Source organism: Sulfitobacter sp. (assembly GCF_036961165.1).
In the GTDB taxonomy this organism is placed as follows: Bacteria; Pseudomonadota; Alphaproteobacteria; order Rhodobacterales; family Rhodobacteraceae; genus Sulfitobacter.
This window is the reverse complement of the sequence record NZ_JBALVJ010000004.1, coordinates 1-57,671: the sequence shown is the minus strand read 5'-3', so window position 1 is coordinate 57,671 and position 57,671 is coordinate 1. Positions and strand designations below refer to the sequence as shown.

36 protein-coding genes and 1 pseudogene (1 of these 37 running past the window's edge) are annotated in these 57,671 nt (G+C 56.2%); 23 read left to right on the top strand and 14 right to left on the bottom strand.

The features are described 5' to 3' along the window. The 4 genes from ptsP to V7730_RS03625 form a co-directional block, all read left to right on the top strand. On the top strand, positions 1-2,117 hold the 3' portion of the coding sequence (ptsP, locus tag V7730_RS03640) for a phosphoenolpyruvate--protein phosphotransferase (RefSeq protein ID WP_335746231.1). 124 nt of this gene lie to the left of the window's left edge; only the last 2,117 of its 2,241 coding nucleotides appear in the window; its start codon lies off the left edge, out of view; its stop codon occupies positions 2,115-2,117. Positions 2,118-2,237: 120 nt separating this feature from the next. Beyond that, positions 2,238-3,332, top strand: coding sequence for a carboxynorspermidine decarboxylase (locus tag V7730_RS03635; RefSeq protein ID WP_335746230.1), 1,095 nt, complete (start codon positions 2,238-2,240; stop codon positions 3,330-3,332). A gap of 51 nt (positions 3,333-3,383) precedes the next feature. After that, positions 3,384-4,625 (top strand): saccharopine dehydrogenase family protein, encoded by a 1,242-nt coding sequence (locus V7730_RS03630; protein WP_335746229.1) that lies wholly within the window; start codon positions 3,384-3,386, stop codon positions 4,623-4,625. Positions 4,626-4,737: 112 nt separating this feature from the next. Beyond that, positions 4,738-5,634, top strand: a complete 897-nt coding sequence (locus V7730_RS03625; protein ID WP_335746228.1) for a DMT family transporter — start codon at positions 4,738-4,740, stop codon at positions 5,632-5,634. A gap of 40 nt (positions 5,635-5,674) precedes the next feature. On the opposite strand, the gene V7730_RS03620 is transcribed toward V7730_RS03625, so the two are convergent. After that, positions 5,675-6,649 carry a quinone oxidoreductase family protein gene (locus V7730_RS03620; RefSeq protein ID WP_335746227.1) on the bottom strand — a complete coding sequence of 325 codons (975 nt, stop codon included), beginning with the start codon at positions 6,647-6,649 and terminating at the stop codon, positions 5,675-5,677. Between the two features lie 170 nt (positions 6,650-6,819). Between V7730_RS03620 and V7730_RS03615 the strand changes: the two genes are divergently transcribed. The 3 genes from V7730_RS03615 to V7730_RS03605 all read left to right on the top strand — a co-directional run bounded on the left by V7730_RS03615 (position 6,820) and on the right by V7730_RS03605 (position 9,065). After that, positions 6,820-7,821, top strand: a complete 1,002-nt coding sequence (locus V7730_RS03615; protein WP_335746226.1) for an aldo/keto reductase — start codon at positions 6,820-6,822, stop codon at positions 7,819-7,821. 165 nt (positions 7,822-7,986) lie between these two features. Then, complete coding sequence (locus V7730_RS03610; protein WP_335746225.1) at positions 7,987-8,634, top strand: alpha-hydroxy acid oxidase; 648 nt, start codon at positions 7,987-7,989, stop codon at positions 8,632-8,634. Next, positions 8,613-9,065, top strand: coding sequence for an alpha-hydroxy acid oxidase (locus V7730_RS03605; RefSeq protein WP_335746224.1), 453 nt, complete (start codon positions 8,613-8,615; stop codon positions 9,063-9,065). The genes V7730_RS03610 and V7730_RS03605 overlap by 22 nt, the downstream gene beginning before the upstream one ends. On the opposite strand, the gene V7730_RS03600 is transcribed toward V7730_RS03605, so the two are convergent. The 5 genes and pseudogenes from V7730_RS03600 to V7730_RS03580 form a co-directional block, all read right to left on the bottom strand. Then, on the bottom strand, positions 9,046-9,861 hold the full coding sequence (locus tag V7730_RS03600; protein ID WP_335746223.1) for a TonB family protein: 816 nt from the start codon (positions 9,859-9,861) through the stop codon (positions 9,046-9,048). The two genes, V7730_RS03605 and V7730_RS03600, sit on opposite strands and share 20 nt — an antisense overlap. Further along, positions 9,858-10,319 (bottom strand): annotated as a pseudogene (gene exbD, locus V7730_RS03595) (TonB system transport protein ExbD). Before exbD ends, V7730_RS03600 begins: the two are co-directional and overlap by 4 nt. Before the next feature lie 3 nt (positions 10,320-10,322). Continuing rightward, entirely contained in the window at positions 10,323-11,174 is an 852-nt protein-coding gene (gene exbB / locus V7730_RS03590; protein ID WP_335746222.1) for a tonB-system energizer ExbB, read from the bottom strand. Between the two features lies 1 nt (position 11,175). Beyond that, entirely contained in the window at positions 11,176-11,802 is a 627-nt protein-coding gene (locus V7730_RS03585) for a Fe2+-dependent dioxygenase (RefSeq protein ID WP_443070182.1), read from the bottom strand. Positions 11,803-11,904: 102 nt separating this feature from the next. Then, the gene (locus tag V7730_RS03580; RefSeq protein ID WP_335746221.1) at positions 11,905-14,271 is read right to left on the bottom strand and encodes a TonB-dependent receptor; all 2,367 of its coding nucleotides are present in this window, start codon (positions 14,269-14,271) and stop codon (positions 11,905-11,907) included. Positions 14,272-14,910: 639 nt separating this feature from the next. Here V7730_RS03580 and V7730_RS03575 point away from each other — a divergent pair. From V7730_RS03575 to V7730_RS03550, 6 genes are all read left to right on the top strand, one after another. Continuing rightward, on the top strand, positions 14,911-34,284 hold the full coding sequence (locus tag V7730_RS03575) for a calcium-binding protein (protein ID WP_335746220.1): 19,374 nt from the start codon (positions 14,911-14,913) through the stop codon (positions 34,282-34,284). 141 nt (positions 34,285-34,425) lie between these two features. After that, on the top strand, positions 34,426-34,809 hold the full coding sequence (locus V7730_RS03570) for a DUF3467 domain-containing protein (protein WP_335746219.1): 384 nt from the start codon (positions 34,426-34,428) through the stop codon (positions 34,807-34,809). 42 nt (positions 34,810-34,851) lie between these two features. Then, positions 34,852-36,732 carry an HlyD family efflux transporter periplasmic adaptor subunit gene (locus V7730_RS03565; RefSeq protein ID WP_335746218.1) on the top strand — a complete coding sequence of 627 codons (1,881 nt, stop codon included), beginning with the start codon at positions 34,852-34,854 and terminating at the stop codon, positions 36,730-36,732. 3 nt (positions 36,733-36,735) lie between these two features. Further along, positions 36,736-38,883, top strand: a complete 2,148-nt coding sequence (locus tag V7730_RS03560) for a peptidase M50 (RefSeq protein WP_335746217.1) — start codon at positions 36,736-36,738, stop codon at positions 38,881-38,883. Beyond that, on the top strand, positions 38,876-40,858 hold the full coding sequence (locus V7730_RS03555; protein WP_335746216.1) for a preprotein translocase subunit SecA: 1,983 nt from the start codon (positions 38,876-38,878) through the stop codon (positions 40,856-40,858). Before V7730_RS03560 ends, V7730_RS03555 begins: the two co-directional genes overlap by 8 nt. Further along, positions 40,855-41,703, top strand: a complete 849-nt coding sequence (locus tag V7730_RS03550) for an efflux RND transporter periplasmic adaptor subunit (protein ID WP_335746215.1) — start codon at positions 40,855-40,857, stop codon at positions 41,701-41,703. The genes V7730_RS03555 and V7730_RS03550 overlap by 4 nt, the downstream gene beginning before the upstream one ends. 77 nt (positions 41,704-41,780) lie before the next feature. Here V7730_RS03550 and V7730_RS03545 read toward each other — a convergent pair whose 3' ends face one another. From V7730_RS03545 to V7730_RS03530, 4 genes are read right to left on the bottom strand one after another with little or no spacing between them, the layout of a single operon-like run. Further along, positions 41,781-42,275, bottom strand: a complete 495-nt coding sequence (locus V7730_RS03545) for a DUF6505 family protein (protein WP_335746214.1) — start codon at positions 42,273-42,275, stop codon at positions 41,781-41,783. After that, positions 42,272-42,973, bottom strand: a complete 702-nt coding sequence (locus tag V7730_RS03540) for a biotin/lipoate--protein ligase family protein (protein ID WP_335746213.1) — start codon at positions 42,971-42,973, stop codon at positions 42,272-42,274. Before V7730_RS03540 ends, V7730_RS03545 begins: the two co-directional genes overlap by 4 nt. Beyond that, positions 42,970-44,037, bottom strand: a complete 1,068-nt coding sequence (locus V7730_RS03535) for an Mrp/NBP35 family ATP-binding protein (RefSeq protein WP_335746212.1) — start codon at positions 44,035-44,037, stop codon at positions 42,970-42,972. The genes V7730_RS03540 and V7730_RS03535 overlap by 4 nt, the downstream gene beginning before the upstream one ends. A 1-nt stretch (position 44,038) precedes the next feature. Further along, positions 44,039-44,233, bottom strand: coding sequence for a DUF6494 family protein (locus V7730_RS03530; protein WP_335746211.1), 195 nt, complete (start codon positions 44,231-44,233; stop codon positions 44,039-44,041). Between the two features lie 104 nt (positions 44,234-44,337). Between V7730_RS03530 and V7730_RS03525 the strand changes: the two genes are divergently transcribed. Further along, on the top strand, positions 44,338-45,033 hold the full coding sequence (locus V7730_RS03525; protein WP_335746210.1) for a hypothetical protein: 696 nt from the start codon (positions 44,338-44,340) through the stop codon (positions 45,031-45,033). Here the strand turns inward: V7730_RS03525 and V7730_RS03520 are convergent. Further along, on the bottom strand, positions 45,027-46,976 hold the full coding sequence (locus tag V7730_RS03520) for a 4Fe-4S binding protein (RefSeq protein ID WP_335746209.1): 1,950 nt from the start codon (positions 46,974-46,976) through the stop codon (positions 45,027-45,029). The two genes, V7730_RS03525 and V7730_RS03520, sit on opposite strands and share 7 nt — an antisense overlap. A gap of 290 nt (positions 46,977-47,266) precedes the next feature. Here V7730_RS03520 and V7730_RS03515 point away from each other — a divergent pair, with 290 nt between their 5' ends. From V7730_RS03515 to V7730_RS03485, 7 genes are all read left to right on the top strand, one after another. After that, on the top strand, positions 47,267-47,833 hold the full coding sequence (locus tag V7730_RS03515; RefSeq protein WP_335746208.1) for a DUF3305 domain-containing protein: 567 nt from the start codon (positions 47,267-47,269) through the stop codon (positions 47,831-47,833). Continuing rightward, positions 47,830-48,438, top strand: a complete 609-nt coding sequence (locus tag V7730_RS03510) for a DUF3306 domain-containing protein (protein WP_335746207.1) — start codon at positions 47,830-47,832, stop codon at positions 48,436-48,438. The genes V7730_RS03515 and V7730_RS03510 overlap by 4 nt, the downstream gene beginning before the upstream one ends. Then, positions 48,435-49,043: a TorD/DmsD family molecular chaperone gene (locus V7730_RS03505; protein ID WP_335746206.1), complete on the top strand. Its 609-nt coding sequence runs from the start codon at positions 48,435-48,437 to the stop codon at positions 49,041-49,043. Before V7730_RS03510 ends, V7730_RS03505 begins: the two co-directional genes overlap by 4 nt. Positions 49,044-49,100: 57 nt before the next feature. Next, complete coding sequence (locus V7730_RS03500; RefSeq protein WP_335746205.1) at positions 49,101-49,289, top strand: twin-arginine translocation signal domain-containing protein; 189 nt, start codon at positions 49,101-49,103, stop codon at positions 49,287-49,289. Positions 49,290-49,347: 58 nt separating this feature from the next. Continuing rightward, the gene (locus V7730_RS03495) at positions 49,348-52,317 is read left to right on the top strand and encodes a formate dehydrogenase subunit alpha (RefSeq protein WP_335746204.1); all 2,970 of its coding nucleotides are present in this window, start codon (positions 49,348-49,350) and stop codon (positions 52,315-52,317) included. 12 nt (positions 52,318-52,329) lie between these two features. Next, complete coding sequence (gene fdh3B / locus V7730_RS03490) at positions 52,330-52,923, top strand: formate dehydrogenase FDH3 subunit beta (protein ID WP_335746203.1); 594 nt, start codon at positions 52,330-52,332, stop codon at positions 52,921-52,923. A 78-nt stretch (positions 52,924-53,001) separates the two neighbouring features. After that, complete coding sequence (locus tag V7730_RS03485; protein ID WP_335746202.1) at positions 53,002-54,186, top strand: formate dehydrogenase subunit gamma; 1,185 nt, start codon at positions 53,002-53,004, stop codon at positions 54,184-54,186. A gap of 218 nt (positions 54,187-54,404) precedes the next feature. Here V7730_RS03485 and V7730_RS03480 read toward each other — a convergent pair whose 3' ends face one another. Next, positions 54,405-54,806, bottom strand: coding sequence for a group III truncated hemoglobin (locus V7730_RS03480; RefSeq protein ID WP_335746201.1), 402 nt, complete (start codon positions 54,804-54,806; stop codon positions 54,405-54,407). Then, on the bottom strand, positions 54,803-54,958 hold the full coding sequence (locus V7730_RS03475) for a hypothetical protein (RefSeq protein WP_335746200.1): 156 nt from the start codon (positions 54,956-54,958) through the stop codon (positions 54,803-54,805). Before V7730_RS03475 ends, V7730_RS03480 begins: the two co-directional genes overlap by 4 nt. A gap of 81 nt (positions 54,959-55,039) precedes the next feature. Between V7730_RS03475 and V7730_RS03470 the strand changes: the two genes are divergently transcribed. Then, positions 55,040-55,486 carry an RrF2 family transcriptional regulator gene (locus V7730_RS03470; protein ID WP_335746199.1) on the top strand — a complete coding sequence of 149 codons (447 nt, stop codon included), beginning with the start codon at positions 55,040-55,042 and terminating at the stop codon, positions 55,484-55,486. Positions 55,487-55,503: 17 nt separating this feature from the next. On the opposite strand, the gene V7730_RS03465 is transcribed toward V7730_RS03470, so the two are convergent. Continuing rightward, positions 55,504-56,589, bottom strand: a complete 1,086-nt coding sequence (locus tag V7730_RS03465) for an SMP-30/gluconolactonase/LRE family protein (RefSeq protein ID WP_335746198.1) — start codon at positions 56,587-56,589, stop codon at positions 55,504-55,506. A gap of 86 nt (positions 56,590-56,675) precedes the next feature. On the opposite strand from V7730_RS03465, the gene V7730_RS03460 reads away from it, so the two are divergent. Continuing rightward, entirely contained in the window at positions 56,676-57,362 is a 687-nt protein-coding gene (locus tag V7730_RS03460) for a site-specific integrase (protein ID WP_335746197.1), read from the top strand. Positions 57,363-57,671: the final 309 nt, after the last annotated feature.

Below are 57,671 nucleotides of genomic sequence, written 5' to 3'. Positions count from 1 at the left end.
GCTGTCAGGTTTGCTCGATCTATCTGTTGCGGGATGAAGACACGCTTGAGCTTTGCGCGACCGAAGGTCTGAACAAAGACGCCGTGCACCAGACGCGCATGAAGATGGGCGAGGGACTGGTCGGACGGGTCGCAAAGCAGCGGCGTGTCGTGAACACACCTGATGCCCCGCAGGCGCGCGGTTTCCGCTATATGCCTGAAACCGGCGAAGAGATTTATTCAAGCTTTCTAGGTGTGCCAATCCAGCGCCTTGGCGATACCCTTGGCGTGTTGGTCGTGCAGTCCAAAACCGCGCGCGAATTCAACACAGACGAGGTCTACGCGCTCGAAGTAGTTGCTATGGTCCTGGCCGAGATGACAGAACTGGGCGCCTTTGTGGGCGAGGGGGCGGCCATGTCGGCCCGCCACAGTCAACCCGTTCTTTTGCGCGGTACCGTTGCGCAAGAAGGCGTGGCTGAGGGGCATATCTGGCTGCACGAACCGCGGGTCGTCGTTTCCAATCCGATCGCTGATGACCCTGAACGCGAAGCGCAGCGTCTGACTGAGGCCGTCGACACCCTGCGTTTGAGCGTGGATCAGATGCTGACCATGTCGCGGGGCGACAAGGATCAGCAAGAAGTAATCGAGACGTACCGCATGTTCGCCAATTCCAAAAGTTGGATGAAGCGGATGCTTGCCGATATCACCCAAGGTCTCTCTGCCGAAGCTGCGGTCGAGAAAGAGCAATCGCTGGCGCGCTCGCGGATCGGGCAATCAAGTGACAGCTATATGCGCGAGCGCCTGAGCGATCTGGACGATCTTTCCAACAGATTGCTGCGCATTTTGACGGGGCAGGGATCGGACACCGGCGCTGAGTTGCCGCCTGATCCGATCCTCGTGGCGCGCAACATCGGTCCTGCGGAACTGCTTGAGTACGGTCGCAGCCTGCGTGGTATCGTGCTTGAGCAAGGCTCCGTCGGGAGCCATGCGGCCATTGTCGCACGCGCGCTGGCGATTCCGTTGATCGTGCATGCTGGCCGTATCACCAACGAGGCGCTGAATGGCGATCACGTGATGGTGGATGGTGAACAGGGTGTGGTTCACTTGCGCCCCGATGATAGCGTGGCCGCAGCCTTTCGCGACAAGATCGCGATGCAGGCCGCCGCGCAAGAGCGCTACGCCTCTATTCGCGATAAACCGGCTGAGACGAAATGCGGGAACATTATTGGGCTCCACATGAATGCAGGCTTGATGGCCGACCTTCCCTCATTGGGTAGCTCCGGTGCCGAAGGCGTGGGCCTGTTCCGAACCGAGCTGCAATTTCTGGTGCGCAATCAGATGCCGCGCCGGTCGGAACTGAGTGTTCTCTACAAACGTGTGCTGGATGCGGCACACGGTAAGCGGGTTGTGTTTCGCACGCTTGATATCGGATCGGATAAGGTGCTGCCCTACATGAAGCCCAACGACGAGCCGAACCCGGCGCTTGGGTGGCGCGCGATTCGTGTCGGCTTGGACAAGCCCGGGATCATGCGGATGCAGTTGCAGGCCTTGATGCGGGCGGCCGATGGCGGCCCGTTGACAGTGATGTTCCCCTTTGTTGCCCAGTTTGAAGAATATCGCGCCGCGCGCGCTGAAGTGGACAAAACGCTCGCCCGCGAGGAGAAGCTGGGGCATAAGCTGCCGTCCTCCATCGAAGTGGGCGCCATGCTGGAAACCCCCAGCCTTGCCTTCGCACCCGACAAGTTTTTCGAAGAAGTCGGGTTCCTGTCGATCGGGGGCAACGATCTTAAGCAGTTCTTCTTTGCCGCCGACCGCGAGAACGAGCGTGTGCGCAAACGTTATGACACGCTCAACGTCAGCTTTCTGACCTTCCTTGAGGGGATCGTTAAGCGCTGTGAGGCCACCAACACCCCGCTGTCGTTCTGTGGTGAGGATGCAGGCCGCCCCGTCGAGGCGCTGTGCTTTGCCGCGATCGGGATGCAGACGCTTTCCATGCGGCCAGCCTCCATCGGTCCGGTGAAAAGCCTGCTGCGGCGCTGCCATCTCGGCGAGGTGCGCGAAGTGATCGAACAGGCGCGCACGCGTGGAGATATGTCGGTGCGCGGCGCAGTAATGGAATATTTACGCGCGCAATACTGACGAAGGGCTTTCGAAGCGCGGATTTGCACGCTAAGGCGTGGCGACCCGCGTTGCGGCTGATTTATCGGGCATTGACCTAAGTATAGGCTCAGTCGGCCAACCCCAGTGTGAGACAGTGCAGTGCAAACACCCTATTATCTGATCGACAAAACAAACCTCTTGGCCAACCTTGAGAAAATCGCGTGGCTACGTGAGGCATCTGGCGCGAAATCGCTGTTGGCGTTGAAGTGTTTTGCCACGTGGTCGGTATTCGATCTGATGGCGCAGTATATGGACGGCTCCACATCGTCCTCGCTGTATGAGGTGCGGTTAGGCCATGAGAAGTTCGAAGGCGAGGCACATGCATATTCAGTCGCCTACGCCGAGCATGAGATCGACGAAGTGCTGGCCTGCTCCAACAAGATCATCTTCAACTCCATCGGTCAGTTAACCAAGTTTGAGGCGGCCTCTGCGGGTCACATCCGCGGCCTGCGGGTCAATCCCGGTGTGTCTACGTCGGAATTCGATTTGGCCGATCCTGCGCGGCCTTTCAGCCGTCTGGGGGAGCATGATCCGGAAACGATTGCGGCAGTGGCGGACAAGATCAGCGGTCTGATGTTCCACAATAATTGCGAAAATGACGATTTCGCCCGCTTTGACGAGATGTTGACCCTGATCGAAGAGCGCTTTGGCGCGATTATCCAGCAGATGGACTGGATCAGTCTGGGCGGTGGCATCCATTTTACCGGCGCGGATTATCCGCTGGAAAAGCTTGCCGGGCGGCTCAAGGCATTCTCGCAGCGTTTTGATGTGCAGGTCTATCTGGAGCCGGGCGAGGCGGCGATCACGGGTGCTGCGACGCTTGAGGTGACCGTGCTGGACACCATGTTCAACGGTAAGAACCTCGCCATCGTCGACAGCTCGATCGAGGCGCATATGCTGGATTTGCTGATCTACCGCGAGCCGGCAAAGGTATCGCCTGACGCGGGTGAGCACGAGTGGATGATCTGCGGCAAGTCTTGCCTTGCCGGCGATATCTTTGGTGAGTTTCGCTTTGATGCACCGCTCAAAGCTGGCGACCGGCTGTCTTTTCAGGACGCGGCCGGCTATACAATGGTCAAGAAAAACTGGTTCAACGGGGTGAAAATGCCAAGCATTGCCATCCGTGAACTCGATGGCTCCACGCGGTTGGTGCGCGAATTCGGCTATGACGATTTCGTGGCCGCCCTGTCCTGAATATTTTACTAACCCTGAAAACCAAACAAACAAACGAGGTCTCTTGGATACATGAAACGCAATGTTCTTATCATTGGCGCTGGTGGCGTCGCTCAGGTTGTCGCGCATAAATGTGCACAAAATAACGATGTGTTAGGCGATCTGCATATCGCAAGCCGGACATTCTCCAAATGCGACGCGATCATTCAAAGCGTTCATGATAAGTCCACGATGAAACAAGAGGGCGTGTTCGAGGCCCATGCCGTGGACGGCATGGATACGGACGCTGTTGCCGCGCTGATCAATAAACTCGGCGCGCAGATTGTGATCAACGTAGGTTCGCCTTTTGTGAACATGACTGTGCTTGAGGCCTGCATCCAGACCGGTGCCGCTTACATCGACACAGCGATCCACGAAGATCCGGCGAAGATTTGCGAGACGCCACCGTGGTACGGCAACTACGAATGGAAGCGTCGGAAGGCTTGCGAGGAGGCCGGCGTAACGGCGATCCTTGGCGCGGGCTTTGATCCTGGCATGGTCAACGCCTTTGCGCGTTTTGCAGTGGATGAGTTCATGGACGAGGTCACCTCGATCGACATCGTGGACATCAACGCGGGCAACCACGGCAAGTATTTCTCGACCAACTTTGACCCCGAAATCAACTTCCGCGAATTTACCGGCACCGTGTACAGCTGGCAGCAAGGCGCGTGGCAAGAGAACAAGATGTTTGAAGTGGGCCGCGAATGGGACCTGCCCGTCGTGGGCAAGAAAAAAGCCTATATGTCCGGCCATGATGAGGTGCATTCGCTGGCGGCGAACTATCCGGAGGCCGATATCCGGTTCTGGATGGGCTTTGGCGATCACTACATCAACGTGTTTACCGTGCTGCAGAACCTTGGTCTGCTGTCAGAGCAACCAGTGGTGACCGCCGAAGGGCTTGAGGTTGTGCCGCTCAAACTGGTGAAGGCAGTTCTGCCTGATCCATCCAGCCTCGCCCCTAACTACACCGGCAAGACCTGCATCGGCGATCTGGTCAAAGGGGTGAAGGACGGCGAAGAGGTTGAGGTGTTTGTCTACAACGTCGCCGATCACAAGGACGCCTATAACGAGGTGGGTAGCCAGGGCATTTCCTATACTGCTGGTGTGCCGCCTGTGGCGATGGCGATGCTGGTTGCGCAAGGCGCCTACGACCACGGTAAGATGATGAACGTCGAAGAGCTGGATCCAAAGCCGCTTTTCACCCTGCTCGACACCATCGGTCTGCCGACCCGCGTCAAAGATGCGAACGGCGACCGGGCGTGGAACGAGGCCTAAGCGCCTCTGCACGGCTTTAGGATCGGAGGTCCCTCTTGTCATGGCAGGGGGGACCTCCTACTCCTTTGGTTCGGGATCTTTTTCTCGTGTCTAAGAAAATGGCGCATCAACAATGACCACCGGATCCCCTTCACAACTGACCGGCTATCTCGCCGCTTGGACGATTGTTTTTGTCTGGTCCTTCTGGCTGATTGTCAGCCGAGTAGCGGCGGACAGTGGCCTAACGATCTATGATCTGGCGGCGATGCGCTACGGTCTTGCCTCGATCATCGCGGTGCCTTTGTGCATGTACTACAAACCTTGGCGTGGGATGAAGCTGAAGCAGATTGCGGTCGTCTCGTTCATTCTGGGGCCTGTGTATATCCTCAGCGTCTTTTCTGGCTTTTTGTTTGCCCCTGCTGCACATGGGGGCATCTTCATGAACGGGATCCTCCCGCTGGTGGGTATCCTGATCGGGCTGACGCTGTTTCGCGCGTCACCGTCGCCCCGACAGCTTTTTGGAGCAGCACTGATCCTGATCTCGGCTGTGGTGCTGGCTTGGGATGGTACGGTGACGCGCAGCGAGCTTGCGTGGGTTGGGGACCTACTGTTTGTCGTGGGCGCTGTGTTTTTCTCTTTCTACGTCATTTTGTCAGAGCGTTGGCAGCTGGGCGCCATGCAGATCATCTTTTGCGGGACAGTTGTGAATGCGGTACTGTATTTGCCCGTTTGGGCGCTTTGGCTACCATCCGGTCTGGCCGATGCGCCGACGGGGCCGTTGCTGCTGCAAGCGGTCTATCAGGGGTTTGTGCCCAACTTGATCGGGCTTTTGTTCATCGCACATGCCTCGCGCACCATTGGCAATGGCAACACGTCGTCAATCCTGGCAGCTGTACCGGGTGGTGGCGGCATTCTGGGCGCGCTCATTCTGGGAGAGAACCTGAGCCCGATCAGTATTGCAGCGCTTGTGCTGCTGACGGTGGGCCTGTTGATCAGCGTGCGCCGTCGCGCAAAGGTGCTTCCGCCATAGGGCAGGGAACGGCAGCAGGTCACCCCGCTGCCGTATTTGTTCAGATTGTAAGAACTGTGCAGCCTGTGGTCTTGCGTGCTTCCAGCGCCTCATGCGCTCTTGCGACATCGCGTAGGGCAAAGCGTTGGCCGATGCTGATTTTTACGTCACCGGATAACACTTTTTCACCCAGATGCTTGGCCATCGCCTGACAGGTCGCGTGGTCGCTGATATGGGTGAACAGGGTCGGGCGCGTGATCTTGAGCGATCCCTTCTTGCCCAATATTCCCACATCAAACGGTGGCACCGGACCAGAGGCATTGCCGAAAGACATCATCATCCCAAGCGGTTTGAGCGAATCTAACGACCCCTCAAATGTGTCCTTGCCCACTGCATCCATAACCACATCAACGCCCTTGCCATCAGTCAGGTCGCGCACCTGTGCCACCCAATCCTCGGTGCGGTAGTTGATGCAATGGCTGGCGCCGTGATCGCGCGCGAGCTGGCATTTCTCATCCGTGCCGGCAGTGCCGATCAAGGTGATCCCCTCAGAACGCGCCCACTGGCAGGCCAGCAGCCCAACACCACCGGCAGCCGCGTGAAACAGCACCGTATCGCCTGCCTTCAGGGGGGAGGTGCGGTGGAACAGATATTCAACCGTCATGCCCTTAAGCATCATCGCGGCCCCTTCCTCGAACGAGATGCCGTCGGGCAGGGGGCAAACTTGCGCTGCGGGCATAACCCGCGCCTCTGCATAGGCTCCCGGGGGCTGGGAGGCATAGGCCGCGCGGTCGCCGACCTTGAGATGTGTGACGCCTTCGCCCACGGCTTCGATCACGCCTGCGGCTTCCATGCCCATCGCATGCGGCAGGTCCATCGGGTAGAGACCCGTGCGCTGGTAAACGTCGATGAAATTCAGGCCAACGGCCTTATGGGCGATGCGGACCTCGCCCTTACCGGGCGCGCCGACGTCCCTATCAACCAGCTTGAATTGCTCTGGTCCGCCATGCGATTCGATGATTGCTGTAAGTGCCATTTCCTGTTCCTCCAGATTTTTGCAACCATGAATGAAAATCTGAAAGGATGTCCAACAGATAGTTGCAAGGCGGATCGTTCGGTGTCCTCAACATAGACATTGCGTGCGAGCGTTGAGATAGTGCTAGTGATCAGACACTTCCTCGAACCAAAAGCATCAGGAAACCCACCATGAAACTATGTCGGCTTGGCCAGAACGGCCCCCTTGTCCATCCACTAGGAATCGGGGCGATGTCGTTCTCCAGCTTTTACGGCCACACAAACGAGGCCGAAAGCCATGCGATCCTTGATGCGGCAAGAGAGGCGGGCGTGTCTCACATAGACACGGCAAATGTCTACGGAATGGGTACGTCAGAAACCGTGATCGGCAGCTATCTCAAGGTCCATCCGCAGTCCAAAGAGCACTTCAAGATCGCGACCAAGGGTGGCATTACCCGCAATCCAGACGGGGCGGGCAATATCTTCAAAAACTCTGCTGCGCATTTGCGGACGGAGCTGGAAGGCAGCCTTAAGAGGCTCGGTGTCGAAGCAGTTGATCTCTACTATGTGCACCGCCGAGATGCGTCTGTTCCAATTGAAGAATTGGTGGAAACGTTGGGTGCCCTCGTTAAAGAAGGCAAGACGAAGGCCATTGGCTTTTCCGAAATCGCGCCTACGTCGCTGCGGCGCGCCCATGCGGTACACCCTGTCGCGGCGGTGCAATCTGAATACTCTCTGTCTACGCGCCAGCCTGAATTGGGTCTGGTCCAGACCTGTGCGGAGCTGGGAGTGGCGATGGTGGCTTTCTCGCCAGTCGGACGTTCATTCCTAACCGACACACCGATGACCTATGCGGCAGCGCAAGCACTGCCGTTTCTGGCAAACAATCCGCGCTTTATGGAGCCAAACTACAGTGCGAATATCGCCGCTGTGGCGCCATTTCAGGCGCTTGCGCAGCAGCTTGATATGTCCGCGGCGGGACTGGCGATTGCGTGGGTACTGGCGCAGGGTGATCATGTAATCCCGATCCCGGGGACACGCTCGGTCCAGCATTTCTCACAGCTGTTGGAGGGGGCAAGCCGACAATTGACGGTGGAAGAGTTGGCGGAGATAGAAAAGATACTGCCAGTCGGATGGGCGCATGGAGATCGGTACTCAAATGTGCAGTGGATCGGTCCCGAGAAATACTGTTGAACGCAGGAGCTTGCGACGCGGTAGGGGTGGTTTGGGGCCACTCGGACAGGCGATCATCAGATCGCATGCTGTTAGCAATCGCTTTTCCATGTCTGGTCTATTACCGTTAAGTAGCTAGAGGTTAGCACCTCTTTTGATCTACTCCCCGATGGACAATTACTAACCATGCTCACCACGCTTTCCGATTTCGAAATTGCCGCATCAAAGCGACTGCCTGCTGATGTACTTGCCTATCTGGAAGGCGGTGCAGAAGCCGAGCGGAGCGCGACGGAGAATAGAGCTGCGTTCGGACGGATCGGGCTTTTTCCAAGGCTGTTGGTCGATTGCGGTAAGGGTCATACTCGAACTACGATATTGGGCGCTGATGCAGTACATCTGGTTATGGTTGCTCCGATGGCGTTCCAGCGCCTGTTTGATCCGCAGGGGGAGACAGCGATGGCTATGGCCGCCGCCGCGCAAGACGCGGTGATGGTGCTGAGCTGCCAGACCAGTGTGAAGCCTGAAGACATAGCCACGATTCCCGGGCGCCGCTGGTTCCAACTGTACATGCAGGAAGGGCACGATGCGACTATGTCGCTCGTGACGCGCGCTGTTTCGTGTGGCGCAAGCGCGCTGGTCGTGACGCTAGACGCCCCAATCAACGGGTTACGCGACCGCGAAGTTGCTGCGGGATTTGAGTTAAGCGGGGACATAAGGCCGGTGATGCTGGATGCCTTGCCACAACCGCCAAGGTCACAGCTTGAGACCGGCCAAAGCGTGGTCTTTGATGGTATGATGGTGTTTGCGCCCAAGTGGGTGATCTGGAACGCTTGATTTCGGACAGCCCTGTTCCTGTCGTGGTCAAAGGATGCTTGCGGGCGCAAGATGCTGTTCGGCTGGTGAAAGCGGGTGTCGCGGGTATCACCGTGCCAAATCACGGAGGGCGTGTGCTGGACACAACGCCTGCCCCCATCACCCGGCTGGCAGAAATTGTGCACGCGGTGGACGGTGCCGCCTCTATTTTTGTTGACGGTGGTATCCGGCGGGGCAGTGATATTTTCAAAGCGCTTGCGCTGGGTGCCGAAGCGGTTCTGGTCGGGCGTCCGGTCATGCACGGAATGGCTGTTGATGGCGCGCGTGGCGCCAGTCAAGTGCTGCGCCGACTGCGCGACGAGATTGAGGTGACAATGGCGCTCTGCGGTTGTGCGACGATCGCAGATATCACGGATGATATGCTGACTGAGTTTACCGGAACCGGTAGCTGATCGGAATTGCCAAATCGAAAGGCCCTGCGCCCAAAGCTGCGGGCGGGCGGGGCAGTTTTTCCAGCCTGTCAAAAATGCCAAGAGCGGCCTGAACCAACACCGGCCAGCCCGATGTCTCTGACACGCGGCGCGCCTGGATCGCCCCGCATTTGTCCAGACTGCACGCCACAGTCACGGTCCCTTCTGCGCGGGCCTCGCGGGCGCGGCGAGGGTAGTCTTTGCCCGCGTTCAGCGCCAGCACCAGCGATTTTTGCCAATCCGTAATCTCGACCCGCTCTGCGTCTGTGAGACCCTGTTCTTTTGCCGCGCTCTGATCTTGCTCGTCTTGCCCCGCGTTCGCCTGCGGTGCAGAAGCCGTGCTTTGAGGCGCGTTTTCGGTTGCGGTGTCTTCCTGAATTTCAGTGGGCACTTCTGTCGCTTCTTTGTCAGAATTCACCTCTTGATCGGGGTTGGCGATTTTGAAGCGCAACTCGGGGTCGTCAGGGGTCTGCGGGATCTGCGCCAACATCGGATCATTTGAGGCTTTCGCCTCTTCACGCTCGGCCGGGCTTTCCAACGTCGCCTGACTGTCTTGGGCGGGGGCACCATCGGGCAAATCGGTTTCAGGGGCGGCCATGATCATCTCGATTTCAGCCAGATCAATCAGTTCGCGCCCTTGAATGTCCGCCTCGACGGGTGTCTCTGTCGCTTCTGCTTGGGTCAACCAAGCTGCGGCCAAAGTACCGTGCAGGCCGATGCTAAGACCCGCGCCAAGCAGAAGGCCAATGCTGGACTTGCGTTGATAGGCAAAGCTCATTCCGGCTTATCCATGGGTGTTGCAGCTGGATCGCTTTGCCCGCCTTGATCTTCAAGGCCGACGAGCCCTATTTTCAGATATCCTTCCCCGCGCATCCGGTTCATGACCGCCATCTCTTCGCCGTAAGGCACAGAGCGGTCCGCGTTGATGTATATCCGAGTATCGAGCTTCAACTGCGTTGCGATGCCAAGGCGCATGTTCAGATCGCCAAGCGATACCGGCTCTTCGCCGACCCTCAGGCTTAGGTCCTGATGGACCGTGACGAACACCGGATTATCAGGTCGCTAAGTTGGTGCGCCGGTGGCCACGGGCAATTCGACGTTTACATCAACGGTCGACAGCGGTGCCGCCACCATGAAAATGATCAACAGTATCAACATCACGTCGATGAACGGCGTGATGTTGATGTCAGCGTTTGGCGCCAGTTCGTCGCCCCCGTCTGAAAGACGCACAGCCATGGTTTAATCCGCTGCCAGTTTTGTCAGATGCGCCTGTGCGGGCGGTTCCTCGGCGATCCGGTCCAGATCACGTGACAGGCACCGCTCCACCAATGCGGCCGCATCGCCGATATGCGCGCGGTAGCCCGATACCAGCCGTGTGATGTGGTTATAGAGCATCACCGCCGGAATGGCCGCGACAAGACCGATTGCAGTTGCCAGCAGCGCCTCGGCGATGCCGGGTGCGACAACAGACAGGTTGGTCGATCCGCTTTCTGGGATCCCGATAAAGCTGTTCATGATGCCCCAGACAGTGCCGAAAAGCCCGATGAAGGGTGCGGTTGAACCGATGGAGCCCAAGACCATTGCGCCTGTTTGCATGGCTCTGGCTGCACCTGTTTTAATGCGCGACAGCTCTGACGCGACGCGTTCTTTGATGCCGTTACTGTTCAGGCCAGCAGATCTGTCAATTTCGGCTTGGGCGGCCTTCACCATGACACGTACCGGACCGGAGTAAACCGCCGCCTCTGTGTTTCGCACGGTGCCGGATTCCGACAGCCGTTTGTAGGATCGGCGCAGGCGTGCGTTCGCCCAGCTGACTTGCAGCAGCTTGCCAGTCCACACAGCCCAGCCCAGAACCGACGCCAGCGCCAGACCGAACATCACCAACTTCACTACAATATCCGCGGCCATGAACATCGCCAACGGCGTGTGCCCGCCGCTTTGTGCTGCGGTCATCATCGGCTCGGCCAGCTGCGGCTCGATCCATTTATCAGCGAACTCGATCAAGCTTACGTTGACAGAGGCCGTATCGGCGAAGGCATAGCCGGGCGCTGTGGTAAGCAACTCTGTCAGGAGAAGGCGGTGGTGTGTCATATCACGTCTCTGCCCATTGCCGGATAAGGTTGTGGTAAATGCCTGTCAGGCGGACAGCAGTCGGATCATTCAAACCGGCTGTTGAGGAAAGGTCTTGGATCGACTGATCCAGATCGAACAGGATTTCACGCTGGCCTGCGTCGCGGATCATCGACTGGACCCAGAAAAACGATGCGGTGCGGGTGCCCCTGGTCACCGGCGTGACCTGATGCAGCGAGGTTGACGGGTGCAAAACGCAGTGTCCGGCAGGCAACTTCACAGATTGTGTGCCGTAGTTGTCTTCGATCAGAAGTTCGCCGCCATCATAGTCTTCGGGATCGTTCAGGAATATGGTGCAGGACAAATCAGTGCGCAAACGCTGGCCGGTTTGCGGATTGACGCGAATGGCGTTGTCCACGTGCACGCCGAAGGTTTCAGCCTGCGCATAGCGGTTGAACATCGGTGGCAAGATATGCAGCGGCAGTGCGGCAGACATCCACATCGGATGCGCCGTTAGACGCTGCAGGATAAACGATTGCAGCTCTGGCAGGATAGGGCTGTCCAGCGGGATTTGCTGGTTGCGCTTGGTTTGCGCTGATTGCGCGCCTGCGGTGCTGCGCCCGTCATTCCAAGCGGCAGTGTCCAGCAATGCTGGACACCTGTTGCGGCGATAAAATATCTTCGACACAGACCAACATGTCTTGTCCTTTCAGGTGTGGTTGGTGGGCAGCAAAAGCCGCCCACCACGCTGTTAGAATTTCATGCTGACTGAGATTGAGGCAGACCGCCCCGGAGCCGTGTAGGCGAACGGCATGCCTGAACGGTACAGCGCATCGTAGTAGGCTTCGTCCAGCACGTTATCGATGTGGAAGTTGACGGTTGTATCGTCGTTCACGTGATAGTCGGCCATCAAATCAAAGCGCCAGTAGCTGGGCAATGTGTTGCCAGTGGTTGCCGCAAACGTGCCGCCCTGAACGCTGCCGCGCCATGTTGCCTGCCCGCCAAAACTCCACTTTTCATTGTGGTCATAGCGTGCCAACAGGTTGAACTGCTCATGCGCGATGTTGGCGAACTCTTGGCCGATGTTGTCGGAGTTGCTGCTGTTCAGCACTTCGCTGTCCATCCAGGTCACACCACCGAAGACACTGATTTTTTCAGTAACTTTACCGCGAAAGCCCAGCTCGACCCCGCGCACGCGATACTTGCCTGTGTCAGTTGTCACGGCAGGTTGACCGCGTCCGCCAGTGCTTTCGCGTGCATGATCCTTTTGGGTTTGAAAGATAGCGGCCGTAGCGGTCAGGCTGCCAAACTGCCATTTTGTGCCAAGCTCAAAAGCAACGTTTTCTTCTGGCGCCAGAATAGCGTTTGCGGTGTCCAGCCCGTTATAGCTGCCGCCACCGGCATCCAGTTCATCACCGACCGGATTGCTGGATGTGGCATAGGACAGGTAGACCGAGCCGTTGTCGCGGGGTTTCCAGACAAGGCCGGCGTTCCAGTTGAACATCACATCGTCGCGGGTCAGTGTCGTGGACCCTTCAGCGGTGTTGGTGCGGCTGATGCTGTAATCATCCACCCGCGCGCCAAGGTTCAGTTCCCACTGTGGATTGAACGTGATCGTGTCATTCAGATACAGCGACTTGGTCGTGACTTCGGTCAGGGTCGCATCCGCACTTCGTACAGGTGTGGCGGTCGCACAGCCGCTGGTATCTGGCGCATAAATCGAAATGGAACACCCGGCGAGCCTTTCGGTCGCGGTCCCTCCACCTACTTCCGAGGACAAGCTAACATAGCCTCGCTGACTGACCTCTTCGCGTGACAGGGCTAACCTGGCGACAAAGTCATGCCGGGCTGAGCCGGTATCGAAGCCAAAGGAAAGCTCGCTCGTGTTGGCCATCACATCGTTGACCTGATAGCGGCTTTTGGGGGACGCGCTCAGCGTCCAGTTGAGTGGATCGGCATCGCTGGTGTCGGGCCGTTCGGGCGCTGACACGATATAGTCATTCTTGGTCTTGTTGACCCGTGTGCGGTTGGTGAATGTCACGCCGGGTGCTATTTCATAGGTCGCGCCGACAGTGGCTACGCTCTGCGTGGCATCCTGAAAGTCACGGTTGGTATCGCCGTAAAATGTTGACTGGTCGAGCGTTGGGCGGCCAGCACCACTTTCCGTGAAGGGAACGTTGTTGGTGCCATCCCACGGCACGCCCCAGTCAGGCATCTGCTTCATCTCCAGCCGATAGGCTTCGATGTCGAATGTCAGCTTTTCGGTCGCCTTGAATTCAGCTGCAAGTGAGAGGCCCAGGCGGTTGTCCTTGCTGTTGTCGCGACCGGCAACACCGCTGCTTTGCGCGACGGACCCGATGCGGGTTTTGAAACGGTCATTCAAGACCTTGTTCCAATCCAGCTCCTGACGAGCAAGATCGGCAGTGCCGAATGTCGTGGCGCTTTTGATGTAGTCGGTGTCTTGCGCCTTTTTCGTCACCAGATTGACCGCGCCGCCTGTGGTGGAACGCCCGCCGATTGAGCCGGAGGGGCCTTTGGTGATTTCGATCTGTTCGGCCATAAAGGCCTCTCGCACAGCCACACCTGAATCGCGCATGCCGTGGATGAACACATCGTTCGAGGACCGGAAGCCGCGAATAAACAGGACGTCACCAAACGCGTTGCCACCTTCGCCAGTGCCCAGCGCGATGCCAGGTGTCGTGCGCGCAAGCTCACGGACGGAAGTTGCGTTTTTGTCGCGCAGCACTTCTTGCGTCACGGCCGTAACCGTGCGCGGCGTATCAATTAAAGGCTGCGTTAAAAGTGAATTGCCGGACCGTACGGCATCGTATCCTGCCTCGGGGTTGGCGAAGGGTGAAAGCCCGTCCTGTCCTGCGACCGGCCCGCTTGGCGCGGCGGGGGCAACTTCGGCAACGGGGGCAGGTGCCGTTCGCAAGGGGGTGGCTTTGCGCATCGGCGCCGCTTTGCGGGCGCGCTGCTTTTGCACGGGCTTTGATTTAGGTGCGGCAGCTACGGGTTCGGAGGTCTCTACCTCGATCCCTGGCAATAGCAGCGGATCGGTTGCCGTTTGTGCGTACAATCCGCCTGGCGCCGACGTGCAAATTGCTGCGGCTGTCATCAACCCGATGCTATTGCGAGCGTTCCGGTTTCGTAGTGATTTTTGTGTTCTGAAGTGAGTCATTTGTCCCTCGAGGGCTTCCGTTTTTCGGAATTTTCGGGGGCTATGTCGCGGGCGATTGGCTACCTTGATTATGGGGAATATAAATCCCACTTATTTTGTCAAGTATTCATCTGCCGATGCTTGTAGGGGCTTCGGGCGCGGAAAGTCACCAGCAAATATCTATAGGGAGGGCGCGCAAGTATAAAGATGCGCGGCTATAGGCGGGCATTAGAGGATTCATGACGAAAATCTGCGAAAGCCTCTCCGAAGTGTGAAACAGTCTCCAATTAATAGATCTACGCCTGACGTGAAGCGGCGGTGCCTAGACCCTCCCGCCTTAAAGAGAGGGCGAGCTTTGGTCGGTGCGAGGCTCAAAAATGGAGGTTCCGAGTGGCTTTGGGGGTGTCTTCGAATAGCGCAGGAACTCACTGTTTCCCTTTAGCTAATTGACTCAAAGCCCCTATTGCGCGCAGACTTACCTGATGGCAGCACTCTGCGCTGCGATATTTGTTGCTGCTTTGTGTTTTCTGTTTTCGGAGTTTCTACATTTAAGGGTGTGTTTTGCCCTGAACTATATTTTGCATTGGACCGATCTGCATGAAAGATTTTATTTTCGAAGCTGAGAATTCCGATAGCTCAAAACGTTCTGACACACGAAAGAAAACAAGCTTTTTAAGGGGGGTTTCGCACACTGCGATACTGTCCAAGCCGCGCAAGCTTCCTACAGCGCCAAAGCTGGATGTGGAAATACTTGAGCCGCGCATTCTGCTGTCTGCTGACCCTATCGTTTCTATGACAGGACTGGCGCAAATCGTTCTGGACGTCGACGGTGGCAATCTTGAAATACAGCAGATCGCGGATGACGGGACCAGCACGACTGATGTGCACCTGTTGGCCGACGTCACTTCAATCGCCATCAATGGCACGGTTGGTAATGATTCACTGGTGTTGGGCGATTTTGTCTTTCCTCCTATTCTTTTTGAAGGCGGCGGCGGTACTGACGATGTCACAGACATGGGAGCAGGTTTTGCGAATACCTGGATTATCGGAAATTCCGCGGCCCCGGCGCCAAGCCCGACATCATCTCTGGCATCGGGTGAAGTCTTTTTGCGCAATGTCGAAAGCTTTGAGGCCAGCTCCGGAGATCAGGTCGAACTGGCTGCGGGCGTAACCAGCCTTGGCAGTATGGCCGTCGACGCGGATAAAATTACGTCGATTGCCGGACCTGATCTGGCGCTGACAATCGCGCAGATTACAGACGCTATTCAAAACGGTTTTGACGCCTTTGGCGATGTGCTGGCCGACATGACCGACGCGGCCGAATTTGTGCAAGCCTTGCCATTTATTGGTGGTAGTACGCTTGTGGACCAAGCTGACGTCACGCTTGGGCAGGCCCTTGATTTCTACGAGTTGATTGACGCGACCCGCGCGAAAATCCTTGATGCTTTGCCGGGTTCGGACAGCAGCGCATCTGCGTTCGAGGCTGTGGTGAATGCGGTCGACTTTGCCGCTCAGTCGCTGGGACCTGCGGTATTGAGCCCGCTCATCGGGCAGGCGGGCATTGGACAGTTCAACGTTGATGTCATGGTCGTGCTTACAGACGGTACAATACTCACAGAAACTTTTGACGTTGATGTGTTGGGCGCAGATATCCAGACGCCTCCGTTCTCGCTCGACAGTGCGGTAGACCAGATTGTTGACGGTATTGCAGGCCAGTTGGCTGACGAAGCATTGTCTGAAATGGCGGATCGGATTTTCGTGACAGCTGCAGAAGGCAGGCTCGCGTTCCAGATCAAGCAGGATGACGTCCAATCTTTGAGCATCACGGCAGGCGCTGGTGATGTTGTTGCGGCGAACTTCGGATTCGGCAGCACACCCGAGCAAATCTTGCGCGATGCAATTGAACAGCGACTGGTTGGTTTGGGCGCGCTCAACCTTAGCCTTGCTGATGCCAATTTCAGCCTATCGGGCACAAACGATGTGATATTTGATTTTGTACTGTCTGCTGCGCGGCAGACAGGATTTTCTGTTGATCTAGGCGCACAGGCGGATGCTGTTGGCCTAGAGCTGGATGCCCAAGCACGGGCGCTGTTGGGTGTGGGCGCCGTTCTGGACGCATCTTTGATGGTTGGAGCCTCCGGCGTTGCAGGTGAGATTAACGGCTTTGGTGTTGGTCTCGCCGTTGAGCTTGACCTTGATACCAAAGCTCACATTGGCATCCTCAAAGGTACGATCACTGGTGAACTGGACGCGAATGCAGGCCTTGAGGCGACAGGGGGGCTGTCGTTCACTATCTCGGCTTCGGGTGCAACAATGGCCAGCTCGCTTGGTTTGGACGTGACGGGCGCCGATTATGACTTTTACAATGACACGATCGTCCTTGGCGGTAATGCGGGCTTGAGGGGCACATTGACGCTGGGTGCTGACGGCGGACTGTTGGGCGCTGCCGAGATGACGCTGGCATTCTCCAAAGCGGACTTGTTTGACGGATCCGCTCCTGAGGTCGTGCTGGGCGGCAGCTCTGCGGACTTCCTTGATTTCAACGATTTCTCTCCTGAAGATCTGATCGAAATGATGGCGGACTTCATCCTTTGGATGGAAGATGCAACCGACAGCACGTTGTTGTCAGATATTAAGCTGCCGTTCGTTTCAGGCGGTTTGGATAAGATCGCTGATTTGGGTGGGATGTTGTCCGACCTGATCCTGTTTGATCGTGGCGGTGATGGCGTGAAAGACGCTAACGACAAGCTGGTGACCGACCTCAATGATGCCTTAGGGCAAGCGGGGCTGGACCAGTTCATCGAGTTCCGTGGCGTAGTCACTGCGCTTGAACTGCACATCGTCGATGATACGGTGGCCTCTGTTCAATTTAGCAATACGCTTGGTGATCTTGTTGATCTTGCGCTGATCAGCGCGGGCACTCCGGGCTCATGGACGGTCAGCGATCTGACGGGTCAGCTTGCGACAGCCTTGTCCGCTGCAGTGACAGTCAATTTCAATACAGGCCGCACCCAGCTAAGCCGCGATATCGACGTCTCACTGGAAGATTTGAGCGATAACGTTGGGCTTGGGGATGATGCTGCCGGGCTTTTGGACCGGTTCAATGGTGCCAATTTCAACTCCGTTCAGGGGTTTTTCGACATTCTTACGGACAAGGGCATCCTGCCAGAAGGCTTTAGCTATGACATGGATGAGGATCAGCTGATCTTCGACCTTGATCTGTCGCGTAGCCTGTTTGCAACCGAACTTGAAACCGACTTTGATCTCAATCTGGGGGAACTGGCGAGCGTCAGCAGTGACAGCCGCATTGTTCTGACCGGACGGGGTGATTTGGAGATCGGGTTCGGCATTGACCTAACCACTGATTTCTCCGTCGATCCTGTTACCGGCGACGCGGGCAGTGTTCCGTCAAATACCGGTGATATGGATGGCGTGACGCTGTTGAGTGCGTTGAAAGTGCAGCCTAAATCCGAAGTTGCTGTGACCGGCACAACCGTGCCCCCAGCCACCGCAACGCTAAGCTTCTCGGTCGAGAACACGACCACTTCCACCAGTATGGTGGTGACGTTGCCAAATCAAAACTTGCAGGCCACAGCGTCTGACATCGCGACGGCAATTAATGCACAATTGGTAACTGGCAGCACGGGAATCACGGCATCTCTCGACGGAACTGGTAAGCTTGTATTCACTGCCGGTGCAGGCGTTGGGATTAAGATTAACGCAGGACCGACTGAGCCAGCGATTGCGGTTCTGGGTATTAATGACGGGCAGACAGGCACGCAGACGGTCACGGCCGCGCGCGCAGTAGCAAGAGGTATCGGCGTGTTCGCGACGGACGCCGTGATAACGCTGAACATCGACGGTGAAACCTATGACGTTGTGGTGAAAGCCGCGTCTACATTGTCTGTCGATGGCGGCAGCATCAAATCACTGAACCGGAACATTATTGACCTTGCATCCGACGTGAATGCGGCATTGTCGGAGGCGCGTGGCTCTGACTGGACAATGGAGGGTGACGATACCGTCGATCTGTCTGAGGTCATCGAGGCTGACTATCAAGGTAACCTGCTGGTCCTGACGCTAAAGTCCGACGCGGCGGGCTTTGACGTTGTGAATGCGGTTCCTGAACTGGGTCTTGTGGCCGGTCCGGCAAATACGGACGACCTGCTGATCCGCCTTGATAATGAGACCTTCTTTACGGTCGACCTGACCTCGGCTGTTAATCTGGGCGATGTACTGGGGCTGATTGAGGCCGCGGATAGTGCGGGCCACCTTCAAGCGGAAGTGACACCTGACGATCCGCTTACGGCAGAGGACGAGTCCGGAAAAAGCATCCGTATAACCTATAACAACGGCAGTGTTCTGCTGAAATCAATCGAGGCGACGAATGGGTCGTCTGCGGCGTCGCAGTTAGGCATTGTCGGCACAGACACGGCCGTAGCAATTGCCGGATCGACACCAGAGACACCTGACGGGATAATCACTGGTAGTGATATTGGCGGCGTACAACTTGCCGATCGTTTGTTCTTGCGTAGTGATGATCTGTCTGATGTCGGCAGCTTCACCTTCGCGGCAGAGGCGGGGCGGCTGCTAAATGATCTGATGGTATTCGGAACGGGCGGTGATGTGCTGTTCTCCGAAACGCTTGATCTAAGAGAGTATGCCGGAACCAGCATCCGTTTGACCGGGGTCGGCAATTTGACGGCTGGCACGTATGGGATCATGGGCGAGCCATTTGTTGATATAGATATCTATGGCGACGGTAGCAAAATTGTGCAGGGCGTGCGAATCGACGGCAGTGCTGGTGTTGCGGGGCAGGCGGGCGGTCAAGCTGTGCTTGAGACCGGCGTCGAAGCCCAGGCAAGTCTTGGGTTCATTGGCGTTAATCTGGCCGGTACAGCCAATTTTTCAGCAACTGCTTCATTAGGATTTAACACGTCTGTCGGGTCGCCTGCGGCGGATAATATCCTAACGCTGGGCGAAATAATTGAGACGTTCGGCAACGGTGAAAGCCCGTTAGCGATTCTTGCCTTGCCTGAGATCACCTTTGCTAAAGGTTTGGGCGGTGATCCCGATGCGACAAGCTATGGGGGCGCCGATCTGACCCTGTCTTTGCAGGACGGATCAGCGGGCTTTCAAGCGATGGCTGATGCGCTGCTCGGTGGCAACGCTTCCGTAGACATCGGGGTGGAAATCCTTGCCATTGGTGACCCGTTCTTGTGGGACCGTTTCGAAACCTTCGGCGGTATGACTGTGACTGGTGCTGACACCTTCACCGTCGGACAGAATCTAAGCGATATCTTGGCCGTGGGGGCTGATCTGCGTTTTGTTAATGCGGATGGCACCATCTTCGACGGGACAATTGCTTTTTTGAATAGTGGTCCAACTACGACTGTGACGCTCGAAAACCTGCGCGAAGTCAGCGCAGGTGCGCCAGAGACAATACTTAGCACAGCGACAATCGAGAATGTTGTGCTTTTGCCTTCTGTCTCCGTTGATCTGCCCGATGTCTCTGCCATTCTGGGCAATGGGATAGGTGAGTTCGGTCTTAACGAAATTCTGGATGCACTTATCCTTGTCGCGGACTTCCTGTCCCAGTTCGAAAGCTTTGGCTTCCTTGATGAAGATATCCCTGTTCTGGATAAATCACTGCGCGATGTCTTGGCGATGGCCGATGATTTGCGCGATTACATCAACGAATTGCGTGAAGATCCTGCGGGCTCGTTGCAGTTCCTCGAAGACGCGCTGAACGATGCAATCGGTCTTTCCTCCGCCTCGTTGGGTGAAGCATATACGCTTGCCACCGGCGAAGTGTCGGGCGCGCTTAATGCATTCAACATCGGCTTTGAAGAAACCGATGGCCGTGAGCTGCTGACGTTCAGCCTCAATCTTGGCACCGCCTTCAGCGAAACGATGAACGTTGGCTTCTCCGAGCTTGGTTTCGGCGATATCTTTGATGATCTGGGCATCGGCGGCGTTGTCGATTTCTCCGGTTCTGCCGGACTGAGAGCCGAAGGTGGCGTCTTTATGACGCTGGCATTCGGTGTTGATATGGAAGCAGTTCTTGATCCCGCGAATTCCGTGTCTGACGCGGTCTTTTTGCTGGACGAAACAGCCCTTGAGGCCACGCTGAGCGTGGGCGGTGAAAACCTTGCCTTCAACGCGGCCCTCGGCCCGCTTGCCTTGGCGATCCAAAGCACCGACACCGAGGTTGCGCGCGTGGAGATCAATGCCGGTGCAGAAGTTGCATGGGCTGATGCGTCGAGCGAAATTGTCTCTCTCGCTGATCTTGATCTGGGAACAGCTTTCAATATCGGGGGCAATCAAGGTGTTGATGGCGCTTACGGCACAGTTGAAGGCGTGTTGCCGATCTTCTTCCCCAATGATGCTAACTACATCGGATCAATCCTTGTCGGAGAGGCGATCACGACTGATTCAACAGGCGCAGCGGTAGGCTCACAAGGCAACCTTGCCAACATTGCCTCTTTGAGAGTTGCCACCACTGACGCGGAACTCGACGGTTTTGTTGAGGGCGACCATGTTGTCATCGACGTCCGTGATCTTGTTTCCTACCTCGAAAACTTCGATTTCTCGCGTCTGTCGATCTTCGATAATATCCGCCTTGCGGTTGACGGCTTTGACGGATTCCTGGGGCTGTTGGGCGACAATCTGTTCGGTGCACTGGCCGATTTGAACCTACCGTTGGTCGGCTCTTCCTTCGCCGATGCATCTGACTTCATTGGAGATTTCCGTGACAACTTTATCGGGGATTTCCGTAACGCGGTTGACACGATTGAGGATGCGGCAGCTGACTTTACCGATGCTGACCTCAACGTAATCTCGAACCTGCTATTTGATCTACTGGGGCCAGACGGCCTTGACCTGCTGCTTGCGCTAGAGGGGGCTGACCTCACTGAGCAGACTGCGGGTGACTATATTTATCTCGATGGTGAGGCGCTGCGTCAGGTGCTCTTTGAAGGGGCCGATATCAGCTCTGCCGACATTTTCTGGGATTTCACGCTAGGCGCCCAGCTGTTGCCTGATGATCTGAGCAACATTGATCTTGGCTTTGATATTGGCATTCCTGGTCTTGGGCTGAAGTCCGAAGCAGAGATGGATCTGACCATCGACTGGGCTTTGAACCTTGGTTTTGGTCTGTCGACCAAAGAAGGTTTCTACCTTGATGTCGAGAATGCGCTGGATGCCGAAGGGAATGAGGTTCGTGAGCTGGAATTCACAGCAACCGCGACGCCACGCGGCTCAATCACTGGTGAGCTGGGCTTCCTTGGCCTAAGCGGCGAAACATCTGCGGGCCGTGATATTGATAGCGACGGGATCAACGAAACCACAGAGCTGACCGCAGTCGTGTCGATCGACGTGACTGATGACGTTCAAAGCGGAGACGGCGACAACAGAAATCATCTGGCACTGTCCGAATTCGGAGAGATCGGCCTTGTTCTGGGGCTGGAAGTAGAAGCCGCTGCAGTGCTTGATCTTACCCTTGGCATTGCGCCAAGCCTGACTGGCGGCAACAGCAGCTCCGGTTTCCCGTCAATAATGGCTGACTTCGACTTCCTGTGGGGCTTCGAGAATGACTTTGTCCTGATCGGCAGCGCCGAATCTGATGACCTTGGATCATCTTTGGCCGAGGGAATGCAGTATCTTGCCTTCAACAATGTCGAGCTGGATTTGGGTGAGTATATCACCGAAGTGCTTGGTCCAATTGTTGAAAAAGTCGCCGAAGTGACCTCGCCCCTTCAGCCGTTGATTGATGTCTTGACGGCGCCAATTCCGCTGATTGATGTGTTCGGTGTGAACCTTACGATGCTCGACATTGCGGCAACTTCCGGCAAGGTCGACCCCGGCATGATCAAAGCCCTTGCTGAGGTGATTACTCTTGTAAACACCGTCGCCGAATTGGCATCGAGCAACATGAACCTAGTCATTCCGATCGGTGACTTTGTTATTTTCGATAACATTGATGGCACCAGCGAAGAGACAAATCCGTTCGAAAACGGGTTCTCGGGCAATGATGTTTATCAGGAGCGTAAAGCTGGCGGCACATTGACAACCAATGATGTGAATGCCGAAATTGAAAACAAGACTACGTCAGGAAATGCAGACAGCAAGAAGGGTGCGCGGACCATGAAGGGTCTGCTGCAGGCCAATGGTGCGTTTGCGTTCCCGATCCTGTCCGACCCAAGCCAGATTTTTGGCCTGCTGATGGGCGATGAAGCCACGCTGGTCACCTATGATCTGGCGCCACTGGTCGCAGATTTTGAAAAGAGCTTCTTCTTCTCGATTTTCGGTCCTCTTGGGGTCTCTCTCAACCTTGGTATTGAATTCGTTGCAGATTTCGCCTTTGGATACGACACGACAGGTATCTCAGCCTTTATTGATGGCGATTATCGTAACCCGCTGTTGCTGCTTGACGGTCTGTACGTATCGGATCGTGAGAACGCGGATGGTACCGGTGCCGATGTACCAGAACTGACGTTCCTTGGCGGTATCACGGCGGCGGCAGAACTGAACCTTGGGGTGGCACGCGCCGGCGTTGCGGGCGGCTTGTTCATCGAGATTCTCTTTGATCTGTTTGACCCTGACAACGACGGCAAGGTGCGGATCAACGAGTTGGTCTCCAATTTTGTGAACCAGACGCGTGCCCCAGATACAGCGGACCAGTTGCTAGCACCGCTTGCTATCTTTGATGTGACAGGTGAGATTTTTGCGCGTCTGTTTGCCTTCCTCAAGATTGATCTGGTTCTGTTCGAGATTGATAAAGAATGGGATCTGGTCGATCCGATCACACTGGCGACCTTCGAGATTGATTTCTTCCGTCCGCCGATCGTCGCATCGGAAGCGGCTAACGGTGATCTGATCATCAACACCGGCCAGTTCGCTGCACAGCGTCTGCTGGGTGATGCTACCGATGGCGATGAGACAGTTACTGTTCGGAAAGTGCCGAATTCCGGAGCCACCGGTGATTTCTATGACGTAGAGGTCTTCACAACTCCCGGAGGCTTTGGCGAAGACAGCCCCGATACAAACAATAGATTCACCTATCAGGTGCGCAAGGGTCAGACTATCGTCGTGGATGGCGGTAACGGGAACGATACCATTATCCTGGATGGCTGGAATGGCAACGAAGTGCATTTCGACATTCGCGGTGGCGCGGGTAATGACAGCATCAGCTTTATCAACAATACAACGCCCTCCGGTGTTTCCGCAAAGTTCAACCTGCTGGATGGCGGCGCCGGAAGCGACACCATCATAGGTTCGAGTGGCAATGATCTGGTGATTGGTGGCGCAGGGGATGACGAAGTCTCCGGCGGCGGTGGTGATGACCTTGTGCTTGGCGATCAGGCCAGCATTCTGGAAAACGTTGTCTCTTCTAAAGCAACAGCAACAGACGGGCGCGACACGGTCAGTGGCGGCGCAGGAGAAGATATTCTCATTGGTGGCGGCAACAGTGACACGCTTGACGGCGGTACGGGCCACGACCTGCTGCTAGGTGACGGCGGCACAGTAAGTTTTGTCAGCACGGGGATCAAAATCCTGTCAAACGTGCGCGCGCTGCACAATGGCGGCGTGACGGATGTAGACGGGGCAGGCGCGGCAGATGACATCACCGGGGGTGATGGACATGACGTGATCTTTGCCGCTGATGGCAACGATATGGTGCGTGGCAACGCGGACAAAGACATTATCTTTGGCGGTAGCGGCTTTGATACAATCGAGGGCGGCGAAGGCAACAACCTGATCTTCGGCGATAGCGGGCGGATTCTGTCTTCCTTGCTGACGGTCTCATCGGATAGCTTTGTGGCCAACCTTTCTGCTCTGACGGATGCCAGCAATGTGAATGTGCTGCTAGAGCGGCTAGCCATCGGTCCTGACGGGGCCGGTGACGTGATCACTGCGGGCAGCTCTAAAGACATCATTATCGCGGGCATGGGCAATGACGATGTGACTGCCGGCGCCGGTGATGATCTGGTGCTGGGCGAAGGCGGTAGCGACACGCTGCGCGGCGGTGCAGGTATGGATGATCTGCGCGGTGGCGGTCAGGGTGATGTCCTTGAAGGTGGCGACCATAATGACATTCTGGACGGCGGCACGGGCGCAGACACAGTTGACGGCGGCGGCGGCGATGATCTGATCATGGCGACCAAAGGTTCTGATGATCTGAACGGCGGGCAGGGTAGTGATACCTACCGCATTAACCTGTCTGGCGGCACGACAGACAGCCGCATTACCATTGTGGATGCTGGGGACTCCGGCGATGTCGACCTTCTTGAGGTCAACGGCACGGACAACGCAGACCGTTTCTTGGTGCGTTCGGATGCCTCAGGGGCAAATGCGTTTATCGCAGGCCTCAATGGTGATTTCTATGTGGAACGGGTCAACTATGGCGCGACCCTTGAGCGGTTGATCGTCAACGGCCACGGCGGTGATGATATCTTTGCCGTCGATGACACCGCAGCCGAAATGACCCTGAACGGCGGAGCGGGTGCTGACCAGTTCCAGGTTGGTCAATTGTTCCGTACCGCGCGCAATGTGAATGCCGAAAACGGCGGCATCGATACCGGCATCAATGCCGATGACTTCTTCCTCTCGATCGAGACGACACGTGGTTGGCTGTCAAACGGTATCAGTTTCCAGATGACGGTAAATGGTGGCATCGGAGATGATATCTTTGTTGTTTATCATAACCTTGCGGTGTTGCAGCTTAATGGGGAATCCGGCGATGACCTGTTCGAAGTACGCGCCTTTGCTCTTATTGGGTCGTCCGAACCACAGCGTGAACGTACCGATCTGACAGGTGGCGTGGGCGCTGATACCGTCCGTTATGCCGTGAACGCACCGCTCAACATCAATGGTGGTGACGGCTATGACACATTGGTTGTTATCGGGACCGAATTCGGGGACGATTTTGTCATAACAGACGAAGGTGTCTTCGGGGCCGGTCTGAACGTGAGCTTTGTGAACATCGAGAGCCTGCGTGTAGACGGTGGCGAAGGCGATGACCGCTTCTTCCTGCAATCCACCAAGAGCACTGTCTTTACCGAATTGTTCGGTGGGTTGGGCAGCGATACCTTCAACGTCAGCGGGCCAACGCCGCCTGTGGTGTCCAATGACCTTCGGGGGCATTCGGGCATCATTACCCACGACATGACGTCCACGGATGCACGGTATGACGGTCAAAAGGTATTCGGCGTATCGGCGAATGTTGCAGATAATGATCAAGCTTTCGCCGTGATCACACAGACCCAAGGCAGCACCATCATCGATGAGGGTGACGTACTGGGTGATGTCTATTCCGTTGTGCTGACGCGTGCTCCGACACGTGATGTGCAGGTCATCGTGGGCGCGCCATTGCCGTCACCGGACGGACGCGATCAAAGTAAATATGCTTTCCGGGTTCAAAGCACCGCAAGCGGTGCAGTGGTCAAAGGTGACGGATCGGCCGTAACGCTGACCTTTACGGCTGCAAACTGGAACGTCGCGCAGAACGTAGCTGTCATTGCTGACGGCATCCGGTCCGAGACACCGGGCAGCCTGTTCACCCGTGGCGACCTCGACGGTCAAAGCAATCAGCCCGTGATGTTCAACTATGATGACGCGGCATTTGAAGGCCAGACGAATGGCGTCGTGACCCATCTGTTCAAGTCAGGTGTCGATATTGTCGTCGATCGCGCACAAAATCGGGTGTCGACAGCAGACACGATGGTCGTGACCACCAGCGCGCTTTTGGGGCAGACAGCCGATGATCTGCTGGGCCGGACCGTGACCATATCTTCCGGTCCCGGTTTCGGGCAGAGCCGCTTTATCACAAGCGTTTCCGTGGGCGGCACGCAGACAACACTTGGATTTGGCAGCGCATGGGACGCCGATGATGCTCCCAGTGCTTTCGAGTCAGGCTTTGTCTTGCGCGTGTCGGATGCGATCACCGGTTTGATCGATACGGTGACCGAGACGAAATCGGATGAGGTCTTTGATGACCGCTCCACCCTTACGGCGCAAACGGCTTCGGGCGCTTTGGTCGACTTTGGCGATGATGGCAGCATGATTGGCCGTAAGATCAAGATCGTGGGCGGAACCGGCGCAGGCCAAGAGCTTTTGATCCTTGGCAACACCGCAACCGAACTGACCCTGAATGGTCTTTGGGCGGTCGATCCGGCAGCAGATTCCGTCTTTAGCATTGGCCTGTATGACGGCCTTCAGACCCGAAGCGTCGAAGTCACAATCAATGACAATGATGAACCCGGTTTGATCGTGGATCAAAACATCGCGCTGGATGGCGCGGGCAATGTGATCGCTGATGATGATACGCTGACTGCAATCATTGAAGGCTCAGACGGTGACCAAGAGGGTGAGCGGGACGTATTGCGTCTGCGCCTCAACCAAGCGCTCGTTGCGGGCGAGACGATGACGTTGACGTTTGATTATGACACGTCACAAATCCACCTTGTCGAAGTCGGCGCGGCAATTGGTGCAGCGCCTCTGATGTCGGTAGATTTCACCAGCGGCAATGCAACGACGGGAATTCTGGTCGAAGTGCGCGCTGTCGACGACACGGCGCGTGAGGGAGCCCATTCAGAGCAAATCAAATTTGGCTTTCAGCCGGACTTTGTCCGGACGTCCTCGTCTTCCGAAACCTTGGCGCTTGATATCCCGGGCAGTGCGCCGATCACGTCATTTGGTTTGACGCAGGTGCCGACGTCTATCACTAGCTTTACGATTGATAATGTTGTGCAGGTTGAAGGCGTTGATTATGAGATTGTTGAGGCCTCTGAGACGGAGCTGACATCTACGATCCTGTTTATTGATGCGGCAGGGCAGCCGACCGAACGGTCCGGGAAGATTTCTGTCAGCTACACCTTCGACATCCCCACCTTTGCAGAAGCGTTTGCGCAAAGCGTTCTGGTAACCATCTCTGATGATGATGCACCGACGATGTTGCTGCGCGAAACGGGTGGCTCAACCGATGTGATCGAAGGCGGTCCCGGTGATACATACGAGTTGGTCCTGACAGGCCAGCCAAGTGGCGATGTAACGGTAGATTTGACCGCGATCGTCACCAAGTCGACGCTGACAGGCGGAATCCGTCACGATCTGGTGCAACTCCAGATCACGGGCATCACGCAAGGTGGCGACACGGTGGTGATCACCGAAGTGCCCGCACTGGATGCGAGCGGGAACCAAGTATTTGATTCAAACGGCACGCTGGTGACCAAGGTCATGGCGACCTTTACAGCCGATAACTGGGACGTCCCGATGGTGATCTCGGTGGCGGCGGTTGACGATGCTGAGGTTGATGGTGGCGATACCAAGGTGTTCGCACCGGGTCCGGCCACACTTGCCGGTATTCTTGGACCGGTCTTCCTTGATGGGGCCGGTGGCAGCGGTTCTTTGGACGGATTGAGCGAGCCATTGCGTTTGCCGGGTGAATTAAACGCCAAGCCACCCATTGGTACGGCGCTTGCGATCAACAATACGCCGGGCAATGCCCAGATCACCGTCAGTCGTGCAGACTTGATCGGTTTGGTTCTGGACAATCTGCGTTTGCGTATCTCTGCTGATGACAACGCCACGGCATTCCCTCTGGCTTCGAATGAAGAAATTGCTGCAATCGTTGGCAAAACAGTCGAGATCGTCTCGGCGCCGAACGCACCGTCAGCAACGGACGCGTTCCGCCTGATTATTGCGGCAACGATTGATACCAAAGGCACGGCTGATCTGGCCGACGATGAGGTGACCTTTACGCTCAATGAGGCCTACACTGATGAGAACGGTGTGGTGATCGAAACGCTGACGGGGCAGATCGGATACGCGCTGACCTCCGAGAGCCTGAACTTCTTTGTCACGGAAAGTGCTTCCGTTGATGTGATGTTCGTCAATGATGATGACAGCCCTGCAGACAGCAGCGGTGTGTTGACTGCTAACCGCTTGTTCGGCCTGAACATGGGCCCCAATACCGTGATTGGCGAACGCGAGCGGGCAGGCGGCATCACCTTTGGCAATCTCGAGGTGATCGATATCACGCTTGGCGCGGGATATAACGATTTCGAAATCAAAGGCACACCAACCCGTGAGGATGGTGGCGGCGTTTGGACCATTATCCGCACCGGCGATGAGATTGCAGACCCGAACCAGCCTGGCGTGCGCATCGGCGACACCGTCACAGCGGACATTCACAAAACAGAGCGAGTTCTGGCAGCGGGCTCGTCCGCGATCCTTGTGAATGCCAAGGATGCCCCGGACTTCCGCACAACACTGACCGTTGACGGGAACTTTGACGCTGATGCCTACCTTGGCCAGAAAGTCCGTATTTTCAATGAGAACGGCGTGCAGTTGGCTGAACGCTGGATCATCAGCAATGACGCCAACTCACTGATCCTCGATAATCCGCTCGACGAATTCGAAGGGGGTGCGACGTGGGAAATCTTTGATCCGGCAGATGGTAACCTGTCGGTTGATCTGCAAGGCGGCGATGATCGCTTTGATGCCCAAAGCTCCAGCATGGATGTGGTTGTCTTTGGTGGTGCGGGCAAAGACACGATCCTGACAGGCAGTGGCGCTGATATTGTCTTCGGTGATGTAGGCCGTGTCGACTATCGCGGAATCCCGAATGCAAACGGGGTCAGCGCGATTGTCACCCGCCTAGGCCAGACGCCTGATGTTATTGGCGGGCTCGCCGTAGGTCCTTTTGGCGCGGGTATCCTAAATACGAACCAAACGCTGCCGCTGCCCGATCTGGCAAGTGGTCTGCAGGGGGATCCTTTCGCTACAGGTGATACAGGGCTGATCGGCCTTTATGTTGATATTAATAACGGCACCGGATTCTTGCAGGAGCCGCGCCTGATTGAGGGCAACACCGTCAATGGAATGACCATTTCGCCAAACTTCTCGACTGGCCTTGATCTGACATCAGGCCTGCGGATTTCCACACTGCCCGAAGATCAAACAGACATGGTCAATTGGGGTGCGGGCTTGATCCTTGCGATCGCGAATGCGGGCGGGGATGACGACGTTATTTCGACAGGCGCAGGCGACGATGTTGCCATCGGTGGTGAGGCAAATGACGATATCACCGCAGGTGTCGAAGACGCCGACGTGCTGAGCGATGATGATATCGTATTTGGTGACCTTGGCCGGATTACCTACGACTTTGGTGCAAATCCGAACCTGACGCCCGAGATTAGCGAAACGGTCAATACATTCGTGTCACGTCTGCACTCTATCGAGTTGGCGACAGGCGGCGATGACACTCTGCGCGGTAATGCGGGCAGTGATATGCTGATCGGCGGCGCTGGCAGCGATGTTGTATACGGCGATGCTGACGGAGCCGGCGCCGAGGGGCGTGATGGTTCTGACTTGATCTTTGGCGATGTCGGGTATGCGCATCTGCTTCACGGTGTTCTGCAGTTTGCTGAGACCTACAGCACAGCGGGTGCCGCAGATGAGATCTTTGGCAATGCAGCGGGTGATCTGATCTTTGGTGGTCTGGGTGGCGACCTGATCCGCGGCGATGCAGTTGTGGCTGATCTGGGCACGGTTGATGGCGATGACGTGATCCTTGGCGATCACGGGCGCATAGACATGACGCTTGATGATCTGGCGGCACCGACCGTATCGATCCTTTCCGAAGTTGCCAGCGCAGGCGATCTTGTGGGCGGCGCGGATACGATCTCGGCTGATGCGGGTTCCGACATTGTGATCGGCGGGTTCGGCGGTGACATGATCGATGGGGATGACCTTGAAGGTCATGCAGGTACCAGTGACGGCGGTGATATTCTGCTGGGGGACAATGGCCAAATCCTCTTTGACACCACTACAGCACAGTCGCGGCTTTCGACGATGAAAAGCACCGACACAAGTGCCGCGACTGGCGGGGACGACCTGATCCGTGGCCGCGCAGGCGCTGACCGGATCATCGGTGGTATCGGCGCAGATACCATCCACGGTGACGCAGGAAGCGCGGATATTGCCGCAGGTGACGGTCTAATTGACGGCGCTGACTACATCCTTGGCGACAACGGAGAAATGCAGTGGGCGTCTGAAGCCACTCCTGATTACACCACGCTTGATCTTGTACTGAGTGCGCAAGACGGGCTTGGCGGAGCGGACATTATCTCTGGTAACGCGGGCGGCGATCTGATCCTTGGCGGGTACGGCGCGGACGAATTGTCTGGCAACAGCGCCACAAATGGTGATTCAGAGCTGGACGGCGCGGATGTCATCTTGGGTGACAACGGTGAAATCCTGCTGACAAACGGGACGTTTGCACAAATCCGGACCACAGACCGGACGGATATCTTTTCGTCCAATGACACCATCACAGGTGCCTCAGGCGGAGATATCCTGTTAGGTGGACTGGGTCAGGACGAGATTCACGGCGATCACTTCACCGGATTGCGCAGCGCCAATGATGGCAACGACAGCATTCTTGGCGACAATGGCCAGCTGATCTGGGATGCGGATGACGACCTTTCCGATCTGGACGTGATGACCAGCCAGCCACAAGAAGGCATTGAAGAGACAAACAGGCAGGGTGATGACGATTTCATCACCGGTGATCGCGGCGCTGACCTGATCATCGCTGGCTACGGCGATGACACCGTACACGGCAATGACGCTGGCAACCTTGATGCCGAAGTTGATGGCGATGATGTGGTGCTTGGTGACAATGGTGAAATCCGCATGGACGGTGGCTTGTTCACCGAAATTCGGACCACCGACAATACCGAAAGCTTTGCAGCGACCGTGGGCGCCGCTGACTTGATCACCAGTTCTTCGGGATCGGATATCGTGCTGGGTGGTTTGGGTGACGATACAATCCACGGCGATCATGCTGATAGCCTAACATCGACGCATGATGCCAAAGATATTGTTCTGGGTGACAACGGCGAGGTGATCTTCAACGATAACTTCGCAGGAACGGCGATTGACGCGCAGGGTGCTGCACCAAGTGGTGTCAATCTGACGACACTCGATGTGATCCGGACGCTCAACACACAACAGGGCGGCAATGACCTGATTACAACGTCGCTGGGTGATGATCTGGTTCTTGGCGGGCTCGGCAATGATCGCATTTTGGCGGGTGCGCAAAACGATATCGTGCTGGGTGACTTTGGCCGTATCGAGATGCTTGATAATGTGGTTCGCCACGTGTCGATCACTGACAACACCCAAGGCGGTAACGATACGATCTTTGGTGACGCAGATGAGGATGTACTGATCGGCGGCGCTGGTGCAGATGTAATCGACGGCGACAGCCATCGTGATCTGATCTTTGGCGATAATGTGAGCCTTGACCGCATTGCTGACGCGTTGTTTGACGATGTTACCGACCCACGGTTTGTTCAGCTCACGGGTACGCAAATCTATGGTAACGGAATCGGAACGGGCGCCGAGGGCGATGTTCTTGTCGATCATACGCCACTTGCCAAAACCGAAGATGCGGCGGTCTGGGAAAACTTCGAGATTGATCTGCTGGACCACACCACAGCGGTAGAGGGCGATGCGCAGAACCGCTTTGGTGCGGATTACATCGCCGGCGGTGGTGATGATGATGTGATCTTTGCCCAGCTTGGGGATGACATGGTTCAGGGTGACGGCTCTATCGACGGGCTTGACCGAACCGGCGAAGGCGTCTTTGCGATGCGCGATGCTAATGGGGCGTTGACCATGCGCGCTTCATTCGAGCTGAGCACAGGTGTCAAATCAGCCGAGGACGGTGATGACTACATCGAAGGCAACGGCGGCAATGATCTTATCTTCGGTAACCTTGGCCAGGACGATATCCTTGGTGATAACTCCGATCTCTATAGCCTTGATACGCTGGATGAACGCACGCCGACCGGGTCAGATATCCTGTTTGGTGGCGCGGGTACGCGGATTGCACGCAACCATTACGTCGAAGACCTTGGTGCGGCGGATGTCGGTACTGCGGATATTACGATTGAAGAACGCCACGCCCGCGATGCCGATATGATACTTGGCGACAATGGCCGCATCTTCCGTCTGGTTGCAGACGGCGGAGTTGATGCCAACAGCAGCTATTTGTCCTTCACGTATGATGTGTTGGGCGACAATGCGGACGAGCATTACGCTGCACATGGCCGCGGAGCTGAGCGCATTGTTGTGCGCGCTGCCGAGATGATCGACTATACCCTCGGTGGTTCAGACGTCGACGCGGCCCCGGCTGCAGGTGATCTGGGGCAGGGCGATGAGATCCACGGCGAGAGCGGTGACGACTCGCTTTACGGTCTGGTTGGCGATGACACGCTTTATGGCGATAGCGAAGATGACGATATCATCGGTGGCTATGGACATGACTGGATGTCGGGCGGTACGGGACAGGATGGCATGATTGGCGGCGATGGCCGCGTGTGGACGTCCAAGAACACTTCCGACAGCAGCCTTTCTGAGGCACTCTACGGCATCGCGGCGGTGAGCACGAACGAGCTGATTGCCACCAATGGAGATATGCATCTGGCCGTTATCCATGTGGACAATGCGCTGAAGAAAACCGTTGATCTGACGCCCTTCTCCTCGGATGATTTTGCAGATCCGATTGCCTATGTAGCGGATAGCTCGACCGGCGATAATGATATCATCTTTGGCGGTCTTGGTTCGGATTGGCTGCATGGCGGATACGGTTCTGACGCCATATCGGGCGCCGAGGCAATGCCGGGCGATGTTAGCTACACCCTTGATGGTGTGACTTACAGCTACACCCTGCTGCCGTTCAGCTATGACAATCCGGGCAACCCTGGCAATATCCTCAACTGGGGTGGTGCGGATGGACGGCCAACTGAATTTTCCGCCTATGATGAAAACAGCCCGCGGCCATTGATTTTTGTCGATCCGACAAATGGATATGTCTTTGCTGATCCGGCAACCAATCCCAACGCAGTGCCCTTCTTGCTCAACTTTGATGCGCTGGACGGCACCGGTACAGACGCGACCGATCAAGTTGACGGGCTGGCGTCGGACGGCGATGACCGCATCTTTGGTGATCTGGGCCATGACTGGTTGGTTGGTGGCACTGGGCGTGATCATGTCTTTGGCGGTTTCGGTGACGACATGCTGGACATCGACGATGACCGGTCAACCAACGATGGCTTGAATGATGAGCCAGACGCCTTTGACAGCTATGCCGACATTTCCTTTGGTGGCGGTGGGCGTGACATCTTGCTTGCCAATACTGGCGGCGACCGGATGATCGACTGGAATGGTGAGTTTAATAGCTATCTTGTGCCATTCTCACCCTTCGGTGCAGGCACAATTGTTCGTGCAGGTAACCCTTCGACGGTGGCCTTCCTGTATGATCTTTCCGAAGCGGATGGCGCAGATCCGACGCGCATTGCTGACGGTGGTGACGTATCGCGCAACGGTGAGCCTTATGGTGAAATTGGACTGGTCAAGCAACAAGACCCCCATGCGGGCGATCAGCGCGGTGGCCCTGCTGACCCTCAACCGGGAAATTCCAAAGGCTCGAAGGACACCCGCGCGGCTGGTGACACAATGCTGGACGATGGCACCGCCGGGGGCGGTGCTCCTGATGCGGGCAACGGCAACAACGGCAATGGCAATGGTAACAACGGTAACGGCGGGCCAACTTCTACAATCGAGCAGGTCGTTGAGCCGAGCTCGACCCTGTCGATGCTGTCAGAGCAATCTGTCGAAAGCCTGATCGTCTCGGGGCTGTCTCCGATGGGGGATAGCAGCCAGATCGGCGGCTTTGATCTGTCCCAGCCGCTCAATCCGGTGACGCCAGCTCAGGATGCAGCCAACACTCCTGCACCGCCGAACACAAATGATGTGCTCGTTTATGATGCACGGGTAGACGGAATGCTGACGCCTGACGAGGTCCTGCTACTGGATGCTGCGGATGCAGCAGCTGCCGATGCAGGGACTGGCAAAGGTAATGGCAAGAAGAACAAGGCCTTCAAGTGGGCTGCGCAATAATGCGTCACGTCTACGATTTGGATAATTGACGAAGAACGAGATAGCTTTCTTGGAAAAGGCCTATTTTTCTTGCGCTTGAGAGGCTGTTGCGACAGTCTGGCCGGATAGAAGCTGGATAAAAATTAAAGGTATTAAACTCTTATGACCACTAAGAAAACGACGAATAAAGCCGATGAAGCATCTGCTACTCCTTCTGAAATTGGCGCGCCCGCAGCCCCTGTTGTAAACTGGGACGACAGCCAGATGCGCACCACTTACGCAAACGTGGTCAACGCCTCTTCCACTCGTGAAGAAGTCACGCTGTTCTTTGGCTCCAACCAAACGTGGAACCCTTCAGCGAGCAAGGAATTTGATGTCCGGCTGGAAGAGCGGATTATCCTCAATCCCCACGCTGCCAAACGTCTGTTTGTCCTGATGGGTGCAGTTCTGTCACAATACGAGAACCGGTTTGGTGAAATCAAACTTGATGGTCTGGCCGCAGCAGCTGCCGCCGGTGCACAAAAGGCCAAAGGCGGAGACGCCTGAGCGGCTGGTCAAAAGTGATTTGCCGCTTTGCGGGAATGAATTATGAATAGACATCCTTCTGACGGGTCCAGTGCATCAGAGCTTTCAGGCAAGAGTGATGCCACGGGTGGGCACGACGATGACAAAGTCTCGATCATGGATAATGCGCTGTGGTCGAGATTCTCTGACGATCTTGATCTCGATGATTTTGCGCGGCTTTGGCTTGCGCTGACTGTTCGGATGTTGGGGCCGTGTGAAGGCGGCGCTGTGGTGCTAGAGATGCCCAATGGGCTGGTGCCTGTGGCCCTCTGGCCGCAAGGGGTCAGCCCGGGCCATGCTATGATGGCGGCTGTTGAAACATCGCTTCATGAAGAGCGCGGGGTTGTGCAGTCAGGTCGATGCTTCTCACAGCCTTTGATGGTTGATGGTGAGCCGCTCGGGTCCATCTGTTTGGAGTTTCAGTCACCGCCAGATGACGCTGCTGAGATGCTTCATAAAATGCGCTGGGCAAGTGGCTGGCTCATAGCTGCTTTGCGGCGCGATCTGTCTTTGGCAGAACACCGCGACCGCGCAAAAGTATCGTTGGTGCTGGATACCATTGGCGCGGTGTTGGAGGCGAATTCGTCCCGATCCGCGATGTTGGCGGCCTGCAACCTTTTGGCACGTGAACTTGACTGTGCGCATGTTGGGATTGGCCGCGCGTCACCGCGTCGGCGGATGAAGGTAACGGCTCTGTCCGATGTCTCGGACCAGCCCCGTGAGACGACACATGCACAGGCCATCGCGCTGGCGATGTCAGAGGCATTTTATCAAGAAGGGTCCGTCCTATACCCACCGCGCGACAGCCATGATTTTATGGTCGCACAGCATCACGCCTCATTGTTGCGCGAGTCCGGTGCAGGGGAGCTATTGTCCGTCGCTCTTTTTTCCAGCTCAGGTGGTCCCGCAATCGGCGCGCTGCATTTGGCTAAACGTGCGAATGAAACCTTTTCCGAAGAAGAGCTTATGGTCGCCGAAGGGGTAGGCGCTGCGCTGGGTGCATTGATCGACGAGCGCGAGCAGGGAGAGCGCGGCGTGCTGCGCGTATTCTTGCAAGACAGCCGTCAGGCGCTTGGCCGCTTGCTTGGGCCTGGGTATCTGGGACGGAAGTTGGCGGTGCTGGTTCTTGCCGGGATGGTCGCCTTTTTCTGGTTTGCGAAAGCTGATTTTCGTGTGGTCGCCCAGTCTGAAATACAGGGCGAGATCGTGCGAACGATGGTGGCTCCTTTTGACGGCCACATCGCCGAACAATTTGCCCGCGCAGGTGATGTCGTGAAACAAGACATGCCGCTACTTGGGTTGGATGAGCGTGATTTGCAGATCGAACTAACCCGTTGGTTGACGGACGTCGGCCGGTATCAGGGCGAATACGATCAAGCGTTGGCAGGCCGCGTTGCCGCAACTGCGCGCATCGCTTCGGCAAATATTGAACAAGCGCGCGCCAAGGCCGATCTGACGCAGCGCCAGCTGGACCGTGCGGTGTTACGCGCCCCCTTTGATGCGGTCGTCATTGAGGGCGATCACAGTCAGTCCCTCGGGGCGGCAGTAAGACTGGGCCAACAGTTGTTCCGGCTGGCTCCTTTGGACAGCTACCGTGTCGCACTTGAGGTGGAGGAACGAGACCTTGACCAAGTGCGCATCGGCCAAACTGGCACCCTTGTTCTAGCTCCTCTGCCGGATCGGCAGTTTGCATTCAAACTCACCCAGATCACCCCACGCATGAATGCCGAAGGTGGGCGCAACTATGCCATCGTCGAAGCGCAGTTGACTGAGAATTCGGCTGATTTGCGCCCCGGCATGCGTGGCATCGGCAAAGTACAGATCGAAGAGCGCCTGTTGATCGATGTCTGGACCCGGCCAATCATCGACTGGGCGCGTCTCGCACTTTGGCGCTGGACGGGTTGAGCCATGGCTGCTGGATTTGAAAGCCCGATTTGGTATCGCGCGGCGCATCTGCGCCCGTGGCTTGCCCCCCGCACCGAGATCACTCGTCAAGTATTTCGCGGTGTGGAGTGGTTTGTCCTGCGCGATCCGCTGTCGGGTAAATTCAGCAGATTGTCCGATAGTGCGCATTGGGTTGTGGCCCAGATGGACGGCAAGCGCAGCTTGGGTGAAATTTGGGACATCACCTGTACCGAGCTTGGCGAAACAGCGCCGACACAAGATGAAATGCTCAACACAATTGCGCAGCTCAGCTCGATCGATCTGCTGGTTACGAATGGATTGCCGGACAACGACCGTTTGGTCGAGAGGGCGCTGAAGAAGGAGGGAAAGGGACTGGTTGCGCGGTTCATGAACCCGCTGGCTTTGCGGATTCCCTTGATGGACCCAGACCGGTTTTTGACCGAGGCATGGCCGCTGGCACGCCCTTTCTTCACCGTTTGGGGCGCGCTCTTGTATTTGGTACTCTTGGGGGCTGGCGGCATGTCTGCGGCGCGGAACTGGGATGCGTTAACAGAAAATCTGATTGATCGCGTTCTGGCGACCAATTCGCTGGTCGCTCTTGTGTTGGTCTATCCGGTGGTGAAATTCCTGCATGAGTTGGGGCACGGTTTCGCGCTGAAGAAGTTCGGCGGTGAGGTTCGCGAAGTGGGGCTGATGTTCCTTGTGTTCATTCCTGTGCCTTATGTTGATGCTTCTGCCGCGTCTGGGTTTCCTGATAAACGCGCGCGGATTTTGGTCAGTGCCGCAGGTATCCTTGTGGAACTGGGGTTGGCGGCGGGGGCAATGCTGCTTTGGGCCGAGCTGGAACCAGGGCTGTGGCGGGCGGTTGCGTTCAACGTGATGGTGATCGGTGGCATTTCTACCCTGCTTTTCAACGGTAATCCGCTGCTAAGGTTTGATGGGTATTTCGTGTTAGCTGACGCAATCGAGATTCCCAATTTGGGCAACCGGTCGAATCAATATCTTGGCTATTTAATACAGCGCTATGCTTTTGGCATTTTGGACGCGCGCTCGCCCGTGCGTGCGCGGGGCGAAAAGGGGTGGTTCTTTTTCTATTCTATAGCGGCGTTTTGCTACCGGATTGTGATCACTGTGACGATCATCAGTGTGGTGGCGGTGCGGTTCTTTATCGTCGGGATCGCCTTGGCGATCTGGTCGCTCACATTGATGTTCATTGTACCTATTTTCAAGCACCTGCGGTTTGTCCTGGTTGGTGAGCGGCTTCGCGGCAAGCGCGGAAGGGCAATCATCGTGAGTGGTGCAGTGATTGGCGCGCTGGTACTTTCGCTGGGGTTTATGCCAGTACCTTACCGAACGACGGCTGAAGGTGTTGTGCATTCCACGCGGGACGAGACCATCTATGCCGAGGCGGAAGGGGTGATCGAACAGGTTGTCGGAATATCAGGCCAGCAGGTGGCACAAGGTGCGGTGATTCTCAAATTATTTGACCCTTATGCCGAGGCCACTTTGCGTGCCGCTGAGGCGGAAGCCCGCAAGTATGCTTATCGTTACCGTCAAGCCCTAAGCGAAAGCGCTTATGATATGCGCTTGTGGAAAGCACAGTCGATACGAGCAGAGCAGGAATTGGAAATCCTCAAAAGCCTCGAAGTCGCGCGCAATGTTGTGTCCCACCGCGCGGGGCAGCTTGTTCTACCGAATGCTGTTGACCTTGAGGGGGGCTTTTTGCGCCGTGGGGATGTGATCGGACATGTCGTCGATCCTGAAGCAATCGTGGTGCGCGTGGCGGTATCGCAAGATAAGGCCGACATTGTCAGGGCGCGCACGCTTGCGGTTGATCTGCGGCCTGCAGACGCACCGGAGAAACAATTTGAAGCGCAGGTTGTCAGGGAAGTCCCGGCGATCGGTTATGCGCTTGCATCGCTCGCGATGACAACCGAGGGAGGAGGGCAGTTCTCTCTTGATCCGACAGGAGAGGGCGCACCGCTTGCCCTTGAACCTGTGATGCAATTTGATCTGGTGCCCCTTGGTGCCGCGCCCAGTCTTGTGTTGGGGATGCGGGTCTATGTGCGCTTTGATCACGGGTCTGAACCTTTGGTGCAAAGAGGATGGCGGCGACTACGCCAGTTGTTCCTGAGACGCTTCAATGTCTGATCTGGCGATGGCTCTTGATGCCCGGGCGCAAGCGGCCGTTGGGCTTGGCCTGTTTCGGCAAATGGTGCCGGCGGCGGGCGCAGAGCAGGCTCTGGATTGGCGGTTCACTGCGCGGCGGATGATGTCGCAGGTCACGCAGCCAGTTACAGCGCCTATTGTGCGTCACAGGGTCATGTGGATCGCGCGCGGCATTGCGCGGCGCGCGCGCAAGCTACGCTACCTTGACGATGCAATTTTGTTTGCGCGGATCGAGGTCGCCCGACAAAAGGCCGATTTGCGTAAGCCGCTTGCCCGTCCTGCACGCCATCTGCTTGCCTTGTTGTGTGTACTTACAGAGCGCCAATTGGGGTTCTTGCCTTTCCGTAGCCAGATCGCTGGCGTGTTAGTGCTGGTCTCTGGTCGATTGGCAGAGATGGAGACAGGATCAGGCAAGACGCTTACGGCCTCTGTTGCCTCGGTCATCGTCGCTTTGATGGGGGAACGGGTGCATGTCATCACGGCGAATGATTATCTTGCTGCCCGCGATGCTGAAGCGCTCAAACCGTTGGCGCAGGCTTTGGGCCTTCGTGTCGGGCTCATCACCGCTGACATAGAGCCGCCGGACAGGGCAGAGGCATATCGCTGCGCCATCACTTATGGCTCCAATCAAGAGATGGCCTTTGACTATTTGCGTGACCGCATCCGGCTGGGTGGTGAGGTTGGCGCGTTGCGGCTGACGTTTGATATGATCAGTGCCGAAACACCGCGCGGGGCTGGTATCTCTATGAACGGGTTGCCTTTCGCCATCGTGGACGAGGCGGATTCTGTATTGATAGATGAATGTCGCACGCCGCTAATCCTTTCGTCTACTGCACCGCCCGATCCTGAGTGGGCCACGGCGGCATGGCAGTTGTCAGATGCATTGGAGCAGGGTCGGGATTTTTCGGTTGAGCCGTCGGCGCGGCGGATAGAGCTGACTGCATCAGGTTGCCGTGCCTTGACCCGTGAAGCCGAAAAGATGGGCGGGATCTGGCGCAACACAGCGCGGCGCGAGCATGCCGCCACATTGGCACTGTCCGCGCGCCATTTGTTTGAACGCGATGAACATTACCTGATCGAAGACGGCGCGGTGAAACTGATTGATGAATACACTGGCCGTGTCTCGCCTGATCGGGCGCTGTCGGACGGTTTGCACCAATTGATTGAGCTTAAGGAAGAGGTCGAAATTACCGGTCGCCGTGAGGTGCTGGGACGCATGACCTATCAACGATTTTTCCGCCGCTATCGCCGATTGGCTGGCATGACAGGTACGGCGCGCGAAGTCTCTGCAGAATTGAACGCGGTATACGGTTTGTCAGTGGTGCCAGTGCCGCCACCGCGCCCTTCCAAGCGGCGCTACTGGCGTGGTCGCATTTTGGGAAGCGAGCGCGCGAAGTGGGACAAGGTTGCAGCACGGGCATCTCAACTACACGCACAAGGCCGCCCCGTGCTGATCGCGACACGTACAGTACGGGCCAGTGAAGCTGTTTCCGCCCGCCTGACCGAAGCGGGCCTGTCGCATGAGTTGTTGAATGCGGCCCAGTCCGGACAAGAAGCTGAAATCATCGCGGCTGCGGGGCAACGCGGCGCAATAACCGTTGCGACTAATATGGCGGGCAGAGGTGTTGATATCGGGTTGGGCCTGCAGGTCAAAAGCTTGGGCGGCATGCACGTGATCCTGACTGAGCTACATGAAGCCGGACGCATTGACAGGCAGGTGATCGGCCGCTGCGCGCGTCAGGGTGATCCCGGCAGTTGCGAAGCTTTTGTCAGCTGGGATGACCCTTTGATCAAAAGCTTCGGGCGGCTACGGTTACTGATGCGGCTGCGGGGACCAAGGGCGTTTCATCGCGCTCAGGCGCGCGCGGAGCGATTGCACGCGCGTGCACGGACGGACCTGTTGCGACATGATTTGCGCAGGGAAGAACAATTCGGATTTGCTGGGAGAGTAGAATGACCAAGGTATCTGCGCAGAATATCAGCGGGGGAATCCCGGCTGCACTGCTAAGCTTCGCGCTGGTTTTTGGAAATGGTTCAGCTCAGGCGCAGCAGGCTGATCCAGAAAGCATGATGGACCTTGATTGTCTGATTGAGCCACGCTCCATCGCTGAGCTTTCGGCGGCCACGGACGGCATTATTTCGGAAATATATGTGAAACGTGGAGACCGGGTTCAGGTGGGTCAGGCGTTGGCGCAACTGGATGATAAGCTTGAAACACTCCAGATCGAGCTTGCCCAGGCCCGTGCTGAATCGGACGTAAACCTGCGTGCCCAGACATCGCGTCTGGAACTGCGACAGATCGAATTCGACCGGGCTTTGCAACTTGAGCAGCGCAATGTCGCAGCCGTTGCCCTGCGGCAAACCGCAGAGATCGAACTGGCATTGGCAAAGCTGGCTATGGAGGAAGCACAACTTGAGCAAAAGGTGTCTTCGATCGAGTTGGCGCAGTCCAAGGCAATCCGCGACCGCCGCATCTTGCGAAGCCCTGTTGATGGCATTGTGACGGCGGTTCTTGCCGCCAAGGGCGAGTTTGCTAATGAACAGACGCCCGTGATCACCGTGGCGGAAATTGATCCGCTCCATGTGGGTGTGTTTGCCCCGATCGCCGCTTTCGGGCGGGTATCTGTCGGCGACCAGCGACAGGTGCACCAACTGCTCCCGCTAGACCGCAGCTTTGATGCTATCGTGACAGTTGTGGATACCGTTTTTGACGCGGCCAGCGGTACGTTTTTTGTCAGGCTGGAACTGCCCAACCCCGACGGGGATATTCCTGCCGGTACGAAATGTCGGGTCAAACTATAGGCTTAACCAAGCGGTGATAAGGTAGCGATACAACTTCTATGTGCAGAAGTTCTGAAGCCGCGGAAATCACAAATCAATCAGTGGCTATGCGGCTCATCGTCCAGATGGCCGTGAACTGCAAATTGCATGATGTCGGCCTGTTGCGCTTCAATGATCCGAAAGCTTTCGCGCACGCCTGCGGGGGTCAATTCGCGGGTGACGGTTAGCAGCGTGTTGGGGGTGTGATCCGCGCACAGGTCGGCCATCTGGTCGATCTCGTGTAACGCCGTACCGCGTGCCGCTTCAACAGAGGGCGCACCATAGATATCGACGAAATGTTGGGCCAGAAGGGTGGCGATCACGTCCCGTTCCTGCGGTTCGATCTGGGTGATGGCGATACAACTGACGCGGCCGAATGTCTCGCAGCCCATCCAGCCGTTGGTGAACGCTTGGCGCGCCTTGCCGACAAGGTCTGCTTCGCCCCAGTTCGAAAATTCAAACCCACCGGAGATGCACCATTCACCCGTGCGGGCGGGGTTGTGGAATACCCGTTGGTCGCTTTCGTCAAAGTGGATCGCGCGGGCAAGTTTCATAGGGGCCTCGTCAGGTTTGCAGTCAGCGGAACAAGTGTCGTTTCATCTTCGATCTTAAGCAATAGCCCCAAGCGGTCGTCAAGGCCGACGAAGGTGCCTGTCAGGCCTGCTGCAGTTGTGTCTCCTTCAAGGCCATGGGCCAGACCCTGCCACTCGCGGTGGATCTGCGCTGTGCCGCTGTCAGCCCACGTGTTGATACCGACAAGGGTGTGGCGGACCCAAGATTCCAAAAGCGCGATGGCAGAAATTTCAGCACAACCTTCGGCATAAAGCGCGGTTTGATCCGGTGTCAGGCCGGTTTCATCGCTATCGGGCCAGAGCGAGAGCGTGATGTCAATCACCAGCCAATCCGGCTCGCTCTCGGGCGGGCCGGAGGCTGCCATGCGCAGTATGCCACAGCGCCCGCCATTTACATAAACTGTTCCATCCCAGCCCAGATGCACGCTGACTTCGGGAGGGCCTAGTGCGCCAATTGCGTTCTGAAGACCGACGCCGCAGATGGGCAGGATCACCGCCGCGTCAGCCAGGGTCACATCAGGGGCAAAAACGATGGCTGCCCGTAGTTTGTCTGCGGCAAGATCATAAATAACAAGCCCCGCGTCGCAGCCTGCATCCGCCGTCGCCACCGCCATAGCAAAAGGATCACCCCCGGCGGCGTCCTGTCCTGTGAATAGCGGTGGAAACTGTGGCTGGGTCATGCATGCCCCTTGGCAATCAGGTCCTTTGCAATGGCGCGAAATGCCGCTGCTGGAGCGCTGTCAGGTTTGGAGACAACAATCGGTGCGCCGCCGTCTGCCGCAAGGCGGATGTCGATCTGGAGCGGTATTTCCGCCAGAAGGGGTATGCCTAGTTTTTCAGCCTCGGCCGCGACGCCTCCATGGCCAAAGACGTGTTCTTCATGACCGCAGGCCGAACAGATATGTGTCGACATGTTTTCGATCATGCCGATCAATGGCGTGCCAAGCTGGTTGAACATATCAATGCCTTTACGGGCGTCCAAAAGCGCGATGTCTTGAGGGGTAGAGACGATAATGGCCCCGTTCAGGTCAGCTTTTTGCGCAAGCGTCATCTGCACATCGCCGGTCCCCGGTGGTAGATCGACGATCAACACATCCAGCGCACCCCATTGCACCTGCGTCAGCATCTGCTGCAATGCACCCATCAGCATCGGGCCACGCCAGACGACAGCCTGATCATCATTGGTCATCAGCCCAAGGGACATCATCGTAACGCCGAAATTCCGCATTGGCAGGATGATCTTGCCATCAGGTGAGGCAGGGCGCCCCGATACACCTAGCATTCGCGGCTGGGACGGTCCGTAGACATCCGCATCCAGCAGGCCAACACGGCGTCCTTCAGCGGCCAGCGCGCAGGCAAGGTTCGATGCAACTGTCGATTTTCCAACGCCGCCCTTGCCAGAGGCCACGGCGATGATCCGGTCCACGCCCGGTATCTTTTGAGGGCCGCTTGGTTCGGCACTGCGGGAAGGCTTGAGGTCGGGTGGTGGCTGTTTTGTGCTATGCGCGGTCATTACGATGGACACAGATGCAACACCGTCAAGCGCGTTGATCCGGGCTTCGGCCGCTTCTTTGATGGTTGTATAGGCGTCTACATGGCTGCCGTTAACTTCCATGACAAAGCGCACAACGCCATCATTCACGGTCAATGCTTTGACAAGGCCGGCCTCGACAAGGGGGCTGCCACTGATCGGATCTTCAAAACTCGAAAGGATACCAAGGACGGCTTCTCTGCTCACGGTCACGTTATGGTTGACCTTCGATTTTGCCAGTCACGACATGTTCCATATCCAGCCCGTCGATGGTCAAAACCATCTGGGCTTCAAAGCTGCGGCCCGTTGTATCGCCTGCATTGCGCAGGGCTTCTTCGATGGCTTGTTGCGAGGTGACGCCGACCTGCTTGAGGAACTTGCGCATCGACATGTTGAAATCTTCGCTCATGGGGTTGTCTCCGGTTGTCTTGACCGCGTGATGCCCGCCGCCGTAGGCTGAGGCATACCTGCGATAGGGGTGATGTGAAATATCTTGGTCTTCTTTTTTGTGTAATGTTCCCGTTGGTCGCGCAAGCGCAGAGTGCGGGCTTTACACTTTCCACCGCGCGCGAGGTCCGTGACACTGGTTTTCTGCAACACCTCTTGCCGCGCTTTTCGCTGAAGCACGGTGTGCGGATTACGCAGATCGACGAGGGTGGCGATGTTGTGATCGGGCATGAAGGTGTGCCCGTTTTTGCAGGGCTGGACGCCATTTGGCATGTATCGGGGCCCAAGGTTGGCGGTCCAGCGCTGTTCACTGAGTGGCTTCTGGCGGACATTGGCAAGCGCACAATCCATGCGTTCCAGCCGGAAGGCGTTGCGATTTTTACGGCGCAAATCGAGGATGAGGGGGCTTTGCCTGCGGCGGTATTCGAGGGTGATCCACTGCTGGGTGAGACGCTTTCGCTCAGGCACTGTGGACGGTGCCATGTGATCAATGACACCAACCGCATGGACGGTATGGGGCAGACGCCCTCTTTCGCGTTGATGCGCACTTTTGACGATTGGCGCGACCGGTTCGCCACGTTCTACATTCTCAATCCGCACCCCAGTTTCACCCAGATCGCCGATATTACCCAGCCCTTTGCCGCGCATTTGCCGCCCGCGATTGTGCCGCTGGAAATGACACAAGGTGAACTCGATAATATCTTGAGCTATGTCGCAACTATTGCGCCTGCTGATTTGGGCGCTCCTTTGCAAAGTCAGTGATCCTTGCGTTTTGACAAGTAGTCATCGCTTGTTCGTGGAAAGGGGCGTTCTTTGGACGCAAAGGGATTGTTCTGGGAGTGATACTGCGCATTGATGCGGCAGCCGTCACACATCTGGATCATGCGTGCCGCGGCAGGATTGGCGAACATCGAGTGATTGCCAGCCAGCTTTTCCATGATCTTTTCAACGGTAGATTTGACTCCGAACAGCGTGCCGCATTCGACGCAGGCAAAGGGTTCTTCTTCGTTAAGGATTTTTTGGGTGTAGGCTGCATCAGTCAGGTCAAATTGTGGTTCGAGCGTGATCGCCTTTTCAGGGCAAACGTTGGTGCAAACGCCACATTGTAAACAGGCGTCCTCTTGAAAGCGTAGCTGCGGCAGATCAGGATTGTCGCCAAGCGCGCCGGAGGGGCAAAGCGACACGCAGGCCAGACACAGGGTGCAGGCGTCGGTATCCACAACCACGGCACCGTAAGGCGCGCCAACCGGCAATGCGATTGTCTCCGATGTTGGGTTCAGCGCCTTCGCCGCCAATCGCGCGACCTGACGGCGGGTGCCCAGTGGGAGGATGGGCGCGTCAATCGCAGTGAGTGGTTCCGCGTCAAACAGATACTCGGACAAGGCATCTGGATCGCTGATATCGAGAATGGACGCCTTTTCCGGCGCAATAGCAAGCGCCAGCGCAAGCTGGGGATCAAGCGCGTCGCGTTCGGTTTTTGGCCCCACGAGAATGTCCACACGGGCAAAGCCCGAGGCGAGCGCTGCCAGCATTTCCGCGTGTCCAAAGCCGGATAGGGCGTTGATTTCCATCGGGATCACATTCGCTGGCAACCCGCGTCCATGCCGCGCTGACAGGCTGATCATTTCCGCGCCGTGGTCGCCATGGACCAAAAGCGTAGCGTCCTTACCGCCTGCCTTACGGTAGGCCGAGGCCAGCGTGTTGATCCGGCGGAAGATGTGGTCAACGGTTGGCATTTCATAGCTGATCGCGCCCGACGGGCAGACGGCTGCACAGGCACCACAGCCGGCACAGATCATCGGGTCGATGCTGACATGCTCACCCGCAGAAACAATCGCCCCTGTCGGACAGACGTTCAGGCAGTTGGAACAGGCCGGTTTCTCAGCCCGGGAATGGGCGCAAAGTGTGGGTTCCATCCGGACGTAGAGCGGTTTCTCGAAAGTGCCGACAAGCTGGCTTGCCGCAAAGACCACTTCGGCCACCGCAGGTTGGCTTTTAGGATCGGCACGCAGATATCCATCGCGTTTTTCAGGGGCCGGAAACAACGGCGAGCCACCGGTCAGATCAAGAATAATATCGCATTGCGACAGCGCGCCGTCGCGGGGGGAAGTTAAGCCGGGCGTGCCGCGCCCGCCAATAAGGCTTTGCTGGAAGGCGTCGATCTTAACCTCGAACTGCCCAATGGTGCCAGACGCTTGCTTGAGATTCCCGAGCACGACATCGAATTCATGTGTCGGCACAATCTCGGCGCCGGGTGCCAGCAGGACCGTTACCGGCAAGGTCTCGACCAATGTCTTGGCGGTCGCCAGCGCGATGTCGGGCGCGCCGATGATCAGGCATGTCCCTTCGGAGACGACATCAATCGATCTGTATGAGGGTTCCGGCAGCATGCCGTCCGCAACAAGTGCTGCCATTTTGGGGGCAGTGGAGACTTTGTCATCGGTCCATCCCGCGCGATCACGTATGTCGATAAATAGCGGTGCATCGACCCCTAACTCTTCTGCGACTTCGGCAAATCTATAGGACTCTTGCAGGCATGCTATAATCACATCACCGGTTTCGACGGCCTTGACTGCAATATCGATCTGGGTGGTGCATAGGCTGGTGTGGCATCCCGAACAGGTCAAACCTGTTGCCTTGCTCAACGCTGCGGCATCAACCGATTGAGAGCCAAGGCAGTCACATAGGAGCAAGGTTTTTGACATATAATTCCCCGGAATTTGCAGCAAAGTCTGCCGCATAGGTAGGCAGGAAACCACAACGCAGTAAACCGGCAATCATGTCGGAAGCCTATCTAAAGCCATTTGCAGTTGCAGCGTAATAAGCTGGAGAAAGGCATTTTAGATCAAAGCTGTTCCGCTTTCTCCTTCAAATGTAACGAATTTTACAAACGCCGCGCTGCAGCAATCACAATTGTGTACAATGGTATATTAGGGCTTTGTAAATGCGTGGAAATATTCCATCATCTCCAGGCAAAGCTTGGAAGGATTGGTCTTTGAAATTAGCATACCCAAATGCGCAGTTACTACCGATTGGCGTTGTTGTCAGGCGTGCGCCGGGTGTGACCCGCTGGGCGAAGTTTGCATGGACGGTATCCTCAGTTTTGCCGGGGGCTGCTGCTGCGGATTGGAAAGTGCTGCGTACTGAAGGCGACGTAACCGAGTTTCACGCTGCGACACTTCCTTTGACACTGTATGTGTCAGATGCCGAAGCCTACGCGCATGAGCTTATGGCGCGGAACCCGTCTGTTTATGTAGTGCTGCGTCAGAATGAACATATCAGCGATCTGCCTTGGTCGGTCGCTCTTGTGACGGCCTCCCCCTACGAGGCGCAGGATTACTGCGATTCTGCCGAGGAGTTGGTTGAGAAGATCCCGATGCCCGAAGGTTTGCACGGCTGGATCGCAAATTTTGTTGATACTCATTACGAAGAAGAAGCATTCGTGAAGCGCCGCCGTGACAAGACTCGGACAGACCGTGTTGACGACGGCATAGGCGATGCGCGCATCCGTCAGACCAGTGATGTGTACCGCGCGCCGCGCCGAAAAGGGGTGGTGAATTGACCAAAGCGCACACCTCATGGTCGCGCCGCCGTGCCGCTGTTGCGCAAGAAGCTGCGGCTGAAGAGCTTGCCGCAGAAGAAGCTGTCATTGCTAAGCAGCACGAGGCGTTGGCAGAGAAATCCGATGCAGAGATTCTAGAGGACCTGGGCTTGCCCGATCCTGACACGATGGTGCAGGGCGATGACTTCAAGGCGTTTTTGACAAAAACAGTCCCGGCGCATCTGCGCAAGCGTGCATTGCGGAACCTTTGGCGCAGCAATCCCGTGCTCGCCTGTGTTGACGGATTGAACGATTATGATGATGATTATCTGACAGGCAGCTTTGGACAGGGCCCGATCTCTACGAGCTATCAGGTTGGCAAGGGTATGCTCTTTCACCTGCTTGAGATGGAGCGGCAGAAAGAAGCAACGTTGTCGCCCGATGAAGAAGCCGATATGCTGCCGGAGACGCAAGACTCTGTTTGCCCTGAAGATTATTCGGGCTTAAAGATGGTGCAAGCTGATGTTGAAGTGCCGCTTGAGGTGGAAAAAACCTTTCAGGAAGAAGAACCGATGATGCCTACGCCGCGCCGCATGATATTTCATTTTGAGGATGACGCCGTATGAATGTCGCTGCGCCCCTGATGGAAGTGTCACAAGAGGACCGCTTGCGGGCGGATCTTTATAACTATCTTGGGCTGATGCTGTCCGCGCCTCCGGATCAGATGTTGCTGGAACAGACCGCTGCGCTGACGGGTGATGATACGCCTCTGGGTGAGGCCATTCAGGGTCTGGCACGGGTTGCAAAGGTGTCGAAGCCGAAGACCGTCCAAACAGAATTCAACGCGCTGTTTATCGGGTTGGGACGGGGCGAACTGTTGCCCTACGCCAGCTATTATCTGACGGGGTTTCTGAACGAAAAGCCATTGGCGAACCTGCGTGACACAATGGCCACCTTTGGCATGACCCGCGCGGCAGACGTGTTCGAGCCCGAAGACAACATCGCGTCGTTGATGGAGATGATGGCCGGAATGATCATTGGCCGCTTTGGTCGTGTGGCTAGTGTTGAAGAGCAGAAACAGTTTTTTAATGCTCATGTGGGAACTTGGGCCACCCATTACTTTACCGATCTGCAGGCTGCAAAAACATCGGTGCTTTATGCATCAGTCGGTGCTGTCGGCGGCGCGTTGATGGATATTGAACGCGAAGCATTTCGTATGACGGCAAGCTGACACATTTGCCAAATAACCGGTGGGGATGCCCGCCAAACAAGGAAGGGGAGACATCTCATGACCGATCAAACTAAAGGCGCAAGCCGCCGCGATTTTCTGAAGTTGGCTGGCACTGCTGCACCGGCAGCTGTGGCAGTTGTTGCAGGAAGCGCCACACAGGCGGAGGCACAGCCCGTCGATCTGTCGTCTGAAAAGATGCAGGATACCGCACACACGCGGGCCTATCTTGAAAGCACACGTTTTTAGGCTTTGCGCTGCGCGCGTCACTAATTTGTCCAGCTAGACTGGAGCAGGGAGGAAGACCATGCTGAGGAAGAAAACCAACGGATATACACGCCGTTCAGGACGTACCCCGATTGTCGTCAACAAAGGGGCGGGTGGTATTGACCGTCGGGGCTTCCTGCGCGGATCAGGGCTTGCCATCGGTGGGATGGCCGCAATCGCGGCAACTGGCGGTTCGGTAACACAAGCCACGGCGCAGACCGCTGCGACACGTGCTGTTGAAACGATCAAATCAGTTTGTACGCACTGTTCGGTCGGCTGTACTGTTGTTGCAGAAGTCGACAATGGCGTCTGGATCGGTCAGGAGCCGGGCTTTGACAGCCCCTTCAACCTTGGTGGATATTGCGCAAAAGGGGCCTCGGTACGCGAGCACGCACATGGCGAGCGCCGCCTGAAGTACCCGATGAAGAAAGAAAACGGCGAATGGGTTCGCATCAGCTGGGAGACCGCGATCAACGAGATCGGCGACGGCATGATGAAAATCCGCGACGAAAGCGGGCCGGATTCAGTCTATTGGCTGGGATCAGCCAAACATAACAACGAACAGGCCTATCTGTTCCGCAAATTTGCGGCCTACTGGGGTACAAATAACGTCGACCATCAGGCGCGTATTTGTCACTCGACCACAGTGGCCGGTGTGGCGAACACATGGGGCTACGGCGCCATGACCAACAGCTACAATGACATCCATAAGTCCAAGGCGATCTTTCTGATCGGTGGCAACCCTGCCGAAGCGCACCCCGTGTCGCTTCTGCACATTCTAAAAGCCAAAGAGCAGAACAATGCACCGTTGATCGTGTGTGACCCGCGTTTTACGCGCACGGCTGCCCACGCAGACGAGTATGTCCGCTTCCGGCCCGGCTCTGACGTGGCGCTGGTCTGGGGTATTCTGTGGCATATCTTCGAAAATGGCTGGGAGGACAAAGAGTTCATCCGCACCCGCGTCTGGGGAATGGACCAGATCAGGACCGAAGTGGCAAAATGGACCCCGGAAGAGGTCGAACGTGTCACCGGCGCGCCGGGCAAGCAGCTTGCCCGTGTTGCACGCACCTTGGTCAACAACCGTCCCGGCACCGTAATCTGGTGTATGGGTGGCACGCAGCACACTAATGGTAACAACAACACCCGCGCATACTGCATCTTGCAGCTTGCACTTGGTAACATGGGTGTTGCAGGTGGCGGCACCAACATTTTCCGCGGTCACGACAACGTGCAAGGCGCCACCGACCTCGGTGTTCTCGCCGATACTCTGCCGGGCTATTACGGTTTGTCTGCTGGCGCTTGGGCGCATTGGTCACGGGTCTGGGAAGAAGACCTCGACTGGCTTAAGGGACGCTTTTCGGAGTCGACTTATGGCGACACCGCGATGATGAACCTGACGGGTATTCCTGTCAGTCGCTGGATTGATGGCGTGCTGGAAAGCAAAGAAAACCTTGATCAGCCTGACAACACCCGCGCAATGGTTCTTTGGGGGCATGCACCGAACAGCCAAACCCGTCAGAAAGAAATGAAGACGGCAATGGAGAAACTAGACATGCTTGTCGTCGTTGATCCATATCCGACAGTTTCGGCGGTCCTTCAGGATCGGACGGATGGTGTGTATTTGCTGCCGGCGTGTACGCAGTTTGAAACACGTGGGTCTGTGACAGCGTCCAACCGGTCGCTGCAGTGGCGCGATAAAGTGGTTGAGCCGCTTTTTGAATCACTGCCTGATCATACGATCATCGCAAAATTTGCCGAGAAATTCGGCTTCCACGATAAGATCTTCCGCAACATTGCCATCGACGAGGGCGGCGAGCCCAACATCGAGGACATCACCCGCGAGTTTAACCGCGGCATGTGGACGATTGGCTATACTGGCCAGAGCCCTGAGCGCATGAAATTGCATATGGCCAACCAACATACATTTGACCGCACAACGTTGCGCGCGATTGGTGGACCGGCAGACGGGGATACCTACGGTTTGCCATGGCCATGTTGGGGCACACCCGAGATGAACCACCCCGGTACGGCGAACCTTTATGATATGTCGATGCCGATTGCCGAAGGCGGCCTGACATTCCGTGCCCGTTTCGGTGTGGAGCGTGACGGTGACAATCTTCTGGCCGAAGGTGTGTTCACCCCCGGTTCGCAGATCGAAGACGGGTATCCCGAATTCACGATGCAGATGCTGATCGATCTGGGCTGGGATGGCGACTTGACTGCGAAAGAGCGGGCAGACATCGAGTATGTCTCTGGGCATCGCACTGTTCGCCCGGGCGCCGATGAAGTGGGCGAAACCAGCCAAACTGGTGAAATTGAAAGCGATTATGCGGCCAAGGTAGGTGGTGTAAATTGGAAAACCGACCTTTCAGGCGGCATCCAGCGTGTGGCTATTGGCCGTGGCTGTGCGCCATTCGGTAACGCCAAGGCGCGGGCCGTTGTCTGGACCTTCCCTGATCCGGTGCCAATCCACCGCGAGCCACTTTATACCAACCGGCGTGATCTGGTGGCTGACTATCCAACCTACGAGGATAAGAAGTTCTGGCGCGTGCCGACCATGTATGCCTCCATTCAGGAAAAGGATTTTTCGGAAGAGTATCCGATCATCCTGACGTCCGGTCGCTTGGTTGAATACGAAGGTGGCGGTGATGAATCGCGGTCGAACCCGTGGCTTGCGGAATTGCAGCAGGACATGTTTGTCGAAATCAACACACGTGACGCCAACAACCTTGGTGTGCGTGACGGCGAGCAGGTCTGGGTCGAGGGCCCCGAAGGCGGCAAGGTCAAAGTAATGGCGATGGTCACCGAGCGGGTTGGCGAAGGCGTGGCCTTCATGCCGTTCCACTTTGGTGGTCACATGGAAGGTGTTGATCTGAGGGATAAATATCCCGAAGGTGCTGACCCTTACGTGCTGGGCGAAAGCACAAACACTGCACAAACATATGGCTATGATAGCGTAACCCAGATGCAAGAGACGAAAGCTACTCTTTGCAAAATCTGGACAGCATAAGGGAGAAGTAGAATGGCTAGAGCAAAATTTCTCGTAGACGCTGAACGCTGCATTGAATGTAATGCCTGTGTCACGGCCTGTAAGAACGAACACGAAGTCCCGTGGGGCATAAACCGCCGGAAAGTCGTCACGATCAACGACGGCTCCCCCGGGGAACGTTCAATTTCGGTGGCCTGTATGCACTGTTCGGATGCGCCGTGCATGGCAGTGTGCCCGACCGACTGCTTCTATCAGACAGACGAAGGCGTCGTACTGCACTCCAAAGACCTGTGCATCGGCTGCGGCTATTGCTTTTACGCGTGCCCCTTTGGTGCGCCGCAATATCCACAGGCCGGAAACTTCGGATCGCGCGGTAAAATGGACAAGTGTACATTCTGCGCCGGCGGCCCAGAAGAAAACAACTCGACCGCTGAATTTCAGAAGTATGGCCGCAACCGCATCGCAGAAGGCAAACTGCCGATCTGCGCCGAGATGTGTTCCACCAAGGCACTGCTTGCCGGTGACGGTGACGTTGTTTCGGGCATCTACCGCGAGCGTGTTGTTGCGCGTGGTTTCGGTTCCGGCGCATGGGGCTGGGGTACAGCTTATGACCAAAAAGGCGGCTAAAAGCTCTTTTTTGAATTTATAAAAAGGGGCGGCCTGCATTTGGTCGCCCCTCTCTCATCCCGACATAAGGAACTTCCGATGTTGCGTCTGTTTGGCTTGCTTGCTCTTTTATGGACACTTGCGTTACCCGCTATTGCGCAAGAGGTGCCTGCTGATCCGCGCGCCTCGACGGGTGGTGCGCAAACCCTCGAAGATATCATGCGTCGCCAAGAAGGTGTTAAGATCGACGATAGCTTTCGAAGTGATCTGACCGGAAATCCCGATGCGGCTGCCGCGACCACCGATCAGCTCGGCACGTTGGGTGGGGCGTCCGACCCTGAACTCTGGCGCGCGCTGCGCTATGGATCAGCCGATATTACCACTCAGGCCCGCAACCCTGCAGCGACGACGTTGATGCAAGATGGAGGTATGTGGTGGCTAAAATTCCGCGAAGGTCCATTGTTGAAGATCGCGGTTTACCTGTTGGGCGGGACGCTTGCGGCGTTGGTACTGTTCTATCTGATCCGCGGGCGCATCCGCATTGATGGAGAAAAGACCGGTCGCACAATTGTACGTTTCAAAGCTGTTGAGCGCTTCGGCCATTGGTTGTTGGCATCCTCATTTATTGTGCTCGGAATTACCGGCCTGATTTCGCTTTTTGGGCGCAAGGTGCTTATTCCCGCTTTCGGCCACGAGGCATTCTCGTTCCTCGCTGTCATAAGCAAATGGGTTCACAATAACATTTCATGGTCCTTTATGGTCGCCTTGGTCATCATCTTTGTGGCGTGGGTCGCACACAACCTGCCGGACCGGACCGATCTGCGCTGGCTTGCAAAAGCAGGTGGTCTATTCGGAGGAGAGCATCCTCCGGCGAAGAAATTCAACACAGGCCAAAAGCTGATATTCTGGGCGGTTATCGTCTTGGGCGGATCGATAGCGCTGTCTGGTTTGTCGCTTTTGTTCCCGTTTGAAATCAACCTCTTTGGGCATACCTTCTCAACGTTGAACAGTTGGGGTGTGCCGGGCTGGTTCGGTATGGCTGACTTGCCCTATCCGTTGGAGCCACAGGAAGAAATGCAATATGCGCAGCTTTGGCATGCGCTTGTTAGTCTTGTTCTAACTGCGATCATTTTTGCCCATATCTATCTTGGCTCCATTGGGATGGAGGGGGCTTTTGATGCCATGGGCAAAGGCGAAGTTGAAGAGCAATGGGCGCGCGAGCATCATAGCATCTGGGCCCAAGAGGTTCTTGATGCTGAAGCTACCAGTCGGGAGTCGAATTGAGATGAAGTCTTTCCTGCTCGCGCTTATCGCGCTTGTTGTAATTTCATTTGGTGCAAATCAAATTCTGAACCAAATTGGTTTTTCTAGCTCTTCGGCTGGGACGTCTTCCGGAAATGTTAGGCTTTCAGACTAGATTGCGTGCCGATATCAAAGACCCCTTTACAGGTCCCAATGGGCGGTTGGCCCTCCCTTGGGATCTGCATCAAATCTGATTAAAATTAGCTTAAATCAGGCACCGCATTTGCACAGGATGACGCAGGCAGGCCGTAGCTCAGCCCGCGTCCGATCCTATGGGCCAGTGCCGACCAAGCGTGTGCAAGAGGGAGCGGCAGCTCTTGTTCAAGAACGGTATCGAACAGCGAAAGCCAAACCGCGAAATGGTCGCTTCTGACGTTGCCCGCAGCAGCATGAACCTGCATCGGGTTGCCGTTGTAGCACCGTTCCAGCAATAGCGCGTTTCGCCAGAAAAGTTCGATCTTGGCCTCGTGTGGCGTCCAGTCCGTCACATGTGCGGCAAAGATCGGTCCAAGGATGGGGTCAGCGCGTACACGGGCGTAAAACTGCGTCACGACCGTTTGTATTTGATCCACAGTAACGGGAATGCGGGGCGGAATGCTCAAACTACGAAAATCCAGACCACAAATAGGCTCAGTACCAAATAAACAAGCGTGTTGACCAACCAACGAAGCAAACCTGCCTCGCCCTCTGGGTCGACGCCTACTTTTTCACAGACTTTGGTGCCCGGCCATAGAAAGGCTTCAGATAGGGTCATGAGAATCTCCATTAATAAGTATTTATGATGCGTATTATGTAACGCTTTTAATTACGCACTTCAAATGCTAAATATTGTGTCATGCAACTAGATAAATTTACGGACTATGCCCTACGGATACTGATGACGCTGGCGGTGCGCGCGCCTGCGCGTGTTCCTACATCGCAGATCGCCGCGCTTTATGGCTTATCAGAGCACCATCTGTCCAAGGTAGCGACACAGCTTGTCGCTGAAGGATTTGCTGAGTCTGTGCGAGGGCGCAACGGTGGGTTGATCCTAGCACGTCGCGTCGATCTGATCATCATCGGCGACGTGGTTCGGGCGATGAAGCGCAATGATCCTGTGGTTGAGTGTTTCGGGACCGATAAGTCCTGTCTGATCCTGCCTGCTTGTGGATTGAGAGGCCCGCTCGCTCTGGCGCAGGAAGCGTTCTTTGCCACGCTTGATGGCTATACATTGGCAGATGTGGTGCAGCCTCAGAGCGCGCTTGCGGCGCTCCTTGATGTATCAGGCAAGGCGACTGAGTAAGTAAAACATTCAAGCCGTCAGTCGACGGGTGAATAATTCAGTAAACCTAAATGCGGTTCGGTCAATGATGTCACAACGATCTGCCCATCGTGAAGGGTGACTGCACCGGTTGTGAGGGCATAGGCGCCTTTGGGGTCCTGAAGCGTCTCAAGAACACGGCCCTCAGCGTCCATGCGCAGGATGAAGCCGTAGCGTGTCGGCGCAGGTTTCATCGCATCCGGCAGTCGCATAATGACGCGCCGCAAGAAGGTATTGCCAGACAGCTTGTCCATTATGGCATTTCGAGGACTGACGAGGCCCACCCAGAAGGTCCCATCAGATGCTGGGTTTATGTTGTCCGGAAAGCCTGGCAGGTTTTCCAGAACGACCTGTCCGGGGCTGCCGTCTGTCGGGAAGCGCCAGATACGATATGCGCCTGTTTCAACAACAAAGACTGCATCGCTCGCCTCATTGACGGCAACGCCGTTGGCGAAATTTAATTCATCTGCGAATACCGTTGTCTTGCCGGTTGCAGGGTCGAATTTCAAAATGCGGCCATTCGCAGAGTGTTCAACAAGGTCCAGAACCGAAGCCGATAGCGTTCCGCCATTCGCTTCGGCGCCAAATCTGGTTGAGGCATCTGAAAAATAGACGCTGCCATCTGCCGCAATATCAACGTCATCGGCATAAAGGACGGGGCTTCCATCCTCGACTTGGTCGGTCAGCAATGTGACTTGACCCATGCGGTCAACGGCCAGTAATCCGCGATAAGCATCCGCCACATAGAGCGTTCCATCAGGCGCAAATTCAATCCCAAGGGGGCGCCCCTGTGTCTGCGCGAATGGAGTAACAGCACCGTCTTTCCCGAGACGCAAGATTTCGCCATCATGGGTCGCAACGTAGATCAACCCATCTGGGCCGATGTCGGCATCTTCGGGTCCGATCCGACCGTCCAGATCAATCAGATCAAGCGCAGCAAGGCGATCGTTCTCTGTGAAATCCCTAGTATATCCGGCATTTTCGGGCGCCTCCCAAGTTACGGGTTGCACCGATACAGGCCACAAGATGAGATATGCAGCCAAACAGACAATCACTGCTCCCAAGAACTTGAAGAGTATTTTCATTTTCACGTCTCCTACGCGGCATCCCGAAGATATCGCTTACATCGGAGGGTTGCCGATATGCGACGACGGATCAAGTGGTTAGCCCATTGGAATTGGGCAATGGGAGCAGGGTCGCACCGCTACAGAGTGATTACGACAAATACCTACATTCCTATGAGCCCGAATTCGGGACGGATCCGATTAAGCTTTTTGAGGAAAAAGAAGCCCTTTCTGAAATCAGGGAATGGAAAGAACAGTGGGCGCACTCACCAAAGCAATACGATTATGCCACAAGTGTCATAACGCGCTTTTTAAACTGGGCGCGCGATGGAGGTGCGGCAATCGTTACCCACCACCACATGAATGTCGCCCGAATGTATAGATCAGATCGTTCGGAGATCATTTGGTTGCCTGAAGAGCTTGATGCGCTTCTAAGCGTCGCGAACGAAAGGGAGGGGAGAGTGGCGATAGCTGCATCCGAAGGGGGCTTAACCCCTCAAGATATCGGTATTCTCAAACGCGAACACGTGCAAAAGACACCCAACGGTAGGCGCCTGTTTTTCAAGCGCACAAAAAGCGGGAAACCAGTCAGCATTCCTGTCACGCCAGCCTTGGGGAAGCTAATCGATGCGACTCCTCGGCATCAAGAATTTTTGATTGTTTCACTTGGAGGCCACCCGCTGAAGCCTGAACGCGCATCCGGGATCATAAGGGAGCTGAAGCAACGTGCCAATAAGTTGGCTGCTAGGGGACCAAAGCCGCATTCACATTCGGGACGAACTGCGTCTCTATGACATGCGGGGTACGGGTGCAACTGAGCTACTCCGCGCTGGCTGTTCACTTAATGAAATCGCGGTAACCATGGGATGGGGGCTTCGGCATGCAGCTAACATTATCGAAAAATATGCCGCTTTGGTTCCGGAGGTTGCTGATGAAGTCCTCGAAAAGCTCACAGTCGCTCGCCAGAAAAAATCGAAGGGGTAGGGTATCAGAGATACCATTCTTCATTGGGTCACTTGATCCGGATGTGGGATGCGCAGTCGCTGCCTAAACTGAAGTGGTCCGGCAAAATTGGACAGCGTGCTAAGATGTATCCAACCCGA

Bases quoted from the DNA above. Each gene is read 5' to 3' on its own strand.
- V7730_RS03630 (WP_335746229.1), top strand. From the start codon at position 3,384: ATGAAACGCAATGTTCTTATCATTGGCGCTGGTGGCGTCGCTCAGGTT.
- V7730_RS03625 (WP_335746228.1), top strand. From the start codon at position 4,738: ATGACCACCGGATCCCCTTCACAACTGACCGGCTATCTCGCCGCTTGG.
- V7730_RS03620 (WP_335746227.1), bottom strand. From the start codon at position 6,649: ATGGCACTTACAGCAATCATCGAATCGCATGGCGGACCAGAGCAATTC.
- V7730_RS03615 (WP_335746226.1), top strand. From the start codon at position 6,820: ATGAAACTATGTCGGCTTGGCCAGAACGGCCCCCTTGTCCATCCACTA.
- V7730_RS03610 (WP_335746225.1), top strand. From the start codon at position 7,987: ATGCTCACCACGCTTTCCGATTTCGAAATTGCCGCATCAAAGCGACTG.
- V7730_RS03600 (WP_335746223.1), bottom strand. From the start codon at position 9,861: ATGAGCTTTGCCTATCAACGCAAGTCCAGCATTGGCCTTCTGCTTGGC.
- exbB (WP_335746222.1), bottom strand. From the start codon at position 11,174: ATGACACACCACCGCCTTCTCCTGACAGAGTTGCTTACCACAGCGCCC.
- V7730_RS03580 (WP_335746221.1), bottom strand. From the start codon at position 14,271: ATGACAGCCGCAGCAATTTGCACGTCGGCGCCAGGCGGATTGTACGCA.
- V7730_RS03575 (WP_335746220.1), top strand. From the start codon at position 14,911: ATGAAAGATTTTATTTTCGAAGCTGAGAATTCCGATAGCTCAAAACGT.
- V7730_RS03570 (WP_335746219.1), top strand. From the start codon at position 34,426: ATGACCACTAAGAAAACGACGAATAAAGCCGATGAAGCATCTGCTACT.
- V7730_RS03565 (WP_335746218.1), top strand. From the start codon at position 34,852: ATGAATAGACATCCTTCTGACGGGTCCAGTGCATCAGAGCTTTCAGGC.
- V7730_RS03560 (WP_335746217.1), top strand. From the start codon at position 36,736: ATGGCTGCTGGATTTGAAAGCCCGATTTGGTATCGCGCGGCGCATCTG.
- V7730_RS03555 (WP_335746216.1), top strand. From the start codon at position 38,876: ATGTCTGATCTGGCGATGGCTCTTGATGCCCGGGCGCAAGCGGCCGTT.
- V7730_RS03550 (WP_335746215.1), top strand. From the start codon at position 40,855: ATGACCAAGGTATCTGCGCAGAATATCAGCGGGGGAATCCCGGCTGCA.
- V7730_RS03545 (WP_335746214.1), bottom strand. From the start codon at position 42,275: ATGAAACTTGCCCGCGCGATCCACTTTGACGAAAGCGACCAACGGGTA.
- V7730_RS03540 (WP_335746213.1), bottom strand. From the start codon at position 42,973: ATGACCCAGCCACAGTTTCCACCGCTATTCACAGGACAGGACGCCGCC.
- V7730_RS03530 (WP_335746211.1), bottom strand. From the start codon at position 44,233: ATGAGCGAAGATTTCAACATGTCGATGCGCAAGTTCCTCAAGCAGGTC.
- V7730_RS03525 (WP_335746210.1), top strand. From the start codon at position 44,338: ATGTTCCCGTTGGTCGCGCAAGCGCAGAGTGCGGGCTTTACACTTTCC.
- V7730_RS03520 (WP_335746209.1), bottom strand. From the start codon at position 46,976: ATGTCAAAAACCTTGCTCCTATGTGACTGCCTTGGCTCTCAATCGGTT.
- V7730_RS03505 (WP_335746206.1), top strand. From the start codon at position 48,435: ATGAATGTCGCTGCGCCCCTGATGGAAGTGTCACAAGAGGACCGCTTG.
- V7730_RS03500 (WP_335746205.1), top strand. From the start codon at position 49,101: ATGACCGATCAAACTAAAGGCGCAAGCCGCCGCGATTTTCTGAAGTTG.
- V7730_RS03495 (WP_335746204.1), top strand. From the start codon at position 49,348: ATGCTGAGGAAGAAAACCAACGGATATACACGCCGTTCAGGACGTACC.
- fdh3B (WP_335746203.1), top strand. From the start codon at position 52,330: ATGGCTAGAGCAAAATTTCTCGTAGACGCTGAACGCTGCATTGAATGT.
- V7730_RS03485 (WP_335746202.1), top strand. From the start codon at position 53,002: ATGTTGCGTCTGTTTGGCTTGCTTGCTCTTTTATGGACACTTGCGTTA.
- V7730_RS03475 (WP_335746200.1), bottom strand. From the start codon at position 54,958: ATGACCCTATCTGAAGCCTTTCTATGGCCGGGCACCAAAGTCTGTGAA.
- V7730_RS03470 (WP_335746199.1), top strand. From the start codon at position 55,040: ATGCAACTAGATAAATTTACGGACTATGCCCTACGGATACTGATGACG.
- V7730_RS03465 (WP_335746198.1), bottom strand. From the start codon at position 56,589: ATGAAAATACTCTTCAAGTTCTTGGGAGCAGTGATTGTCTGTTTGGCT.